At 66.7% G+C, this 57,671-nt stretch carries 49 protein-coding genes (2 of these 49 cut by a window edge); 16 read left to right on the plus strand and 33 right to left on the minus strand.

The genetic code is table 11. The features are described from left to right. Window positions 1–675, plus strand: the 3' portion of a protein-coding gene (locus LZC94_24220) for an enoyl-CoA hydratase-related protein (GenBank protein ID WXB10978.1). Its footprint begins 108 nt before the window's first position; only the last 675 of its 783 coding nucleotides appear in the window; its start codon lies off the left edge, out of view; the stop codon is at window positions 673–675. On the opposite strand, the gene LZC94_24225 is transcribed toward LZC94_24220, so the two are convergent. The 5 genes from LZC94_24225 to LZC94_24245 form a co-directional block, all read right to left on the minus strand. Next, window positions 638–1,657 (minus strand): asparaginase, encoded by a 1,020-nt coding sequence (locus LZC94_24225; GenBank protein WXB10979.1) that lies wholly within the window; start codon window positions 1,655–1,657, stop codon window positions 638–640. The two genes, LZC94_24220 and LZC94_24225, sit on opposite strands and share 38 nt — an antisense overlap. Before the next feature lie 87 nt (window positions 1,658–1,744). Beyond that, window positions 1,745–2,305: a polysaccharide export protein gene (locus tag LZC94_24230; protein WXB10980.1), complete on the minus strand. Its 561-nt coding sequence runs from the start codon at window positions 2,303–2,305 to the stop codon at window positions 1,745–1,747. Window positions 2,306–2,412: 107 nt separating this feature from the next. Continuing rightward, complete coding sequence (locus tag LZC94_24235) at window positions 2,413–3,831, minus strand: hypothetical protein (GenBank protein WXB10981.1); 1,419 nt, start codon at window positions 3,829–3,831, stop codon at window positions 2,413–2,415. 285 nt (window positions 3,832–4,116) lie between these two features. Next, window positions 4,117–4,764 carry a hypothetical protein gene (locus LZC94_24240; protein WXB10982.1) on the minus strand — a complete coding sequence of 216 codons (648 nt, stop codon included), beginning with the start codon at window positions 4,762–4,764 and terminating at the stop codon, window positions 4,117–4,119. Window positions 4,765–5,086: 322 nt separating this feature from the next. Continuing rightward, entirely contained in the window at window positions 5,087–6,529 is a 1,443-nt protein-coding gene (locus tag LZC94_24245) for an AgmX/PglI C-terminal domain-containing protein (protein ID WXB10983.1), read from the minus strand. Window positions 6,530–6,696: 167 nt separating this feature from the next. Between LZC94_24245 and LZC94_24250 the strand changes: the two genes are divergently transcribed. Then, a complete protein-coding gene (locus tag LZC94_24250; protein WXB10984.1) occupies window positions 6,697–7,125 on the plus strand; it encodes a thioesterase family protein in 429 nt (142 codons plus the stop codon). On the opposite strand, the gene LZC94_24255 is transcribed toward LZC94_24250, so the two are convergent. The 6 genes from LZC94_24255 to LZC94_24280 all read right to left on the minus strand — a co-directional run bounded on the left by LZC94_24255 (window position 7,090) and on the right by LZC94_24280 (window position 17,225). After that, window positions 7,090–7,689, minus strand: coding sequence for a hypothetical protein (locus LZC94_24255; protein ID WXB10985.1), 600 nt, complete (start codon window positions 7,687–7,689; stop codon window positions 7,090–7,092). The genes LZC94_24250 and LZC94_24255 overlap by 36 nt on opposite strands. Before the next feature lie 15 nt (window positions 7,690–7,704). Further along, window positions 7,705–7,983 carry a hypothetical protein gene (locus tag LZC94_24260; GenBank protein ID WXB10986.1) on the minus strand — a complete coding sequence of 93 codons (279 nt, stop codon included), beginning with the start codon at window positions 7,981–7,983 and terminating at the stop codon, window positions 7,705–7,707. Between the two features lie 21 nt (window positions 7,984–8,004). Then, window positions 8,005–9,384 (minus strand): tetratricopeptide repeat protein, encoded by a 1,380-nt coding sequence (locus tag LZC94_24265; GenBank protein ID WXB10987.1) that lies wholly within the window; start codon window positions 9,382–9,384, stop codon window positions 8,005–8,007. After that, window positions 9,381–13,571, minus strand: a complete 4,191-nt coding sequence (locus LZC94_24270; protein WXB10988.1) for a tetratricopeptide repeat protein — start codon at window positions 13,569–13,571, stop codon at window positions 9,381–9,383. Before LZC94_24270 ends, LZC94_24265 begins: the two co-directional genes overlap by 4 nt. A gap of 223 nt (window positions 13,572–13,794) precedes the next feature. After that, window positions 13,795–16,182 carry a tetratricopeptide repeat protein gene (locus LZC94_24275; protein WXB10989.1) on the minus strand — a complete coding sequence of 796 codons (2,388 nt, stop codon included), beginning with the start codon at window positions 16,180–16,182 and terminating at the stop codon, window positions 13,795–13,797. A gap of 131 nt (window positions 16,183–16,313) precedes the next feature. Then, a complete protein-coding gene (locus tag LZC94_24280; GenBank protein ID WXB10990.1) occupies window positions 16,314–17,225 on the minus strand; it encodes a hypothetical protein in 912 nt (303 codons plus the stop codon). A gap of 385 nt (window positions 17,226–17,610) precedes the next feature. Between LZC94_24280 and LZC94_24285 the strand changes: the two genes are divergently transcribed. From LZC94_24285 to LZC94_24310, 6 genes are all read left to right on the plus strand, one after another. Continuing rightward, window positions 17,611–18,231, plus strand: a complete 621-nt coding sequence (locus tag LZC94_24285; protein WXB10991.1) for an RNA polymerase sigma factor — start codon at window positions 17,611–17,613, stop codon at window positions 18,229–18,231. A 59-nt stretch (window positions 18,232–18,290) separates the two neighbouring features. Beyond that, window positions 18,291–19,637 carry a hypothetical protein gene (locus tag LZC94_24290; protein ID WXB10992.1) on the plus strand — a complete coding sequence of 449 codons (1,347 nt, stop codon included), beginning with the start codon at window positions 18,291–18,293 and terminating at the stop codon, window positions 19,635–19,637. Continuing rightward, a complete protein-coding gene (locus LZC94_24295) occupies window positions 19,621–20,343 on the plus strand; it encodes a hypothetical protein (GenBank protein WXB10993.1) in 723 nt (240 codons plus the stop codon). The genes LZC94_24290 and LZC94_24295 overlap by 17 nt, the downstream gene beginning before the upstream one ends. Before the next feature lie 2 nt (window positions 20,344–20,345). Continuing rightward, the gene (locus LZC94_24300) at window positions 20,346–22,166 is read left to right on the plus strand and encodes a DUF4215 domain-containing protein (GenBank protein WXB10994.1); all 1,821 of its coding nucleotides are present in this window, start codon (window positions 20,346–20,348) and stop codon (window positions 22,164–22,166) included. A 38-nt stretch (window positions 22,167–22,204) separates the two neighbouring features. Next, a complete protein-coding gene (locus LZC94_24305) occupies window positions 22,205–23,071 on the plus strand; it encodes an AraC family transcriptional regulator (GenBank protein WXB10995.1) in 867 nt (288 codons plus the stop codon). A gap of 113 nt (window positions 23,072–23,184) precedes the next feature. Further along, window positions 23,185–24,279 (plus strand): beta-eliminating lyase-related protein, encoded by a 1,095-nt coding sequence (locus tag LZC94_24310; protein WXB10996.1) that lies wholly within the window; start codon window positions 23,185–23,187, stop codon window positions 24,277–24,279. Window positions 24,280–24,391: 112 nt separating this feature from the next. On the opposite strand, the gene LZC94_24315 is transcribed toward LZC94_24310, so the two are convergent. Both LZC94_24315 and LZC94_24320 read right to left on the minus strand, forming a co-directional pair. Beyond that, on the minus strand, window positions 24,392–24,685 hold the full coding sequence (locus LZC94_24315; protein ID WXB10997.1) for a PilZ domain-containing protein: 294 nt from the start codon (window positions 24,683–24,685) through the stop codon (window positions 24,392–24,394). 225 nt (window positions 24,686–24,910) lie between these two features. Next, the gene (locus tag LZC94_24320; GenBank protein ID WXB10998.1) at window positions 24,911–27,847 is read right to left on the minus strand and encodes a glycosyltransferase family 39 protein; all 2,937 of its coding nucleotides are present in this window, start codon (window positions 27,845–27,847) and stop codon (window positions 24,911–24,913) included. Window positions 27,848–27,928: 81 nt separating this feature from the next. On the opposite strand from LZC94_24320, the gene era reads away from it, so the two are divergent. The 3 genes from era (at window position 27,929) to LZC94_24335 (ending at window position 30,746) form a co-directional block, all read left to right on the plus strand. Next, window positions 27,929–28,888: a GTPase Era gene (era, locus tag LZC94_24325; protein WXB10999.1), complete on the plus strand. Its 960-nt coding sequence runs from the start codon at window positions 27,929–27,931 to the stop codon at window positions 28,886–28,888. Next, window positions 28,885–30,309, plus strand: coding sequence for a ribosome biogenesis GTPase Der (der, locus tag LZC94_24330; protein WXB11000.1), 1,425 nt, complete (start codon window positions 28,885–28,887; stop codon window positions 30,307–30,309). The genes era and der overlap by 4 nt, the downstream gene beginning before the upstream one ends. 200 nt (window positions 30,310–30,509) lie before the next feature. Next, window positions 30,510–30,746 carry a YdeI/OmpD-associated family protein gene (locus tag LZC94_24335; protein WXB11001.1) on the plus strand — a complete coding sequence of 79 codons (237 nt, stop codon included), beginning with the start codon at window positions 30,510–30,512 and terminating at the stop codon, window positions 30,744–30,746. A gap of 60 nt (window positions 30,747–30,806) precedes the next feature. On the opposite strand, the gene LZC94_24340 is transcribed toward LZC94_24335, so the two are convergent. After that, window positions 30,807–31,925: a cyclase family protein gene (locus LZC94_24340; protein ID WXB11002.1), complete on the minus strand. Its 1,119-nt coding sequence runs from the start codon at window positions 31,923–31,925 to the stop codon at window positions 30,807–30,809. Between the two features lie 108 nt (window positions 31,926–32,033). Between LZC94_24340 and LZC94_24345 the strand changes: the two genes are divergently transcribed. Continuing rightward, on the plus strand, window positions 32,034–32,966 hold the full coding sequence (locus tag LZC94_24345; protein ID WXB11003.1) for a LysR substrate-binding domain-containing protein: 933 nt from the start codon (window positions 32,034–32,036) through the stop codon (window positions 32,964–32,966). 20 nt (window positions 32,967–32,986) lie between these two features. Here LZC94_24345 and LZC94_24350 read toward each other — a convergent pair whose 3' ends face one another. The 19 genes from LZC94_24350 to LZC94_24440 all read right to left on the minus strand — a co-directional run bounded on the left by LZC94_24350 (window position 32,987) and on the right by LZC94_24440 (window position 51,115). Further along, complete coding sequence (locus LZC94_24350; GenBank protein ID WXB11004.1) at window positions 32,987–34,141, minus strand: ArsA family ATPase; 1,155 nt, start codon at window positions 34,139–34,141, stop codon at window positions 32,987–32,989. Window positions 34,142–34,326: 185 nt separating this feature from the next. Beyond that, complete coding sequence (dnaB, locus tag LZC94_24355) at window positions 34,327–35,793, minus strand: replicative DNA helicase (GenBank protein ID WXB11005.1); 1,467 nt, start codon at window positions 35,791–35,793, stop codon at window positions 34,327–34,329. A 153-nt stretch (window positions 35,794–35,946) separates the two neighbouring features. Then, entirely contained in the window at window positions 35,947–36,402 is a 456-nt protein-coding gene (gene rplI / locus LZC94_24360; GenBank protein ID WXB11006.1) for a 50S ribosomal protein L9, read from the minus strand. A gap of 26 nt (window positions 36,403–36,428) precedes the next feature. Next, complete coding sequence (gene rpsR, locus LZC94_24365; GenBank protein WXB11007.1) at window positions 36,429–36,716, minus strand: 30S ribosomal protein S18; 288 nt, start codon at window positions 36,714–36,716, stop codon at window positions 36,429–36,431. 3 nt (window positions 36,717–36,719) lie between these two features. After that, window positions 36,720–37,295 (minus strand): 30S ribosomal protein S6, encoded by a 576-nt coding sequence (rpsF, locus tag LZC94_24370; GenBank protein ID WXB11008.1) that lies wholly within the window; start codon window positions 37,293–37,295, stop codon window positions 36,720–36,722. A gap of 114 nt (window positions 37,296–37,409) precedes the next feature. Further along, window positions 37,410–37,973: an aminoacyl-tRNA hydrolase gene (gene pth / locus LZC94_24375; GenBank protein ID WXB11009.1), complete on the minus strand. Its 564-nt coding sequence runs from the start codon at window positions 37,971–37,973 to the stop codon at window positions 37,410–37,412. 29 nt (window positions 37,974–38,002) lie between these two features. Further along, window positions 38,003–38,740: a 50S ribosomal protein L25 gene (locus LZC94_24380; GenBank protein ID WXB11010.1), complete on the minus strand. Its 738-nt coding sequence runs from the start codon at window positions 38,738–38,740 to the stop codon at window positions 38,003–38,005. A gap of 171 nt (window positions 38,741–38,911) precedes the next feature. Beyond that, entirely contained in the window at window positions 38,912–39,856 is a 945-nt protein-coding gene (locus LZC94_24385; GenBank protein ID WXB11011.1) for a ribose-phosphate pyrophosphokinase, read from the minus strand. 38 nt (window positions 39,857–39,894) lie between these two features. Beyond that, the gene (locus tag LZC94_24390; protein WXB11012.1) at window positions 39,895–40,617 is read right to left on the minus strand and encodes an ATP-binding cassette domain-containing protein; all 723 of its coding nucleotides are present in this window, start codon (window positions 40,615–40,617) and stop codon (window positions 39,895–39,897) included. After that, window positions 40,614–41,267: a molybdate ABC transporter permease subunit gene (gene modB, locus LZC94_24395; GenBank protein WXB11013.1), complete on the minus strand. Its 654-nt coding sequence runs from the start codon at window positions 41,265–41,267 to the stop codon at window positions 40,614–40,616. The genes LZC94_24390 and modB overlap by 4 nt, the downstream gene beginning before the upstream one ends. Window positions 41,268–41,273: 6 nt before the next feature. Further along, window positions 41,274–42,137 carry a molybdate ABC transporter substrate-binding protein gene (gene modA, locus LZC94_24400; protein WXB11014.1) on the minus strand — a complete coding sequence of 288 codons (864 nt, stop codon included), beginning with the start codon at window positions 42,135–42,137 and terminating at the stop codon, window positions 41,274–41,276. Between the two features lie 61 nt (window positions 42,138–42,198). Beyond that, window positions 42,199–43,005 (minus strand): hypothetical protein, encoded by an 807-nt coding sequence (locus LZC94_24405; protein ID WXB11015.1) that lies wholly within the window; start codon window positions 43,003–43,005, stop codon window positions 42,199–42,201. Then, window positions 43,002–43,916: a hypothetical protein gene (locus tag LZC94_24410; protein ID WXB11016.1), complete on the minus strand. Its 915-nt coding sequence runs from the start codon at window positions 43,914–43,916 to the stop codon at window positions 43,002–43,004. The genes LZC94_24405 and LZC94_24410 overlap by 4 nt, the downstream gene beginning before the upstream one ends. Further along, entirely contained in the window at window positions 43,913–45,184 is a 1,272-nt protein-coding gene (locus LZC94_24415) for an energy-coupling factor transporter transmembrane protein EcfT (GenBank protein WXB11017.1), read from the minus strand. Before LZC94_24415 ends, LZC94_24410 begins: the two co-directional genes overlap by 4 nt. Before the next feature lie 82 nt (window positions 45,185–45,266). Beyond that, window positions 45,267–45,818, minus strand: a complete 552-nt coding sequence (locus LZC94_24420) for a c-type cytochrome (protein ID WXB11018.1) — start codon at window positions 45,816–45,818, stop codon at window positions 45,267–45,269. 280 nt (window positions 45,819–46,098) lie between these two features. Then, window positions 46,099–47,079 carry a hypothetical protein gene (locus LZC94_24425; protein ID WXB11019.1) on the minus strand — a complete coding sequence of 327 codons (981 nt, stop codon included), beginning with the start codon at window positions 47,077–47,079 and terminating at the stop codon, window positions 46,099–46,101. Between the two features lies 1 nt (window position 47,080). Next, window positions 47,081–48,880 (minus strand): MYXO-CTERM sorting domain-containing protein, encoded by a 1,800-nt coding sequence (locus tag LZC94_24430; GenBank protein ID WXB11020.1) that lies wholly within the window; start codon window positions 48,878–48,880, stop codon window positions 47,081–47,083. Between the two features lie 167 nt (window positions 48,881–49,047). Further along, a complete protein-coding gene (locus LZC94_24435; GenBank protein ID WXB11021.1) occupies window positions 49,048–50,241 on the minus strand; it encodes a hypothetical protein in 1,194 nt (397 codons plus the stop codon). A 400-nt stretch (window positions 50,242–50,641) separates the two neighbouring features. Beyond that, entirely contained in the window at window positions 50,642–51,115 is a 474-nt protein-coding gene (locus tag LZC94_24440; GenBank protein WXB11022.1) for a hypothetical protein, read from the minus strand. A 92-nt stretch (window positions 51,116–51,207) separates the two neighbouring features. Between LZC94_24440 and LZC94_24445 the strand changes: the two genes are divergently transcribed. The 4 genes from LZC94_24445 to LZC94_24460 form a co-directional block, all read left to right on the plus strand. Next, a complete protein-coding gene (locus LZC94_24445; protein ID WXB11023.1) occupies window positions 51,208–51,636 on the plus strand; it encodes a hypothetical protein in 429 nt (142 codons plus the stop codon). Next, window positions 51,633–53,852 (plus strand): TonB-dependent receptor, encoded by a 2,220-nt coding sequence (locus LZC94_24450; protein ID WXB11024.1) that lies wholly within the window; start codon window positions 51,633–51,635, stop codon window positions 53,850–53,852. The genes LZC94_24445 and LZC94_24450 overlap by 4 nt, the downstream gene beginning before the upstream one ends. A 385-nt stretch (window positions 53,853–54,237) precedes the next feature. Continuing rightward, a complete protein-coding gene (locus LZC94_24455) occupies window positions 54,238–57,225 on the plus strand; it encodes a hypothetical protein (GenBank protein WXB11025.1) in 2,988 nt (995 codons plus the stop codon). Beyond that, window positions 57,197–57,671, plus strand: the 5' portion of a protein-coding gene (locus LZC94_24460; protein ID WXB11026.1) for a hypothetical protein. Its footprint extends 407 nt past the window's final position; 475 of the gene's 882 nt are visible here — the first part of the coding sequence; the start codon lies at window positions 57,197–57,199; its stop codon lies off the right edge, out of view. Before LZC94_24455 ends, LZC94_24460 begins: the two co-directional genes overlap by 29 nt.

Raw genomic sequence — 57,671 nt, forward strand, 5'->3', positions numbered from 1 at the left:
GACGCGTTCTTCGCCGCGAACCGCGACAGCGAGACGCGCTGCCTGGTGCTGCGGGGCCAGGGCCAGCACTTCTGCGCGGGCGCGGATCTCCGCAAGAACCTGATGGATGATCCGAACCTGATGGATCACCTCGAGATGTACATGGACGAGTACCACTCGCTCATCAAGGCCATCGTGGAGTGCGAGAAGCCCTCCATCGCCGCGCTGGACGGCTGCGCGGTGGGCTTCGGCGCCGATTTGGCCCTCGTCTGCGATCTGCGGGTGGCCACCCCGGAGGCCTACGTCCAAGAGAAGTTTGTGAAGATCGGCCTCATGCCCGACGGCGGCGGCACCTTCTTCCTGCCGCGCCTCGTGGGCACCGCCCGGGCGATGCAGATGATCCTCCTGGCCGACAAGGTGATGGGCCCCGAGCTCTTGTCCTTGGGCGTGGTCGCGCGCCTGGTGCCGAGCCCGGAGCTGCTGGCGTCGGCGCTCCTGGTCGCGCAGCAAATCGAGCAGGGACCGCCGCTGGCGTACCGCGAGATCCGGCGCGCGCTCTACGCGAGCCTGGGCTCGATCGAAGACGCCCTGCGGCGCGAGCGCGAAGGTCAGCTCAAGCTGCTTCGCAGCGCCGATTGCATGGAGGGCATCATGTCGTTCATGCAGAAGCGCGAGCCCGTCTTCCAAGGGAAGTGATCTCGCCCACGACGTCGGTGGCCAAGTAGCGCGCGAGGCGCTCGCCTGCCCCGTAGCGCCCGAGGCCGATCATGAGCTTGGCCAGCGCGCACTCCACCGTCATGTCGCCGCCCGAAATGGCGCCCGCGGCCAGCGCGTCGGCGCCCCCCGCATAGCGGCCGATGTCCACCGTGCCGCGCGGGCACTGGCTCACCACCAGCACCGGCACCTTGCGCTCGCGCGCCTCCTCCAGCACCGGGATGAGCGACGCCCCGCGGTGCGGCAGGTTCCCCGTGCCGTACGCCTCCAGCACCAGGCCGCGCACCCCCACCCGCAGCGCCCCTTTCAGGAGCTCCGGATCGAGGCCGGGAAACACGCGCACGGCCAGCACGCGCGACTCGATGCGCGGATCGAACCTCGAGAGCTTTCGCGCGCCCGCGTGCGCCCGCACATGGCCGCCCACGTCGACCCCTACGCCCATGGTGACCAGCGGCGGGCAGTTGGGCGAGTCGAAGGCCTCGAGCGCCCACGCGTCGCGCTTGATGCTCCGCGCCCCGCGCAAGATCCGCGAGGCGAAGGCGATGCCCACCTCGGGCACCGGCATGGTGGCGGCCAAGGTCGCCGTGATCAAATTCTCCCGCGCGTCGGTGCGCAGCTCCGCGAGCGGGCGCTGCGAGCCCGTGAGGATCACCGGGTGCGCCACGGGCCCGAGGAGCAGCGCCAGGGCGCTCGCCGTGTAGGCCATCGTATCGGTGCCGTGCACCACCACGATGCCCGCGTACTTGCCCGAGCTCAGGGCCGCGTGCACCTCGCGCGCGATGGCGACCCAGTTCTCGGGCTGGAAGTCGCCCGAGTCCATGAGAAACAAGATGCGCGTATCGATGCGCGCCATGCGCCCCAGCGCAGGCACCTCCGCCACCAGATCGCGCGCGGCCGCCTTGTTTGGCTCGAGCACCTTCTTGCCGCGCATCAACAACGTGCCGCCCGTGATGAGCAGGAGCACGCGCGGAAGGCTCGCGCGGGCCGGGGCTCGGCGGGTTTCAGGCGTGCGGGGTGCTCGGGGCGCGCCGGATTTCACGGCGCGCACGGGTCAGAAGACGCGCGCATCGACCTTGATGGTGTCGCCGGCTTGGAGGGGGATGTCCTGCTGGGCGCCCTCGCTGATGGCGTCCGCGTTGATGATGTAGGTCACGCTCTTGTCGCGCACCTGGCGCGTGAGCAGAACACGGTTGCTCTGCGCGAGCGAGGTAAAGCCGCCCACCTGCGAGATGGCGTCGTGCACCAGCTGCATGCGCGGGATCCACACGATGCTCCCGGGCTTCTGCACCTGCCCGATGACGCTCACCTTCTTCGACGCGTACTCCTTGACGGTGAGGTTCACCTGCGGATCGGTGAGGATCTTCTTGGCGATGAGCTGCTCGCGCACCAGCGCGGCGATCTCCTGCGGCTCGAGGCCCGCCACCTTGATGGAGCCCGCGTACGGGAAGTCGAGCGTGCCGTCGGGGTTGACCACGTACTCCTTGGGGAGATCCTTCTCGCCCACGACGTTGATCTCCAGCCGATCGCCGCCGCCAATCTGCGTGCTCTGCATGGGCGCCGGGATGTTCGGCCGGGGCGGTCCGCCGCCCGAGCAGCCGCTCGAGGAGACCATCGAGGTACACGCGGCAACGGTGGCCCCCCACGCAACGAGCCGGCCCAATCGAACGACGAACGAATTTGAAGCTGCCAATCGAACTTTCACGGATGCAACAGATGTTCTTACAGGAACCAACGCACGCCGAGGAACGCTTCGAACCGGCGGAAGTTCATATCGTAGAGCTGGCCGCTGTTGGTGCCGCCCGGCGTGGGGACCGCCGAGGCCGGAAGCTGCGTGTCGCTGAAGTTGGCCGTGTAGCGGAGCGTGGTGTTCAGGCCGAAGCTGTTGCTAAAGCGGTATTCGCCGAAGAGCGTGCCATCGGCGCGGATATCGGTAAACGCTTCGTGCGCCCGGTTCGGAGCGGTCGTTCCCTCGCGCGGAAAGTAGATATCCGGATAGGAGAGCGCGCCCACGCCGCCCTCGAGCGAGAGCAAGAGGCGACCGGCGAACATGTATTGAACCTTGGCGTAGCCGCGATCGCTCCCGTAGTGGGCGCCGAGGTAGCTGGGCTGGAAATCGCGGTTGTAGCCGACGGCGATCGACGAGAGCGTCAGCGATGCGTTCGCCACGTCTTCACCCGGCTGCGGGGTCAGGAAGAACTTGAGCTCGGCCTGACCGATCACGCTGTTGTACTGCTTCACCTCGGGGTACGAGCCGGGGCGGTTGAAGCTCGACCCCCAGCCGACCAGGCCGAGGAACGCAAAGCGCGTGGTGACCAGGCCGTTGATGCCGATGCGCGCGCGCACCGGGGTCGAGTCGTAGAGGGCCAAGCTGGCGCGGTCGGCGTCGCTCGTGTACGTGCGAAAACGCAGGCTTCCATCGTACTGGAGCGCGGTGCGCGGGCGGAAACGCCAGTTGCCCTTGGTGTACGCGTCGTGCGTGATGTTGTTGTACGGCACCGCCGCGCTGTCCTCGAACAAGGTCGCGCGCAGCTGGTAACCCCAGCGCCAATCCAAGGTGCCGCCGCCCGGGGTGGTGATGATCTCCGCACCGCCGGTGACGTCGTTCCGGTTGAACGACTGGTCCGGGTTTCCAACGACGTTTGGCTGAATGGTTCGCTCGTAGCCGCCGAAAACCGCGAAGCCGAGCGGACGGCCCTCGAGAACGTCCAGCCGGAGGTTGGCCTGCGCGCTCACATTGCGCTGATCGCGGAGCAGCTGCGGACCGAAGAACTCACGGTAGGTGGCCGAGAGCCCGCCGCGCAACGTGAGCGTTGGCTTCACGAATTCGGGGTTGTCCCCTGCCCTGCGCTGCGGCCCCAAGGTCGAAAAGGTGATCGACGGGGTAATCCGCAGAACCGCTCCATCTTGCGTTTTGACCTGCGGCTCACCGTTGACGAGGGAGCCCGGCGCAGGCGCGACGGGGCCGCTCTTGTTCGAGCGGAGGAACCAGTTGGAGTCGTATCCGATTTCGGCCGCGATGCCCGGGTGCAGCTCGAAGTCCCCCGCGCGGACGCCGATTCCTTCTTGATACCGGCGATCCTTCAGCCACTCTTGCGCGTTGGCCGTTTGCGGCACGCACAACGGTGCAGCAAGCCCCACCAGAGCAGCGATACACGAGAGGGTGCGTCGTCGTGACGGGTATGCTGTGGTCATATGAAATCGCGCGAAAGAAAGAGGAGAGAGAGGGTGAAGTCCGGCTCGTAGAACGAGCGCGAACCGACGGAGGACGTGAGCGGGGAACGTGAACGGAGTTCGAAGTTTTCAGACTTGAGCGAGCAGCTCGGGTTACTACGGCTACTGCGGGTTCGTGCCTAGCGCCAAAAACGCGAAAACTTCAAAAAACGAACCGAAAAAACGAGAGCTCGAACGAGAGCGAAGATCGCGTCAGCGACTGCATGACGTGCACGGGGGCGGATTGATGACCCCAATGTTGTCGATCGGAGGGAATGCCGTGGTGTCTTCCACCGGCAAGTTCGGATCGACGTTCATCGTCGTCTGGGTCTCGCCGATGAACGCGGACTCTTCACCGATGCACTGATTCGCTTCCGCGGTCAGCTGCTCCGAACGCTGGCGAAGAACGGTTAGAATCGTGAACTCGTGGTTCGCAAGCTCGGTGTCGTTGCGCTGGGCGGCCGACTTGAGCGCCGCCGAACGGTCGCGGGCCGAGCGGATGGCCACATCGGTCTGCGAGAGCTTGTCGTTGAGGCACAGGGTCTTCACCACGTCCCGCTGCTGACGCGCTTGCTCGAGCTGCTTGCGGATGCCCGTGGCCGAGCCTTCCATCCGAGCGATCGAACGGTCTGCTTCGATAACTTCTTCCTGAGGCGTCAGCTGGGTGCGACGCTGGAATCCAACCTGGGCGTCCGAAGACGGAGAACCAGGTGCCGCGGCGGGCGGGGCAGCCGGGGCGGTGGGAGGCGGATTCGTGCCAGTCTGCGCCACCGCGGGGCCTGCCACTGCTGCAACCAGCGCAAAGCCGACGATCGTTTTGAGTGCGGTGATTCTTCTGCGAGACAGCGAGCGAACTAGCATTCCAGCCCTCATGCTCCAAGTGATGCCAGGGGACCGCGAAGCTCTCACACGCACCACCTGAGTAATTGCCGCAGCGTGCTGGAGCGAGTTATTCGCGGACTCTATCGATGGCCCGTAGGGGTGTCAACCACCCCACGCGACTCATCCGGGCAAAAACCAAACCGTTACTTCTCCGAGTTTTTCCGTGACGGGAGGTTGGATGCGGGGCGATTCGCGACCATTCATGTCCCCGTGCGTGGAAAAACGTGCCCCCACGTGAGGGTGCGCGCGATCCGGCTGCGGCGCGCCGCGATTTCTGCGGCGCGGCGCGACGTTTCCGGCGTTACTTCCCCTGCTGCACGAACTTCACGGGGATGTTGATGGTCGACCCGCTGCCGCCCGGCGCGTCGAACTGCGCGTTGCGCACGACGCGTTGAATGCAGGACACAACGTCGGGCGAGAGCCCGCTCACGTTGGAGCCGTCGGCCGCCGTGACCTCGCCGTTCGGGGCCACCTTGGTGACGATGGTGACGCCGCCCGCCATGCCGGGATCGCTGGCCAGGCCCTTGTTGTAGCAAGCGCGGAACTTTGGCCTCAAGCCAGCCACCACGCGCTCGGCGTTGGACACCGGAACCGACGCGGTGGTGGCGCCGATTTGGGCGTCGCCGGTCGGGCCTTTGACGGCCGTCTCCTTCCCTGCCCCCGCGCCCACGCCGCCGCCGCCGGAGTTACCGATGCCGGCCAGACCGCCGCCGGCCTTGCCCGGTTGAACCACGCCGCCGCCGCCCGATCCCAGGCGAAGATCGCCGCCGGTGTTGGACACGCCGGCCCCGGAGGAGGCCACGCCGCTCAAGTCGGCCGGCGGAATGTCGCTTCGATTGAGCGCGCCCTGCACCGCGGAGTTTCCGCCGAACGCGGCGAGCATCTGCATTTGCATGGCGTCGGCCTGCTGCGACAGGGCGGCTGCCGCCTTGTCGCTCACCGCGCCCTTGGGTCCCCCGCCCGACGTCTTGGTCGCCCCGCTCTCCTTGGTGGGCGCCGTCGCCTTGGCCTCAGGAGAGGTGGCCGTTTCGGGCGGTGTCTCCGTGGGGGTGGCAGGCAAGCTCTTCAGCGGGTCGATCAGGCTCTGGATGTTGATGTCCTCGTTGACCGGGGGATCCATCCAGTCCGAGTACATGGCGCCGATGAGGCCGAAGTGGAGCAGAAAGCTGAAGGCCGCGATGATGGTCAGATCCCAGTCGATCTGGCTGGCCAGCCCCCCTTTGACGGAGAGCGGCAGCTGCGGGCGCGGCTGAGGTGGCGGCGGGGCGACGAACTGAAAGAGGAACGTGGTCTCGCCCACGACGATCTTGCCGCGCGCCTCCTCGGTGAGCCGCACCTGGTACGCGTTGCCCACTTTTCGCGCTTGGCCGCGGAGGCCTTCGATGTCGCTGATGCCGGTTTGAAGCGCGACCCGCCCCTTCATTCCGTCGAGAAAATTCAGGTAGTAGTCGCTCCCAATCAGCTCGAAGAGCTTGAACGAGGCCGGCACCGACTGCGAGGGGATGACGAACATCGACTTTTCGCTGGTGCCGACGGTCACGCTGGTGCGCTGCTTGATGATGCGCTCCTCGATGACCCGTCCACCTTGCACGAGGCCGATGCGAAGAACCTTGGGTCCCGCCTGCTGGGCGACCGCGCGCATGACGGCGGTCATCTGCCCCGGGCGATTTTGCCCAGCTTGTCCCGGCTGCTGCCCGGGTTGCTGTCCAGGTCCCATCCCCGACCCCGAGTGCGTTTGCGACATTCGCTCGCCCTTCCGATTCTCGGCTTTTAACCTGCGGTTAAGAATCTGCAGCCCGAAGCAACACGACGGCGCCAACCGTACCTGAAATTGTGTTCTCCGAAAAGGATCCTGGCGGGCGGCCTCGCCTACATCTGGTCCAACGCGTAGCCCATCGCTAGGTACGGACCATGTCCTTCCAAGTTCGGATCTCCGTTCGCGTTTACGAGCTCGACTTGAACGGGCACCTCGGTGGAGCCGCTTACATTCACTATGCCGATCATGTGCGCTGGCAGCTTTGCCGCGCGGCCGGTGTGTCGTTCGACGAGCTGCGCGCCTCGGGGGTGGGGCCGATCAACTTGGAGACCACGGTGCGCTACCACCGTGAGCTGCGCGCCGACGACGAGGTCGACATCTCGTGCACCTTCGTGTTCGGCGAGGGAAAGACGTTCCGCGTTCAGCAGCAATTCCGCCGCTCCGATGGCACCTTGGCGGCGGAGGTCATCAGCGTGGGCGGGCTGCTCGACTTGAAGGACCGCAAGCTCGTCCCCGATCCCGCCTCGCATTGGCGCGCGGTGGCTCGGTCACCGGAGCTGCTCGGGCTGCGAACCGAGAGCTAGCGACTCGAGGCGCTCGATCCACTTGTCGGTCGCCTGAAGGCGCGCTTTGGACGCGCGGCGCGCTTGCATCTGGATGGAGATGCACGTGACCGTTCCCCACATGCCCAGCGCGGCGATGCCCAGCGCGTCGAAGGCGGCGCGGTTGAGGATTTCGGTGATGTCTGCGTCGACCGCGGTGTCGATGTCGCCGAGGCCGATGCGCAAGGCGCTGGCCGCCAGCAGAAACCCCGCGCTGCTGGCGATGCTGGCGCAGACGCGCGGGACGCGGATCCATCGCTGAAGGCGGAAATCGAGCTCGCTCAGCTGCTCGTTGATGAGGGCCGCGCGCAGCTCGGGGGGGCTCGCGAGCGCCGCCACCACCTCGCGCTCCCAGTCCGCCTCCGGCGTCTGCGCGATGGCGGCGCACACGTCGAGGTAGCGCGCGCGGCCTTTTTCCCCGGTGAGCTCCTTCAGCAGGATCGCCGGATCGAGCGCGGTCGGCGTGGTTGCAAAGTACAACCTACGAAAGCTCGCCCCGATGCACGTCGCGACGACGAGCAGCGCGGCCAGGGTGACGGCGATCACTCTGTGAAAAACGGGCTAAAACGGCTCTTTGAGCGTCGCTTGCTCGATGCGATCGAGAAACGGCTGGCGCAGCTCGGCCAGGGTGAGCTTCGCTTGGATCTTGCTCACGTCCACCGAGGCGATGGGCTTCTGAACACGGCCGACGATGGTCACCTCGCCGATGGTGATCACCTTGCCCTGCGGCGCCGCGCTCTTTCCGCCCTTTTCCTGGGCGAACGCGAGGCTGGTGCTGAAGACGACCGCCGCGCCCGCCAGAAGCGCAGCCCCGAGAACGCGTACGATGCGCTGGTTCATTTCGTACCTCACAGTCTTTCTCTACTTCTTTTTCGGCGGAGGCGCAGGTGCCGGCTGCGGCTGCGGAGAAACCGGCTGCGGACCGGCGGGGGGTGCGCCTTTGGCGGGGGCCGCGCTCGCGGAAGCGGCGGTGGCGGCGGCGTTCTTCATCTCCGCCTGTTTGGCCTTGGCGCGGCTCAGGAGCTCGTCGACGTCGTCGTCCTTTCCGGGCGGTGCTTTGGCGCCGCGCATGGAGCGGTACGTCTCGAACTCTTTGATGGCGGTGGCCACCTGGGTATCGGCGCTGGTGCCGGGCACGTTGGGCGAGAACAGGTACAGAAGGCCTAGATCGTAGTGGGCCACCGCCAAGCTCGAGTCCTGCGAGAGCGCCGTGTCGAACTCCTTCTTGGCGTCTTGCGGGCGGCCCGACAGGCGGTAGGCATCGCCCAGGTTCAAGTGCGCGAGCGCGTTGTTCGGGCCGAAGCGCACGGCCCCTTCGAGCAGCGGCAAGGCCTCGCCCACGTTTCCGGCCTCGAGCTTCATGGCGCCCAGCTGAATCAGCGCCTCCACCATGTCCGGGCGCTTGTTCACCGCCGCTTGGAAGTCGGCCATGGCCGGCTGGCGCTGCCCCTGCTCGCGCAGGATCAGCCCGCGCAGCAAATGCGCCTCGGCGTTGTCGCGATCGCGCGGCGGGCTGGAGTCGCCGAAGCCGTCGAGGATCGCTTGCAGCGCGTACTTCGCGAGCTCGGTTCGGTGCGCGCGGTAGTGATCGCGGGCGATGGCGACCATGGCGTCCTTGTAGTCGGGATCGATGCGGAGCGCGTCTTGCGCCGCTTGCTGCGCGGCGGCGCTGTCGTTGGCCAGCGACTTCACGTCGGCCGCGCACGTGAGGATGCGCGGCGACTTCGCCATTTTTTGCTGCTTGTCGGTGATGAACGTGTTCGCCTCGCCCGTGCTCCCGTTCCGCGCGAGGGAGAGCGCATAGGCGCAGATGGCCGGCTCGTAGTCGGACTTGGCGCTGAAGGCGGCGCGGAACTCCTGCTGCGCGCCCGCGTTGTCGCCCAGGCGGTCCATCACGGTGCCCAGGGAGAAGTGCGCCGCGTGCGAGCTCGGCGCCTTCTCGAGCGCCTCCTTGAAGGCTGCCTTGGCGCCCGGAAGATCGCCGGAGAGCCACGCCTTCCAGCCGCGATCGTACGCGTCGCGCGCGGCGCCCGTGAGGCCGCTGGATTCGCCCGGCGGCCCGGGCTCCGCGACGCCCACTTGCGCGCCGCCGCCCGTTTGCACCGGACCGCCCGCGTCACCCTGCGGGTACTCGACCTTTTGCTCCGCGGCGCCGCAGCCTTGCGCGGCGAGGCCCATCACCGCGGCGCTGCCCGCGAAGGCAAACGCCGCGATCGACGCCGACAACGAACGCCGCATCATGGCGCCACCGGCAGGGGCGAGGCGGCGCCCGAGGGCGGCGGCACCGTGGTGAGGCCCGGCCGCGACTGCACGTACTGACCGTCGCGGTAGTCGAGGTTGCGCGTCTTCGAGGGGTCGTTCGGATCTTTGGTCTTGGTCACGTATTCACGCATCTTCGCATCGCCGAGAATGTCGGTGAAGTACGCGAGCCGCGCGATGGCGTGCGTCACCGCGGGGTTGCGTACGTTGTACTGGCGCGCCAGCGCCACGGCGGAGGCATAGCGGCGCACCATCACCTCGTCGGCCGCCGCGAGCTCCTTGTCACGCTTGCTGCGCCAGCCTTCTTTGACGGTGGAGCGAATCTCGTCCGCCTTTTCGATGAGATCGTCGCGGTTGCTCGCCTCGAGCTTCTTCAGCATCGTCTCTTGCTGCGGGGTGAAGAGCTTGATCGGCGGGGTGGTCGCGTTGTAAAGGCCGCTGCGGAGCGTGTCGTAGAGGGCTCCTTGGCGCGCCTGCGCGGCGGGCACCCACTCGAGCGACGGATAGGTGCTGACGATGTGCTGCAGCTGCTCGTCGTACTTCTCGGCCGCCTTGGCGTTCCCCTGGTACTTACCGGTCTTGATGACCCGGCCCGTCTTGGGATCCACGGAGCCGATCACGTCCTCCGTCGCGCCCGTGTACTTGTGGCGATCGGTGTCGTACTGCTGCTTGATCTCGTCCTCGGCCAAGGTGAACTCGGCCTCCGCCGCGTAGTCCGCGAAGGGCGGCGAGGTGGCCTCGGGCTTGCCGTCCTTGGTCGCGAACCCGGCCGCGCGGAACGTCTCCCACGCCGCGATCGTGTTCTTGAACCAGGTGCGGTAGCTCTTGTCGTCCGCCGTCTTCTGCATCTTGGCGTTGAAGTACGCCGCCTGCAGCGCGTAGCGCGAGGAGTCCCGCTTGCCCTTGTTGGCGTTGTAGAACGCGGCCAGCGCGGACTGCGCGGCGATGCGGGTCTGGCGGTTCTGGCCCGTGTCGGGGCCCGTGGGGTTCCACTGCTTGTGGTCGTAGTCGGCCACCAGGAAGTCCGCGTTGGCCTTCTCCTCCGCGGTCGGATTCAGCTTGACGAAGATATTGTACTCTGCACGCATCTTGTCGCGCTGGCCCATGTTCGCGTAGAGGATCATCGCGTTCTTCGCGGCCTCTTTGCGCTTCTTCTCCTCGAAGCGGGGGTTCGCCGCGACCTTGTCGTAGGTCTCCGCCGCCTTCTGGTAGTTGAAGAAGCCGTAGTACGTGGTCCCGAGCTCGTCGTAGGCGGTGCCCAGGTACTGCAGGCGCTCCTGGTACTGCTTGGGGTTCGGGGCGACCTTGGCCTTGGGATCGCCCTTCTGCAGGGCATCCAGGCGCGCCTCGCTCCCGTACTCGGCGATGAACTTGTTGTACAGGTCGATGGCCTTGTTGAACTCACCCACCTGCTTGTACGCGTAGGCGGCGTTCATCGCGGCCTCGGGGGCCTCGTCGCGACCGGGCGCCGCGGCCAGCGCCGCCTCGTACATGCCGGCCGCCTCGCGCCAGAGCTTTTGCTTCTCCGGGCCGGGCGGCGCGTCCTTCGCTTGCTTGAACTTGCGCCGCGCGTCGACGAAGGCGGCCTCTTGCAAGGTCGGGTTGACGATGAAGTCGCGCGCGGCCTTGTTCTCCTCGGTCACCGCGCAGGAGTGGGCCTTTTCGGCCTCGGCCAGCTGGCGGGAGCGCTCGGCGTCGCGCTCCATGTTGCTCATGGAGATGAGCTTCTCCCACGCCTTGTAGCCGAACTCCGTCTTGCCGCACTCCAGCCGGTACATCGACTCGAAGCGCGGGCGCGCCTGGTCGAACTGGCCGTACACGAAGAACATGTCGGCGGCGTAGAACTGGTACTCGAGCGAGCGCTTCTCCACGTCGAGCGAGGGCGGCACGCGCTGCACGTACTCGTCGCGCGCCTGGATGCTCGCGAGCACGCTCGGCGGCACCGGATCGCGCATCACCTTCTTGTCCGGACCGTCGTTGTCGAAGCGCACGGCCTCGCGCTTCTGCACGCCGATGGAGCCCTTGGACTCCTCGAAGCGCTGGTAGTCGAGGTCGCGGTTGACGTCGCTCTCCTCCACCACGAAGAACGCGGCGTTGGCGAGGTACTTGTCGTCTTCGTTCGAGTCGCGCACGTCGATGGCCGCGATCTTCGCGCCCTCGATTTGCTCCTGCGAGGGCTCCGGAGATTTCTGCGGCTGCAGCCGGTGCAAGAGCACCGCGATGCGCAGCTCCTTGTGGCGCGCGTCGGCCAGCCAGTAGCGGCTCTCGTAGGCGTCGGGCGCGTTCTCGTCCTGCTTGATGAAGCCGTACCAGCCGAGGGCGGCCAGCTTGTACTCCGCCTGCGCGCGCGCCAGGAGCTCGAGCTGCTCCTTGGGATCGCCGGTGGCGCTGGCGTTGACGAGCAGCTGCTTGCCGTTGTTGGTGTGCTGCGCCGCCGCCTGCCGCAGGCCGCCCTTCACCAGGCGCTCGGCGTTTTGAATCGCCGCCGGGTTCTCCTTGTTGGCGTCGACCCAGGGGGTGTTGCCGATGTAGTTGGCGAGCTTGGTGCGCGCCTCCAGCGCCTTCGCCGAGATCGCGTCGTGCTCGGGCGTGTTGGGGCGCTTGGTCATGTTCATCTGGTCGTACGTCTCGGCGATGGCGTTCTGCACGTCCGGCGCCGTGGGGTCCATCGGCCACTTCTTCAGGATGGACTCGTACACCTCGATGGCGTTGTTGAACTGATTGAGGCTGCGGTACTCCTGCGCCAGCGCCTTGTAGATCTCGATGGTCCACGGCTTGTCCTGGGGGATCAGCTGCGGATCGCGCACGCGGTCGATGGCGATGTGGAGCTTGGCCTCCGCCACCTCGGGCTTCGGCTCGCTATCGACGATGTCGGGGCGCTGGATGAACGGCTCCTCCGGCTCCGGACCCTTGAAATCGAGGTTGGTGAGCGAGCCTGCGATGTACGTGTAGGCCTCGCTGCGGAAGTCCGCGCCGGGATCGCCGGTGAGCTTTTGCTGCTCGTCGGTGTAGAGCAGAAGGTGCACGAACTCGCGGGTGGCCGCCTCGTAGCGCTGCTGCTTGAAGAGGGTCCACGCGTACTTGTAGAGCGCGACGCCATACAGGGGCGGCTTCTTGAACTGGAGCGAGTGCTGGTAGGCGCTGGCCGCGCGGTTGTAGTCCCACACCGCCGCGATCTCTTCGCGCACCACGCCGCCGCGCACGTCGAGGTTGTCGAACTCCCAGTTTCCAATTTGCCACCACACCTCGCCCACGTACTTGGGCTCCTCGCCCGGGCGGAGCGAGGGCTGCACGATGGGCTCGCAGGCGGCCGGGTACGGATCGATGTAGCGGTTTTCGCCCCCGCCGCGCTTGGCGCTCTGGGGGTTCGGGTGGCGCGCGCGCCAGCCTCGCCAGTACTCCTCGGTGTTGTCCTGGGGGAGCTGCACGATGGTGTCCGCGTCCGGGTTCTTCGGATCCGGCGGGGTCGGGTAGGCGTATTTGTTGTGGCAGACCAAGGAGCGCCACACTTGCTGCGCCTCCTCGGTGCGCCCCGAGTCGTTGTAGGCGTGGCCGAGGAAGTAGTAGATGCCGGCCAGCTCCCGGTACTTCGGGAACTCCACGATGACCCGCTTGTACAAGCCGATGGCCGGCTTCAGCCCCACGGACAGATCGTCCTTGGCCTCGTCCGAGCGGGCGCGCTCTTCGTAGAGGGCGGCCAGGCGGTACATCGCGTCGGGGGTGGCGTCGGGCACGGCGCGCGGGCCCGAGTACTTGGCGATGAACTCCTCGAGGCGGAGGATGGCGGTGTCGCGCGCCTTGCGGAGCTCTTCTTTCTCGGTGGCGATCTCGCGATCGAGGCCGGCCAGGATGGTGCGCTTCTTCGTCTCGTAGTGGAGCTTGATGATGGTGGTGACGGTGTCGCGGTACTCGCGCGCGCCCTGCTCGTAGGCGTCAGCCTCCACCTTGAGCTGGTCGAGCGCCTGCACCTGCGCCGGAGTGGGCGGCGGAGGCGGCGGCGTGGTCTTGCGCGTCACCGGGGGTGCGAACGTGGGAACGTTGGAGCCGCCATCGCCCGTCGGGAGCAGTCCGCGAAGCGCGCCCGCGTCCGCGGTGCCGCTGGCCGCGTTGGCGTTGAACCCGACGCCTGCGTCGCCCGCGGAGGCCGAGCCGCTCGCGGAGAGGCCCACCGATCCAGCGCCGCCGTCGCGTGCTGCGGGGTTGGGCGAGCCTGCTCCGGGCTGGGCGCCTCGGGGTGCGGCGGGCGTCTGCGCGAAGGCGGCGCACGAGAGAATCGCGATGACGACCGCCGATGCGCCGGAGGCCCAGATTCGTCCGCGTCCGGGCGCACGGCGCCTTTTTGTTACGCTCTGGTCACTCATAAGCTCTGGCTCTCTCACTCAGTGATTCAATTCATTTGGGGGACGTGGCGGGAGCGGGGGCCGCTTCGCCGGCGTCGTCGAGCACTTCGCGCAGCTCTTCGTCGAGGAGTTGCTCCTCGCGGGCGCGCTCGTGCTGCAGGTTGCGTACGCGCTCGAGCTCTTCCTCGCGTACCTCCCACGCTTGTTCGGTGATGCCGACGTCCGCGCGAAGAACGATGTTCCGGATCTTGTCCCGTACCAACGTAAAATTTCGCTGGGCCACATGGCCGACCAGATCGTGCGCATCGCCGTCGAGGGCTTGGAGCTGCACTTTGTAGCCGGCGATCTTCTGCCCTTCCGCGTCGATCTTGCCGCGAAGCTCCGCGACCCGCTGCGCCACCTGGGCCTCGAGCTGGTTGAACGCGGCGGTGACGCGTTCTTCGGTCGAACGCGCTTGCGACAAGATGGGGGAGATGCGCTGGGCATACGCTTGCGCATTCGAACCCGCTTGGCCACTCGATGCCAGTTGCACCTCGCGCTCCACGAGTTCACGGAACTGCTGCCGGGCCTGCGCGTCGTTTTGGTAGCGCGCGTCGCCCAAGCCGACCTGCGCGCGGCCGATCTCGATCTGGCGCCGGAGCTCGGTCGCCTGGTCCTGGTAGAGCTTCAAGGTGCGCTCGTTGTCGTCGAGCTCCGCTTGAATGCGCTGGACGCTCGCGGGATCGCGGGCGACGCCGCGCTGGGCGTCCTCTTTGATCATGCGGCGAAGGCCGTTGACCACCGCGTGCAGGTAGTCGACCTCTTTGACCCGGCGCGAGAGCTCCTGCGACACGGTGTTCCACTGCCGGGAGCCGTCGTAGTCGCGATCGTCGAAGTCTTGCTGGGTGACCGGCGTTTGCTCGACGACGCCCATCAGCTGCCGCCGCTGCGAGCGGATCGAGCCGATTTCGCCCGAGAGATCCCCCGGCTCTTCGTCATCGAGGCCGCGGGCCAGGCGAACGCGCGCGCGCGCCACCTTGTTGATCAAGCCCAGGGCGCGCTGCTCGCCCGCGAGGAGCTCCGGAAAGGCGCGCACCCGGTTGGCCGAGCCGCTGACCGTGATGAGCTTGTCGATGAGCCGCTCGGACTCGGCGATCAGCTTCTTGCACTGGTTGATGTCGTCGATGACGCGGAAGGCCGCGGGGCCGTCCTCCGCCTCGCGCGCCCAGCGGATGGCGATGGGCGGCAGCTGCTCGTTCACGTCGAGGACGTCGAGCTGCTGCTGCGAGAGCTTCTCGTAGTAGACCGCGGGATCCTTGGTCGACTCGAGGAAGTTCTCCACCTTCACCCGCATCGGATCGTACTGCTCGCGCACGCCGAGATAGAGCTGCAGCGCCTTGTCGAAGGCGCCCGCGCGGAGCAGAAGATCGGCGCGCAACAGGGTGCCGTCGCCCGCGTAGCTGGAGTCGGGATCGGCGATGGAGAGCACCTCGAGGGCGCGCTCGGCGCGCTGCACGTCGCCCAGGCGCACGTAGACCCACGCGAGCTCGTAGAGCATCGTGTCGAACTCGGGGGACTCACGTCCCACGCGCGAGTAGGCCTCGCTCGCCTGGTTGAACTGGTCCATCTCGTAAAAGAGGCGGCCGATGGCCATCCACGCCAGATCGATGACGTGCTGGTGCTCGGGCGTGTCGGCCGGGAGCACGGTGACTTGGCGGAAGGCCTCGATGGCCGGCTTGTAGTTCAGCGGGGTGGGACGCGGCTCCGGGCCGCCTGTGGTGCTGGTGCCCTCGACGGGAATGGGCTTGCCGATGGCCTGTCCCGAGCTACCGGATGCCGCGGACGCGGGGTTCGGGCGCGCCTGTTTGATGGCGACCAGGCCCGCGAAGTACCGGGCTTGGTGCGTGTAGGGTGTGCCCGCGGCAACGGCGCCGAAGTGCTGGGCGGAGGTCGTGTAGTCCTTGCGAAAGTACGAGGCCTTGCCGCGCGCGTACTGGATGCCCGCGTCGACTTGGGCGGGCGGCACCTGCTGGAGGCGCTGGTAGACCGAGTCGAGCGAGGCCACGTCGCCCAGACGCACCGACACATCGACCAGGCGCGCCAGGGCCTTGCCGAAGTAAGGCTGAAAGCGCGGCTCGCCGCCGCGATCGACCAGCTGGCGGTAGTCGCGCCGGGCGGAGAGGTACTGCTGCGAGGCGTAGTACGTTTCACCCCGGAGCCACATGGCGTCCGGGTAGCTCGGTGTGTTCGGGTAGCCCTCGATGATCTCGCCCAGGACCACCGACGCGCGGTCGTAGTCCTTCATGCGGTAGAGGATTTCACCGTTGGCGAGGCGCTGCTCCGCCGACAGGAGCTGTGTGCGTGCGTTGAGCACCGACGCGTTGACCGATGGGACCTCGCGGTCGGCCTGCTGGATCTCGGCTTGGGCGGTGCGCGCGTTCTCCTCGGAGCCTGCCGCCATGGCCGATGACGCCGACGCGACGAGGCTCGCGACGAGCGCCCCCCTCGCGAGAAGCAGCGCCGGGCCGCGCGGGCAAACGGGGACGCGAACGCGAACGCTAGCCGGAGAGGCGCGCCATCTCCGCGCTCGCATTACTTTTTGCCCCCGACGGAGACCCCGACGCCGCCCTGCACCGCGCCGCCGCCCACACTTCCCGATGCGCCCGCGCTCCCGGCAGGTGCTGCGCCCTGCGAGGGCATGGGTGCGGCCGCGGGAACGGGCTGCCCGCCGCCGCCGAGCGACTGCACCTTCTCGTGCCACTCGATGGTGGGGCGCTGCTCGAGGGGCGTGGTGACCCCGCCCTTCTCCAGCGCGGTGGCATCGACCGTCATGGTCTTACCTTCCACGGCGGTGAAGGAGTGGCTCGACTTCACCTCGAACTTGTAGCCGCGCAAGTAGGTGAAGACGCCGTAGCCGTTGCCCTGGAAGTTGAGGACCACGGCGACCGTGTGATCGCCCGCGGGCACCGAGCCGCTGAAGATGGGGATGTCCTTCTGATCGGCCAGCGCGCCGGTGTCGTCTTGCCGGTTGTACTGCACGGCGCCATCGAGGGTGACGAGCGCGCGCGTCAATTTGAAGGCGCTCGACATTTCGTTGTGGAATGTAATCTCGGAGCGCGATCCACCTGCGCCCTGCGTCATGATCGTGTCCGAGAGCAGGGCAAGACGGCGGTGGCTGCGGCCGATCTGATCTTTCAGCTCGTCGACCCGCGCCTCGAGATCGCGAAGGCGCACGGCGTACGTTTGGCCATCCATCTGCGCGGGGCCCACGCCCGTTGCGACACCGGCACCCGCATCACCGGGCTTCGATGCGGCAGCCGCACCTGCACCCCCTGCCGCACCGGCGCTGGACGTGGTGGGTGTGCCAGATGTGACACCGCCATCTTTCGCTGCGCCAGCCGCCTTTCCATCCCCCTTGGTGGTTGCCGGTTGCTGCGCGATGACAGAAACCGAAACCGCGACCGATAGAAGAAAAGTGAGACCCATCGCCGCATGACGTCGCATCGGAAACCCTTCCTCTCACAAATCCAAGGCTACCAAGACAAATACCAGTGCGTGGGGGAGTCTAGTTGTGCCCGGCGCCCCCTTGCAACGAGAAGTCCGCATGAGGCCCAGCCGTATGGAAGCTGGGAATCGTTTCGGAGACCAGGGTAGAGTACCCAGCCGAAAGGTTCCCTCTTCCTTTTTCCTCGCATCTGAGGGAGGGACCGCTGACCTCGAACGCCGAACTCATGCAGCGCCCCGAGCTTTTCCGAAACAAAAGATCTTTTGGAGGTCCGACCCGTTGGATCCTCCAAGGAAATGCTCGCGCGCGTGTTTGCCCAAGTCACCCATCCGTCGTCCGCCTCCCGCGGCGGTCGACTTTCCATGCACTCCGCGCAGAGGTGTCGTGACGGGCGCACGCGTCGAGGTGACCGACGAAGCTCTGATGATCCGCTACCAGCGGGGCGATGGGTCGGCTTTTGCGCAGCTGGTGCGACGGCACCAGACCTCGCTCTACAATTTCGCATTTCGACAGCTGGGTGTGGGGCAGCTCGCCGAAGACGTCGTGCAGGACGCGTTCGTGCGCGTCGTGCAAAACGCGGCCGACTTCAAACACGAGGCGCGTTTTACGACCTGGCTCTACACCATCGCGCGCAACCTCTGCATCGATCAGATGCGAAAACGCGCTCTTAGGCGCCATCCGTCCTTGGACGAGGCGCGCGCGGGCAGCGATGGAGATGGCGACGGCCCCACCCTCGGCGAACAAACCGCCGATGCGCGCGCCAATGTGGAGCGCGATGCGGGCGGGACGGAGATCAAGCAACGAATCGCCAAGGCGGTCGAGGCCCTTCCGGACGACCAGCGCGAAGTTTTTCTGATGCGCGAGCTGGCCAATCTCCCGTTCAAAGAGATTGCGGAGATCACCGGAGTGCCTGAAAATACAGTTAAAAGCCGGATGCGCTACGCGCTGGAGAGGCTGCAAGACGCACTCTGCGAGTACGAAGAATATGCACGGGCCCTTCGATGAATTTCGTGGGTAACTACAGATGACGGACTAGGGGAAGCTGGGGCGACAAGAGGAAAGGTATGGACTGCGAGAAGTTCGAGAGCACGCTCATGGACGAGCTTTACGACGAGCTCGATGAGCTGACGAGTGCCGCCAGCAAGCGGCATGTCGCCGGTTGCGCGCGATGCGCGAGCCTGCTCCATGGACTCTCCGCCACCCGCCGCATCGCCGTCCTTGAGCGCGTGGAGCCACCGCCCGGTCTGGAGGAGCGGATCCTGGCCGCCACCAAGGAGGCCCAGAAGGTCGTCCCGCTGCGCGGTCGCATCTCGCGGGTGGTGTCGTGGGCCGGGAGCTGGGCGATGCGCCCGCAAACGGCCATGGCCGCCGTGTTCTTGCTGATGATCGGGTCGACCAGCATCCTCTTGTTGCGGGCGCGCGCCAACATGGGCGTCGGCGGCGCGGCCATGGTGGTGACCGAAAAAGGCGAGCCGGCAGCCTCGGCCCCCGCCGACGAGGAGAACGCGATGGACCCCGCGCACGCCGCCGGCGCCCATGGCGCGATTGAAACGCGCAACCGGCCGCCTCCCCCAGCAGCCGCCGCACCGCCCATGCCCATGCCCATGGTCGCCGAGGCGATGGGCGAAAAGAAGGACGAGGAGTATCGAAAAGGTGGGGAGGGGCGCGCGGGGCTCGAGGCGGCCGATTCGAAGGAGCGCGCGCGCGGACCGGTGGCGCTGGCGCCCTCGGAGCCGAGCAGCGAGGTTGGGTTCGGGCTGAACGCGGCGGCGCCCGCGGGTGCGCCCGCCCCTCCGGCCACCAGCACGAGCCAGCGGGCACCGCAGCAGCCGGCCTTTGGGTCGGGGGGCGGCTCGAAAGATTCCCCGCCGGCGGCGATCGCGCGGGCGGACAAGCCCGCGGCGGCCGCGGCGCCGATGGCGAAGCGCTCGCTCGAGAGCGCGCCGGCCGAGACCAAGCAGCAGACCGTGCAGCAGGCAGCGACGGGCACCGAGACGTATGCGACGGCCATGGCCGCGTACCAAGCGAGGAACTACGACGAGGCGACGCGCGTGTTCGATGCGCTGGCCGCGTCGGGCGATACGAGCGCGGCGCTGATGGCCGCGCGCAGCGTGCGGGACTCCGGCGGGTGCGCCAAGGCCGTTTCGCGCTTCGATCAGGTGAGCACGCGCGCCTACGGGTCGCGGGTCGGCTACGACGCGACCTTCGAGGCGGGGGTCTGCTACCGGAACATGGGGTCGACCGAGGCCGCGCGGAATCACTTTGCGCAGCTGCTGACGGTGCCGAGCCATGCGGCGCGGGCGCAAGCGCAGCTCGACGCGATGAACCCGCAAAGGGCCAATCGTGTCCAGGCGCCGACTCAAGCGGCTCCGCCGGCCAAGAAGAGCCCCATCGATGCCGACAGCAAATAGAGAATCGGCGACGACGGCGCATCACGAGCCTTCTTCGCACCTGGCCGGCGTCGATGCGCTGGTCGATGCATGGTGCAAGCAAGACCACGCGCGCGCGCTGCTCCCATCGGATCACGACGTGGTGGAGGCGACGCGCAGCCTGCGGGCGCTCATCGTCGAGGGGCTCGTCGGCGCCATCGCCGAGCGCGATATCCTGCACGCATGCTGGCGGCTGGGCCACGTGATGGCAACGCGCGGTGGCTCCCCCACCCTGCTCGGCGCCACCCTGGACGGCGCCCACGCCGCCACCCGCACCTGCGACATGGTCGATGCGCGCACGCGCGTGCGAACGTACGACGGCGCCGATCCCTGGGTCTCGATGCGGGCGGCCACCGCGGAAGGCTACGCGGCGGCGCGGGCCGATCTCGCGCGCATGGAGGCGGCGGCCGCCTGGGATTATCCATTTTGCGCCATTCGGATCGACGAGGAATCGGTCGCCCTCGCGGGTGGTTATCCCGACGATGACCCAGCGGCCATCGAAGTATGGGCGGGGCGCGTCGCGCAAGCGGTGGCGCGCGCCGGGTTTCGTCGCGCCTATGTGAGCGGGCGCGAGGAGGTTTGTCGTGCGCTCGAGGAGGCTCTTTCGCTCATGGGGGTGGAGCGCGTGGAGGAATCCCGCAAACGACCCTTGTTCGGATTCTGGAAACGATCGCTCAAGGAACGATGATCATGAATGAGTCGCGGGTGCGCGACGTGGGAGGCCGGCGGCTGCGCGCCGCGGGCCTGCGGGGCGTGTATTTGGCCGGTGCGGCCTTGGTCGTGGCCGCAGGCGGCGCGGGGACGGGGTGCTCCTCCGGCGAGGATCCAGGCCCGCGCGCCAAAGTCGGTCCATCCATCGTATTTCCGCGCGGTGCCTTCGAGAACGTGCGCAAGCTGACCCTCACCGTCTACGAGACGAGCGACGGCGTCGATTGCGGCGCCGATGGCAACGCGAGCGGCCCCGCCACGCGCCCCATCGCCACCCAGGACCTCGGGACCCGGGGCTGCGCGCAAGGGGCGAAGTTTTGCGGGGAGCTGACCTTGGGCCAGTCGAGCAGCGCGCGCGTCTTCCTGGCGGCCGGCTTGGACGCGGGCGGCGATCGCATCGCCAACGGGTGCGCCAAAGCGCTGGTGAACCAAGGGGCGGTGCCGGTCGAAATCCGCATGCGGCGCTTCATCAAACCGCCGTTCTGCGGCGATGGGGTCATCCAGCCCAGCGAGCAATGCGAGAAGTCGGACCCCATCTGCGACGGCGCATGCCACACCGGCGAGGTGTACCTCTCCGGCGGGCATCTCCCCGGCGGCACCGCCAACGGCAAGGCGGGCGACAAGAAGAACCCCGTGCTCCTCTGGCCCCAAGGAAGCGGCGATGCGGGGCGCCTGGTCGCCTTCTTCGGCGATCGAACCCCGGGCCCCACCGAGATCACCCTGCGCGTGCTCTCCGACGGGTTTGGCCGTCACGCCGCGGGCGGCGCCGAAATGGCCGACTATTCGTTCTTCCTCCCCAACGATCCCGCGGCGAGCTTCCCGCCGGCCGCCGAGCCGCAAAACCAGTTCGCGCCGTCGGCCGCGTTCGCAGCGGGAAAGTACTTCGTCGTGTACCAGGACGAAGGCGGGGGCAACCCCGAGATCCGCCTTCGCTCGATGACGTCGTCGTTCGTGGCCGAGCAAGGCCCGCAGTCGCCCATCGGCATCAACGGCGAGGGCGGCATCGGCGAAGAGGGCGCGCAGACGCACCCCGTGATGGCCCTGGGGGCGAACGGGCACTTTCTCGTGGCCTGGGAGGACTCGCGCAGCGGTACCGTCCGCGGGCGCACCTACCATCCGACCAGCGGCGCGCGCGGCAAGCAATACGACGATTGGACCGCGGGGTCCGCGCGCGGCGTCTCGGTGGCCGCGGTGGGCGGGAGCTCCGGCGCGGCCTGGGTGATCGCGTGGGAGAGCGCCGGCACCGTCAAAATACGGCTCATCGGCCATGACGGCGCCCCCTTGGGGCCGGAGCGCACGGTGCCCGATGGCTCGCACGGCGGCGCGCAGACGCACCCGGCGGTGGCGGGGCTCGCCGATGGGCGATTTGCGGTCGTGTGGAACGATCGCGGGCGCACGAACGGCGACGTCTTCGTGCAGCGCTACACCCTGGGCGCGCAAGGGGCCGAGCCCGTGGCGGGCGATCAAGCGGAGCCCCTCAACGACCGGGTGAGCGAGGGCGAGCAGCTCGAGCCGACCTTGGGGGCCTCGTCGGCCGCGGGCGGCTCGTACGTGGCGGCTTGGATCGATACGAGCAGCGGGCAGGTGCGTGCGCGCTTTCTCGGGGGATCGGGCGGGTTTCTCTTCAACCACGTCGATGGGCAAGAGACGGAGTTTCAAGCGAGCATCGTGTCGGGCCGTGCGCGCGCCAACCCGACGGTCGCCTCGGGCGGCTCCGGGCCGTATGTGGCCATTGGCTGGGAGGATACGACCAACGATGGCAAGGCCGGGGTTTATGGCCGGCGATTTCCGGTTGGGGAGTGAGCGCGGCGGGCGGCGGGGCGTCCGCGGTGGATCGCCGGATGGGTGTATGCCACGACTCCCCCGCCATTTGGGTCGATGATGCGCTCGCGCGAACCGAGTACCTCAGCGCCCACTACCGCGATTTCCGGTTTCCGCCGCATATGCACGAGACGTTCGCCATCGGCGTGATTGAATGCGGCGGGCAACGCTTTCGCCCCGAGCGGCGAAGCGCGCTGGTGATGCCCGCGGGCACGCTCTGCGTCATCAACCCTGGCGTGGTTCACGAGGGTCGGGCGGCCACGGAGGGCGGTTGGGGCTACCGCATGTTTTATCCGAGCGAAGCGCTGGTCGCGCGCGCGCTGGCCGGCGAAGACGCGCGCCCGCGCCACCTTCGCTTCCCGGCGCACGTCATCGACGATCGCGCGCTGTTCGCCGAGTTCTCGGAGCTGCATGCGGCGTCGCGCCACGGCGCGATCGCCCTCGAGCGCGAGGTGCGGCTCATCGCGTTTCTCCATCGGCTCTTCGCACGCCATGCCGATTCGGATCGCACCGAGCCGGAGGTGGCGGGAGCGCGCGTAGCGTCGGTGATCCGCGATTGCATCCTCGACGAGAGCGCCAACGATATTCGCGTCGCCCACCTGGCCGCCGAGGCGGGTGTGTCCGAGGCCCACGCCATCCGCAGCTTCTCCAAGGTCATGGGTATGCCGCCCCATGCTTTTCTCATCGCCGTGCGGGTCGAGCGAGCAAAATCCATGATCCGGGCCGGGCTCCGGCTCGCCGAGGTGGCTTCGTCCACCGGATTTTTCGATCAGAGCCAGATGACGCACCACTTCCGACGTCTGACGGGGATCACCCCCGGCCGCTACGCGCGCGAGACACATGGTGCGCGCGAGCCGCACGGCGCGAACGTCGCGCGCGGCAGGTGAGCGCGTTGAGCGGCGCACGGCGCGAACGTCGCGTCAGGTTTCGCCAAGAGCGGCGGAGGATGCATCGCTAGCTTCCGCGTCCGGAGTGCAACCCATCGGACGAGGACGCGAACATGGCATACAACGGAATCATCTCGCTGATCAGCGACACGGAGACGAGGCCCACCCAAGCGATGCGGCGGGCGATGGCCGGCGCGGAGGTCGGCGACGAGCAAAAAGGCGAAGATCCCACCGTCAACCAGCTGCAAGAGCGGGTGGCGGACCTGCTCGGCAAAGAGGCGGCCCTCTGGTTCCCGGGCGGGACCATGTGCAACTTCGTCGCAATTCGGGTCCACACCCGACCCGCCGACGCCATCCTCGCCGATGGGATGGCCCATATCGTTCGCGCCGAGTCGGCCGGCGCGGCGTTCAGCTCGGGGGTGCTCATCGAGCCCATCGCCAGCGAGCGTGGCATCTTCGGGCCGGCGCAGCTCGACGAGGCTTTGGCGCGCATCGCCACGGCGCCGCCGCCTTACGGACCGCCCCCTCGCCTCCTTTGCGTCGAGCAGACGCACAATTTCGGCGGCGGCGCCGTATGGCGTTCGAACGAGCTCGCGGAGCTCTCCGCGCACGCCCGAGCACGCGGTCTGGCCCTGCACATGGATGGTGCGCGCTTGATGAACGCGGTGGTGGCCACGGGCACCTCGGCGCGCTCCTTCGCGGCAACCGTCGACAGCGTCTGGATGGATTTCACCAAGGGCCTGGGGGCGCCCATCGGCGCGGTCCTCGCGGGCTCGAGATCGTTCATCACCGAGGCTCGGCGCCAGAAGCACATTTTCGCAGGCGCCATGCGGCAGGCCGGCATCGCCGCCGCGGGGTGCTTGCACGCGCTCGATCATCACATCGAGCGCCTGGCCGAGGACCATGAGCACGCGCGGCGGCTCGCCGCCGGTCTGCAGGAGATCCCCGGCGTTCGCGTGCGGACCGCGGTGCCCGAGACGAACATGGTCTTCTTCGATCCGAGCGCTCTCGGTCTCTCATCCGCGACCTTCCTCGCAGGCCTCGCCGCGCACGGCGTGCGGATGGGCGAGGTGCGCGGCGAAATCCGAGCGGTCACCCACCTCGACATCACGCGCGCCGACATCGACACAACCCTCGCCGCCATACGCACAGTGGCATCCACCCCCGGTGCGCCGGAGCATGCCCCGGCGGACCATCGACCTTATTGAATGATTGTGCCGGCGGACGTCCCCGCTCTTGGTTATCGAATTTCCAAATACCCATTTTTGGGTCGCGCGCGCCGGCACGGTGCAGAGAGCACGAGAGGCACGAGACGCGCGCTCAATTCGAGCCGCGGAGGTATGCGATCGTGCGTATGACCTCCACCAAACGCTCCCGATCTTGGATGCCCAGGTCCATGAAGCGGACGCCCATTCCGGGATTGGGGTTGTCGGCTTGAAGCTTGAGTTGGTTTTGCCAGGCGACCACACCGGCCAGCTTGAAGGGCTCGTAGCCCGGGGGCGCGAACGACAGGAGCAGGCGCGTGCCAATGGGAAGCGGCTCGAGCGTTTTGACGAAGATGCCCATCTCGCTGATGTTCGTGATCGACGCGTAGAGAAAGGTCTCGTCGGTCATACAGTCGACGGACCATATGACCTCGTAGCGATCGGTTCTCCGGCGATCGTCCGAAGGCGGAGCGGAGCTTTGGGTCCGGGACGCGTCATCGCTCATTCCCATCTGACCGCCTTGGCACTCAATCGGGCCGAACGCAACCCCAAACCGGTCTTTTCCCTCCAGGGGGCGGAGGAAAAGATCGAGTGAGTCGCGATCCACCCCGTTTTGCGCTGGTCACCCCAGCGATCATTGGACGACGAGGGGGCCACCGTTGATGCGATTGTCGCCGTCGCTCGGACCGCTCTTGATCTTGAGTCTGGTATCGCCCACGAAAAGGCCGAAGTAGATCGTGTACGTACCGGGCGAGAAATTCGGCTCGAGCGAGAACTCGTAGTCGTCGACCAGCAGATCGTCCCGAAGCCACAACGAGAAGGGATACTTGCCCTCCATGGGTTTGTGATCGCCGTTGTGGCGGCGGCGGTAGCCGTCGATGTGGATGAAGGCTTCCCACTCCGTGGTCACCGGCCCCAGGACTTTGTAATACGTCCGCATCCGATATTTGCGGCCCGGAGCGACGACTTTGACCGGATCGCCGTTCTTGTCGATCAGATCGAAGCCGAGCACCGCGAGCTTGTCGTCCATGTTCACGTCGAGCGGGTGCTGCGGCGCGGGCGGGGCCGCGAGCAGCATCTTGTCGAGCGGGTTCTGGTTCTTCTCCGAGCCCAAAAGGCGCGAGGACACCAGGAGGATCTGACTGGAGCGCGCGTCGAGCACGGGAAGGTTCTGCCGCGGGCTCACCCGCTCGCGGTAAATCTGATTGAGCCGCGAGAGCTCGTCGGCGCGCATGGCCAGAAAACGCCGGCCCTCCGAGCCAGAGACCAGCCATTGGTAGGCGCTTTGGGCATCGGCAAACGACGGGGGCTCGCCGCCGGCATAGTACGCGGCCGTGCGTCCCCCTACCCCAAAGAGCGCAAGCGGCTCGCCGCGCTCGTGCGTACGCTCGTAGCTCTCGAAGACCTCCTTGGGCGAGAGCTGGTTGGCGAGGGCCGGGTAGTACGCGCCCGAGAGCACCACACCCAGGATCGTGCCGAGGAACACGAAGCCCGCCGCGCGACGGCCGCGCAAAAGCTCGCCGAGCAGCCCCAGAACCAAGAAGAGCGCCACCCCCGCCGGCAGCGCCAGCGCGACCACCACCGGCAGCCGCAGATGCTGCGACAGAAGGACGCCGAAGACCGCGACCGGCGCCGCCAGGATCATCAAGGGGAGGAGGACGAACAGGAGCCCGAAGCGCTTGGTGCGGTCCTTCTCCTCCTTGATGCGGACGAACAGCTCCTCCAGCGGCTCGAAGCCGCGGGTGAACGAGCCCCAGGACAGGCTCCCCGCGCGCCCGAAGGCCCAGAGCCAGAGGTCGGACGCGAAAAAGAGGCCGAAGATGGCGACCAGCGGAACGAGGGCCGTCACCCACCAGGCGTTCAGCGCCCCCTCACGCACTTGCATGGAGATGGTCGGGAGCCACTTGGCGTGGAGGCGGGAGCCCACCCAAATGGCGAGGCCCGCGAGCGAAGCCCCCGCCACCAGCGCAAAGTAGACGAGCGCCAGAAGGCCATCCCACGCGTCGCGCAGTGCGTCGAGGATGCGGAGGTAGTTGTCGACGTCGAACGGCCGCCGCTTGGAGTCGTGCTCGGCCCACGAGAGGAGCGCCAAGCCCGCAAACCCGACCAACGCCACCGTCCAGAGGGCGAGCGCGTGCTCCTTGAAGCTCTCCGGAAAGCTCGCACCCGTTACGGCAAAGGCCTGGTACGCCTTCTCGGGCAGCTCGTGGAAGTCGTGGTGAAAGACACCGAGCAGCACGGCCGTTCCCACGCCCAGCGCGATGGACGCGTGCGCGCCGCGCTCGAAGTCGCGGATGGCGATGCCGCACGCCGCCGCCAAAATGGCCGGCCCCGAGAACGCGATGAGCTCCGTCTTGACCGCCAAGAAGCCGTGCACGGTGAAGGCCACCGCCGCGCCCACCAGCACCACGGCGCGGAAGTAGCTTTCGCGATCGCGCGCGTAGGCGTCGGCTTCCTTTCCGTTCGATGCAGGCGCAATGAAGAGGCGGCCGATGGCGAATGGAATGAAGGCGCTCCACGGCGCGAGGCCGTGCCCGAGGTGTCCGATGAGGACGTCGAAGGTCGGATAGCGCGCGGGCGTGCGGATCATCGCGCCCAGCGCCATGCTCAGGTTCTTGGTATCGCCGGCCTCGAGCGCCTTCACCGCGGAGAGGGCCGCGTAGAGGAGGCCCGCGAGCGCGAGGACGCCCGCGAGGTCGCCCAGTCGATCGATGCCTTGGTGACGGCCCGCCGCCAAGGTGAGGATCCATGCGCCGCCGATGGTGCCGAGCGGCACGCCCAAGCCCAAAAGCGCGCCGCGGCTGTAATAGCCCACGATCAGGCCGGCCGCGCCCAGCGCGAGGAACGCCATGCGCGCACGCGTGGCGTGGGGCGAGGGCTCGCGGCGGTCGAAGACGAACACGGAGAGGCCGGACAGCGCCATGGAGACGCCGCTCATGGTCACGATGTCGCCGAGCATCGAGCGCGCTTGAACGAAGAAGAGCGGCATCGTGCAAAGGGCCAAGGTCGAATAGAGCGCGGCGCGCTTGTCGACCAAGCGCGCGACGGCCGCGTAGAGCGCGAGGGCGCCGCCCATGCCCCAAAGTGCCAGCGGCAGCCGGCCGGACCACTCGTGCAGGCCGAAAAGCTTGAAGCCCAGCGCGATCGAGGTGAACGGCAGCTCGGGCCGTCCCAGATCGTTCAGGTGGGGCATCGAGTTGTCGGCGCCCGATAGGGCCAGCGCCCCTGCCTGAAACAAATTGAGCGAGAGCCGGCGGCCCAAGTCCGCGATGTTGAGCTCGTACGGATCCCAGAGCCCGCTCCGCGAAAGAGGCGGAAGGAGCAGCAAGATGATGGCCGGCAACACAACCGCCAAGGCCGTCGTCAGCCAGGGGGGGCCCCCAAATCCCGATGCGGGCGCTGATACGGATGCGGACGCGGGCGCAGGCTCCGAGGCAGCGGGGCGCGCGAGCTCGGACGGAGGCGCCGCGCCGGCGCCGGCCACGGGATCGGACGCAGGCGCGGCATCGGCCACGGGATCGGGCGCGGGTGCGGCATCGGCCACGGGATCGGGCGGTAACGAGGGCGGCATTCGCAAATGGCTGTAGCCTGGGTGGGTAGCGGGGCGCAACCGTGATAGGGTGCGCCGCCTCTTTCCTCCAAAAGCAGACCAATGCCCCATCTTCGTGTCGGGACCGTAGCCCTCGTCGGACGGCCCAATGTCGGCAAGAGCACCTTGCTCAACGCCATGCTCGGCGAGCGCATCGCCATCGTCAGCCACCACCCGCAAACCACGCGCGACCGGATCCTGGGCGTGCTCACCCAGCCGGATGCGCAGTTCGTCTTTCTCGATACACCGGGGCTGCACGCGGCAAAATCGAAGCTGGGCGCGCGCATGAACCACGAGGCGCGGGAGGCGGCCCGCGACGCGGACGTCGTCGTGTTCGTCACCTCGGTCGGGGTGGAGCCGGCGCCCGGGGTCGGGCGCTTCGACGCGGCCCTGCTGGGGCAGATTCGGGACGCGTCCCCCAAGACGCCGGTGGTGCTGGTCATCAACAAGGTCGACCGGGTCGCCGACAAGTCGGCCCTGATCGCCGTGCTTCAGGCCTACGCGGAGGCATTTCCCTTCGCCGCGCTCGTCCCCATCAGCGCCAAGAAGCACGATGGGCTCGAGCGGGTGCTGTCCGAGGTCAAGAAGCTCTTGCCGGAGGACCAGCCGCTCTACGAGGCCGATACGCTCACCGATCGGCCGCTGCGGTTCCTGGTCGCCGAGTTCGTGCGCGAGCAGATCCTGCGCGCCACGCGCGAAGAGGTGCCGCACGGGGTGGCGGTGGTGGTGGACCGCTTCGACGAGTCGGGGAAGGTCCCCAAGATCGAGCTCTCGGTGCACGTCGACCGCGAGGGGCACAAAAAGATCCTGGTGGGCAAGCAAGGCGCGGTGCTCAAGGAGGTGGGCTCGCGGGCGCGCGCCCGGGTCGAGGCGCTGATGGGGCGGCAGGTGCACCTCGCCATTTGGGTGCGGGTCACCCCCGGCTGGTACGAGTCCGATCGCGGGCTTCGGGAAATGGGCTACATCGGCGGGGCCGATACGACAGCGCCGGAGCGCGGACGAGATTCAGAGGATCCTCGATGACGAAACACCGTAAAGCGACAGAAGGCCCCCAGACCAAGAGCAAGAACCCGCTGCCCGCTGGGCTCTCGGGGCTGCCCATCGTGGCCATCGTCGGGAGGCCGAACGTCGGCAAATCGACTTTGTTCAACCGCCTGGCGCGCCGCCGCATCGCCATCGTCCACGACGAGCCGGGTGTCACGCGCGATCGCCACTACGCCGACACATCGGCCTTCGGGCGCCGTTACAGCTTGGTCGACACCGGCGGCTTCGACCCCGAGGACACCGATCCGATGCGCGCCGGCATCGCGCACCACGTGAAGCTCGCCATCGAGGAGGCCGACGTCATCGTCTTCCTCACGGACGCGACCACCTCGCTCACCAACGCGGACAAGGCGGCCATCAAGCTGCTCCGCGCGTCGAAGAAGCCGGTCTTCTTCGCGGCCAACAAGGCCGACTCGGCCAAGGTCGACGCCGACGCCTTCGAGCTTTACCGCGAGGGCGTGGAGACCGTGTACCCCGTGAGCTCCCTGCACGGGCGCGGCATCGGCGATCTGGAGAACGCGGTGGTGAACGCGTTCCCCATCGAGGAGGACACGGAGCCCTTCGAGGACGAGGGCCTTACGCGCGTGGCCATCGTGGGGAGGCCGAACGCGGGCAAATCGAGCTTGCTCAACCGGATCGTGGGCGAGGAGCGCATGCTGGTGAGCCCGGAGCCGGGCACCACGCGCGACGCCATCGATGCGTTGGTCGAGCGCAGCGATCGGCGCTACGTGTTCATCGACACGGCGGGCATCCGCCGCAAGGGCAAGGTCGCCAAGGCGGAGAGCACGGTGGAGGCGGTGAGCGTGCTCCATGCCATCCGCAGCATCGAGCGCTCGCAGGTGGCGGTGCTCTTGTGCGACTCGAGCGAGGGCGTGGCCGAGCAAGACGCCAAGATCCTGGGCCTGGCCGAGGAGCGCGCCCGCGCCATGGTGATCGCGCTGAACAAGAGCGATCTGGTGGGCAAGAAGGACATGGACGGCGTCGAGGAGCGCGCGCGCGAGAAGCTGGCGTTCGCGCCCTACGCGCCCGTCGTGCGCATCAGCGCCAAGAACGGCCGCGGGGTGAACGAGCTCTTTGCGACCATCGACCGGGTGAAAGAGGCGTTCACCAAGCGCGTCTCCACCGGCGAGTTGAACCGCTTCTTCGCCTCGGTGCTGGAGACGCGCCCGCCGCCCACCAGCGGGGGCAAAGCGCCGCGCCTCTATTACATCACCCAAGCGGAGACGGCGCCGCCCACCTTCGTCATCATCACCAACGCGCCGGACGCCGTGCACTTCTCGTATCGGCGCTTCGTCATCAACCAGCTGCGAAAGAGCTTCGGGTTCGAAGGCGTTCCGGTACGTGTATTCTACAAGGCCAAGCGCAAACGCGCCAAAGGCGAGGAAGAGGCGCGCGAATAGCCGCGCATTGCCATTTGGCGCGGATCTCCGCACAGTGGAGGGTTCGTATGCCCAACGCGAAAACGTCTGCTCGCTCGAAAGCTCCGTCCAAAGCGGCTCCGTCCAAAGCGGCTCCGTCCAAAGCGGCTCCGTCGAAGGCGGCTCCGTCGAAGGCGGCTCCGTCGAAGGCGGCTCCCGCTTCGAAAGCCCGTAAACCGGACATGTCCCGCCTTCAGCGGGACGTGCACCCCATGCCCCTCTTCATCAAGAAGGAGCTGGCCGGGCGCGGGCTGATGCCGGCCTACCGAAGCCGCCCGGCGTACCAGCAGAACGACTACATCGGTTGGATCACCCGCGCCAAGCTGGAAGCTACGCGGCAAAAGCGGCTCGCGCAAATGCTGGACGAGCTCGACCTAGGCAATGTCTATATGAACATGGCGTGGAGGCCGCGCGGCTGAGAGGCGGCGGCGCAGCGGCTACGGCCGGCGCAACGGCTACGGCTACGGCCGCCGCAGCGGCTACGGCCGCCGCAGCGGAAATGCAATCGGGCGAAAGGGAGCCGCCGAGGCGCCGCGAAAGCGCAAGGACGCGGCCACGAAGGCAAACTCGTAGACGCGGTCGCGCGACAGCTCGTCGAGGTTGACCACTTCGACGATGGGGATCCCGCGCTGCGCGAGCAGGTAGGTGTGCACCGGGATCCAGTTGTCCTTGCGCTCCACCGGAAAGTGCTCGAGGCTCAAGTTGTCGCCGCCGATGACCATGACCCGCTGATCCTCGGCGAGCCAGTGCGCGGCGTCGAGCGCGAGGCCCGGCTGGTTCAGGACGTACTTGTCGCCGTCGGGCCAGTTGGTCATGCGGCCACCGCGGATCATCACCACGTCGCCCGGGTTCAACGCGACGTTTTCACGCGCCAGGGCCGCCTTCAGATCGGCGGTGGTGATGCCGTACGAGTCGGGGAGCACCGAGACGCCTTTGAGCTTGGCCACGTCGATGAGCACCCCGCGCGCGACGATGGGCGGAAACTTTTCCACGCCGGTGCGGCGCCAGCCTTGGTCGCCCAGCTCTTTGTCGGCCTTGAAGCCGTTCCAGACTTCGCCGTTCAACCCAAAGTGGTTGAGCGCATCGATATGCGTACCGGTGTGCGTGTACATCGAGACCGCATCGCCGGTGTACGAGACTTTGTCGTTTTGCGCGGGGCCGACCTTGACGGGATCGTCCACCCCGGTTCCGCGCGGGGTGTGCGTCAGCCAAAATTGGTAGCGCGGATCGCCGAGGAGGTACCAGCTCGGCATGCCGACGAAATACTCGGTCGACAGATCGTACATCTTGCGCGCGTCGGCGCGGGCGAGGATGGCCGCGCGGCTCTCCGAGGTCATCATGTTGAGGGTACCGATTTCGTCGTTGGGTCCCCACGGGCTCTTTCCCACCACTTCGGATCCGCCGGGGCGCGCGCCCGATGCGTTGGCGGCGGTGGTCGGCACGTTCGAGACCGTGCCTTCCGCAGGCGACGTACCATGCGCCGTGTCCGGGCTCGCGGGCGGCGCAGCGGGGGCGCACGCGGCGGCGGTGGCGCCGGCGATGCCGAGGGTCGTGGCGATGGCGAGGCGAGCGGTGATGCGCAAAATTCGAGGATTCAAGCGTCTTCCTTCTTTCGTTGTTCGGAGGTGCAAAACTTTGCTCCGATGGGGGACGCTTGATAAGCGCGCAGATGGGTAACTCTTCGTTTCCGAATCGTCGAGGAATGCATGGATTTGTTTCGGTCGATGCGGGTCTTCCGCGCGGTGGTGGAAGCGGAGAGCTTCGCGCGCGCCTCGAAGAAGCTGAACATCTCCACGGCCTGGGTGAGCAAACACGTCTCTGAGCTCGAGAAGCACCTTGGCGCGCAGCTCCTGCGGCGAACCACGCGCAGCTTGAGTCTGACGGAGAGCGGGCAAATCTATTACCGGCAGTGCGCCGAGATCCTCGACGACGTCGGCCGCGCCGAGGAATCGGTGAGCGCGCTGCGCGACGCCCCGCGCGGCACCTTACGGGTGACCGCCCCCATGTCCTTCGGCATTTTGCATTTGGCGCCCCGCTTGCCCGAGTTTTCGAGCCGGTATCCCGATGTAACGCTCGACTTGGTGCTCACCGATCGCGTGGTCGATCTGATCGACGAGGCGTTCGACGTGGCCGTGCGCATCGCGGCCCAGCTCCCCGATAGCCGCCTGGCCGCGCGCAAGCTCTTCACCGGGCGCCGCGTTCTCTGCGCCGCGCCCGCGTACATCGCCAAGCGCGGGGCTCCGAGTTCGCTGCGCGCGCTCGATGAGCACGATTGCCTCATTTACAGCCTGCACGCGACACCGCACGAATGGGCGTTCGAAGCGCCCGACGGCGCCTTGCAGAAGGTGCACGTGAACGGGTGCTTCATCGCCAACAACAGCATCGTCATCCGCGCCATGCTGCTCGCCGGGAGCGGCATCGCCATCATCCCCGAGTTCGTGGTGGGGGACGAGCTGCGCGCGGGAGCGTTGGTCGAGCTGCTGCCAACCCATCGCCCGATCGGCGCCACGGCGCACGCCGTCTATGCGCACAGCCGCCAAGGCTCCCCGAAGATTCGCGCGTTCGTCGACTTTCTGGTCGAGCGGCTCGCCGACCGCCCCGCGGAGCGCACGGAGAAAAAACGGCGCGCGCGCGGCTGATGGCGGTTCACGCTGCGGGGCTAGATGCCACCTTGCAGCAAGGTTCGCGCGAGATCCGACAGGAGCTTCACATCGTGCACGTCGGACGCCAGCTCGGGCACTTTGACGACGGGGACGTCGGCCGGGAGCCTCGTCTCGAGCGCGCGGATGTGGTGCGCATCGAGGGCTGCCAGCTTGACGGCATCGTAGTGGGCGCGCGACAGGCGCTCGGGCGCGTCTTCGTCGAGGGTGAGCTTGTGCATGGCCACGGCGGCGGCCGAGACCGAAATAGGGATCGGCGCCTCGGCCGCGAACGGCGGCGGGACCCGGTAGCGGTTCACCACCAGCGCGCCGCGCGGCATATGGTGCTGCTCCAGCCGGTCCGAAAAGTAGAGGACCTCTTTGATGCTCATGGGCGCGGGCGACGTGACCAGCACGAAGGCCACGTCGGTGCCCCGAAGCGTCTCCTGCACGCGGGCCGCGCGCTCTTTGAAGCCGCCGAAGAGATCATTGAGCTCGGTGATGAACTGCGCCACGTCTTGGAGAAAGCTGCCGCCGGTGATCTTTCCGATGGCGCGGAGCACCACGGAGGCCGAGCGGGCGAGGATGTTGAGCGACAGCTTGCCGGTGGACTGAAAGGCGTCGATGAACCACTTCATCGCGGCCGAGTCGAGCGCGTCGACGAGCCGGCCGGGGGCATCGAGGAAGTCCAGCGCGTTGGCCGTGGGGGGCGTGTCGAGGAAGACCACGTCGTAGCGCGGGTCGTTCTTCACGGCGATGAGCTTCTCCATCGCCATGTACTCCTGCGTGCCGGCCAGGGACGTGGAGACGTACTGGTAAAGCTTGTTCTCCAGGAGCCGCTTGGCGCTCTCGGGGCTCGACGAGTACTTGATCACGAGCTCGTCGAAGGTGCGCTTGGTGTCGACCATCATCACCGTGAGCGATCCGGTGAGCGGCGCGCCCGCCCGCTGGAATAGCTTCGGGTCGATCTCCATCGCCTCGGTGTTCATCCGCTCGATGCCCAAGCTCTCGGCCAAGCGCTTGGCCGGATCGATGGTCATGCAGAGGACGCGCTTGCCACGCTGGGCGGCGGCCACACCGAGCGCCGCGGAAGTCGTCGTTTTACCGACTCCACCGGCCCCCACCGTGATGATCACGCGGCGCGTGTCGACGATGGTCTCGAGGGACGAAGGCATGGGCGAAAGGAGCTTCACTCCTTACCACAGGATGCAAAATTGTGCTCGAAACGTCGCACCGGAGCTCTTTCCCGCACACGTTCCCTTTTCTCGTCCCGTACACGTTCCCGTCCCCGTACGCGCGCCCGAAATCGGCAGGGAAGCGCGGGAACGGAGACCGGCGCGGGCACGGGGCAGAGCCTTTTCTACCCCGGCTCGTCTTCGTATTCGCCCTCGGCGAGGTTGTCGAAGCGGGTGTACTCGTGGTCGAAGCGGACCTTCACGGTTCCCGTGGGGCCGTTTCGTTGCTTGGCGATGATGAGCTCGGCCACCTTGGGCTCGGTGGAGCCCTCTTTGTTGTAGTAGTCGTCGCGGTAGATGAAGCAGATGTTGTCGGCGTCCTGCTCGATGGCGCCCGACTCGCGCAGGTCGCTGATCTGGGGGCGCTTGGACTTCTCACTGCGCGTCTCCACCGCGCGATTGAGCTGGGACAGGGCGATGACCGGCACCTTGAGCTCCTTGGCGAGCCCCTTGAGCCCTCGGGAAATTTCGCTGATTTCCTGCTCGCGCGAGCTCACGCCATCGCGGCCCTTCATGAGCTGCAAGTAGTCGATGACCACCAGGCCGATCTTGCGCGCGCCGCGTCCGTTGTCGTCGGGATCGCGATCGTACTCGGCTTGGAGGCGGCGCACCTTGGCGCGCAGCTCGAGGATGCTCAACGACGGCGAGTCGTCGATCCAGATGGGCAGGCTGCCGAGGAAGGCGGCCGCCTGGGTCAGGCGGTTCCAGTCTTGCTGCCCGAGGAAGCCCGAGCGCACCTTGCTGACGTCGACCTTGCCCTCGGAGCACACCATACGATTGGCCAGCTGCTCGCGCGGCATTTCCAAGGAGAAGACGGCCACCCCTGCCCCTTCTTGCTCCCAGCGCTGGTTTGGATCGTTCTCGAGCTCGCGGCCTTTGGGGCTCGCGGCGTTGACGGCGACATTGAGGACGAAGCTGGTCTTGCCCATGCCGGGGCGGGCGGCGACGATGGTCAAGTCGCCCGGGTGCAGGCCGGCGGTGAGGCGATCGTAGCGGGTGAAGCCCGTCGAAATGCCGGTGATCCGATCGCCGCGTTGCATGGCGTCGGTCAGCTGCTTGAACGACTTCTTCATGACGCTGATCAGCTTTTCGACGCTGCTCGACTCGGAGGTTCGACTCAGCTCGTAGACCGATTGCTCGGCGCCATCGATGTACTGCTGCGCGTCGCCGTAGTCGATGTAGCCCTGGGCGGCGACCCGCTGGCAGGTGGCGATCAGCTGGCGAACGCGCCACTTCTCGTGGATGGTCTTGCCGTAGGCCGCGATGTTGGCCACCGCGGGGGCGCAGTTCAAAATCTCCGTGAGGTACGCCATGCCGCCGATCTGCTGGATGCGATCGCGGTTTTTGAGCCAGCTGCCGACCTGCACGATGTCGACCGGCTGCCCATTCTGGCGAAGCTCGATGCACGCCTCGTAAATGCGCCGGTGCGCCTCGGAGTAGTAGTGCTCCGGCTTGAGGAACTCCAGGACGCGGTCGAGCGCCATGCTGTCGATGAGCACCGCCGAGAGAACGGCCGCCTCGGCGTCGAGGTCGTGCGGCGGAACCCGGCCATCGATGGTGGGGGGCTCGTGAACCTCCTTCTTCCCCCGCATTGCCCACGCCTTTTCCACAGCTTATCCTCCAGAAAGCACGAAACCTCGGCCGCGCAGGCGCGCAACCGAGGTTCGATGATGAAGCAACTGTAGCACCTCTGCCAGCGCGGGCACCCGAGGATCCGGGTGCCCGGCGGAGCCGATCGCGCGTTGCTACTTCTTGACGACTTCGACCTTGAGGGTCGCGACGACGTCCGACAGGAGCTTCACGGGGATTTCGACGGCCCCGAGCTGCTTGAGCGGCTCGGCGAGCTGCATCTTCTTGCGGTCGAAGGTGATGCCCTGGGCCTCCACCGCCGCGTGGATTTCCTTGGCGGTGACGGATCCAAAGAGCTTGTCGTCCTCGCCCACCGCGCGGGCGATGGTGATCTGGAGCGCCGAGAGCTTCTGGGCGAGCTCGCGGCTCTCCTTCTTCAGCTTCTCGGCCTTGGCGAGGGCCACGGCCTTCTCGTGCTCCACGCGGTGCACCTGCGCGATGGTGGCCGGGACGGCCAGCTGGCGCGGGAGGAGGTAGTTGCGCGCGAACCCGGGGCGAACCTTGACCAGCTCACCCGAGGATCCGACGTTCGGAACATCTTGCTGCAGAATGACTTGAATCGTGGCGGGCATGATTGCTCTCCCTAGCCTTGCTGCCGTCAGGCCGTGACGGTGAAGGGCAAGAGCGCGATGTTGCGCGCGCGTTTGATCGCCTGGGTGACCTTGCGCTGGTGCAGCGCGCAGTTACCGCTGATGCGGCGGGGAACGACCTTGCCGCGGTCGGAGATGAAGTAACGGAGCGCCTGCGGGTCCTTGTAGTCGATGACCGTGACCTTCTCCGCGCAGAACTTGCAAACGCGCTTCTTGCCAGTGCGGCGGCGGCCGGGGGCATCCTGGTTCAGATCCGGGGTACGTCCAAAATCCTTGTCGTCATCCAGCATGGCCATGGATCAAGCCTCCTCTCCGTTGCTTTCACCACCGCCAGCTGCGCCCTTGGCCGCACCGCTCTCGGGGGCTTCCTCGTCACCGAAATCCTCGTCGCGCTCGGTGTCGCGATCTTCGCGGCCGCGGTGGGAGGCTTCGGGTCCGAGATCGACCAGACCGAGGGCGCGCTCGCGCGACTCTTTCTCTTCTTCCTCGGCCGGGAGCTCGAGGCGAGCCAGCTTCACTTCCTCGGGATCGATGGTGATCGCCGCTTCGTCGACGTCTTCCTTGACGAGGACCGTCTGGAACTTGAGGACGGCGTCCTGCAGCTTCAGGTTGCGCTCGAGCTCGTTCACCAGCCCGCCACGCCCCACGTACTTCACATAGACGTAGACGCCTTTTTTGTTCTTGGCGACGGGGTACGCGAGGCGGCGGCGGCCCCAGGCCTCGACCTTGGTGAGCTTGCCGGCTTCGCGCGAGACGACTTCGGCGACGCGGTTCTGAACCTTCTCCGCGGTGTCGGGATCGACATCGCCACGAAGGATGTAGATGGTCTCGTACTCCTTCGACTTCAGTGCTTGGGTGGTGGTGGCAGCTGCCATCGACCTCTCCTTTTGGGCGTTAGGCCCCCGGCGTTGCGACCGGGAGCAAGGGGAACCCGCGGAGTCCGCGGGGATGAGGGCGGGCTGTGTAGCACAGTCCGCACCCTGCGTGCTCTATTTTTTTCGGACGTTCACGGCATTCATGGCCGCGCTCACGCCGTTCATCACCACGGAGTGCGCCGCCGTCACCGCCCCATTCACCACATCGGGCAGCTCGGCACGCTCCACCGGGTCGAAGCCGGTCAGCACATAATCGGCGACATCGCCCCGGAAGCCGGGCGGCGGCCGCCCGATGCCCACGCGCACCCGCACGAAATCCGGCGTTCCAAGGCGCTGGATGATGCTCCGCAGCCCGTTGTGGCCCGCGTGGCCACCACCGAATTTTACGCGCGTATCGCCGTAGGGCAGATCCAGCTCGTCGTGGACGACGATGATATCGGCGGGCTCGACCTTGAGAAAGGCGGCGCACGGCTGAACGCTGTCGCCCGACAGGTTCATGAAGGTCTGCGGCTTGAGGAGCGCGTTGTGCGCTCCCTTGGTGAAGACGCCGGAGAACTTCTCCCGCCACTCGGGGAACGTGCCGGCGCGATGAATCGCATCGGCGACCATGAACCCGATGTTGTGGCGGGTGTCTTCGTATTTTTTCCCCGGGTTGCCGAGGCCGACGACGAGCTTCACATCCGACGCTGCTTCTCGAAGGTCTCGACTTACTTCTTCTTCGCGTCTTTGGCCGGTGCGGCGGCCTTCGCATCCTTGGCGGGTGCGGCGGCGGCCTTGCCACCCGCGGCAGCGGCGGCCGGGGCAGCGGCGGCGCCCGGGGCGGCGGCGGCTTCGTCGGCCGAGCGATCCTTCTCGGGGGCGACGACGGCGATGAGCGTTTGCTCCGCGGGGAGACGGACGCTGACGCCCTCGTCGAGCTTCAGGTGCTGCGTGAAGATATGGCCATTGAGCTCGAGCGGGGTGACGTCGACCTCGATCTTCAGCGGGATGCGGTCCGGACGGCAGCGCACGGGCAAGGTGCGGTAAACCTGGCGAAGGAGGCCGCCTTTGACGACGCCTTCGGCCTTGCCGGTGGCGATGAGCGGGATCTCGACGTCGATCTCCTCGTCGAGCTTCACCTCGACGAAGTCGACGTGCTCGAGCTCACGGCGAACCGGGTGGTACGAGTAGTCGCGGATCATGACGAGGCGCTCGGCGCCGCTCAGCTGAACACGGATGACGGAGTTTTTTCCGTGCTCGCTCTTCAAGATGGTGATCACTTCTTTCGGCGCGACCGCGATCGGCGTGGACGCGAGCGTCTTGCCGTATGCGATCGCCGGGATCTGACCGCTCTTGCGCAAGCGCTTCGCTTCTCCCTTGCCCGCAGCAAGGCGTGCCGAAACGGAGAGCTGGGCAATCGCCGAACCGGTGGAAGCGGAGGAACTGGAGGTGGTGGCCGCGCTCATGATCGTACGTGTCTCCTGGAATGTCTCGGCTGGCTCGCTTTGGATGCCGCTAAGAGGCGGTGCCTTTAGCAGAAAGCGGGGCTTGCAGGTAGCAAAAAGGTCAAATGACTGAATTTGGGGTCAGTAGGCAGGCGCGGGGCCGTCGCACGGGTCACGCGGTACGACACGACACTACGCGAACAACGAGCTGACCGAGTCGGAGCTGTGGATGCGCTTGATGGCCTCGCCCAGAAGGCGCGCGATGCTGACCTGGCGGATCTTCGCGCACTGCTTGGCCTCGGCCGACAGCGGGATGGAGTCGGTGACGATGACCTCCGTGATGGGCGATTCGCTGATGCGCTTGATGGCGGGGCCCGAGAAGACGCCGTGTGTTGCGCAGGCAACGACCTTGGTCGCGCCGTGGTTGACCAGCGCGCGGGCGGCGCCGCAGAGGGTGCCGGCGGTGTCGATCATGTCGTCGATGATGATGCACTCCTTGTCCTTCACGTCGCCGATGAGGTGCATCACCTCGCTGACATTGGCCCGCTCGCGGCGCTTGTCGACGATGGCCAGGCTGGCGTTGAGGCGCTTGGAGTAGGCGCGGGCGCGCTCCACGCCGCCCGAGTCGGGGGAGACGAAGACCGCGGAGGAGTCGAAGCTCTTCCTCAGGTAGTCCTCGAGCATCACCGGCATGGCGTAGAGGTGGTCGAACGGAATGTTGAAAAAGCCTTGGATTTGCCCGGCGTGCAGGTCGACCGAGACCACGCGGGTCACGCCCGACACCTGGATCAAGTCGGCCACGAGCTTCGACGTGATGGGGGTGCGCGGTGCGACCTTGCGGTCCTGACGCCCGTAGCCGTAGTACGGGATGACGGCCGTGATCGAGCCCGCGGAGGCGCGACGGAGGGCGTCGCACATGATGAGGAGCTCCATCACGTTGTCGTTGACGGGGCTCGAGGTGGGCTGAATCACGAACGCGTCGACCCCGCGCACGTTCTCGTTGATCTCGCAGAACGACTCGTTGTCGCTGAAACGCGTGATTTTTACCTTGGACAGCGGCGTTTCCAGGTAACTCGCAATCGAGCCAGCGAGCTCGGGGTTCGCGTTCCCCGCGAAGAGACAGACCTTCTTGAACATGTGAAAACCCCGCTAGGTCGGAATCAGAAGCGCGTGGTCTAGCTGCCAGATCCCCACATGTCAACGTAAGGCTCGTCCGACCCCGCAACCCGCCGTCCGTTATCGATGTAAATGACACGGTCCGCGAGCAGGCGCACCTCCTGCCGGTGGTGTGTCACATGGATGAATGGCACCCCCAGCTCGGATGCCGAGGCACGCACGTCGGCACAAAGCGACTCTCGCAGGTCTCGGTCCATCGCCGAGAACGGCTCGTCCAGGAGCACCACCCGGGGCGCCATCGCAAAGGCGCGCGCCAGGGCCACCCGCTGCGCCTCCCCGCCCGAATACGTGGACGGGCGGCGGTTCTCGAGGTGCGCCACGTGAAAGCGCGCGAGGAGCTCCCGGGCCTTCGTGCGCTGAACCTCGCGCGCGAGCGTCCGGTCCATGCCGTAGACCACGTTGCCCACCGCGCTCATGTGCGGAAACAAGGCCAGCGACTGAAAGACGAAGGCGACCCTCCGCAGGTGAACGGGGCGGTCGATCCGCTGGGTCGAATCGAGCCACACGTCGGTGCCAAGGGCGACGCGTCCGCGGTCCGGGCGAAGGAGCCCCGCGATGGCCGCCAGGACGGTGCTTTTGCCGGAGCCTGACGGGCCGAACAAGATGGTGATCCCCGGCGGCGCCTCGAAGGCCACGTCCAAGTGGAAGGCGCCGCGCTGGATGGCCAGGCTCACCGTGAGGCTCGCGCCCGCGCTCGCGGGCTCGGGGACCGAGTGGGTCACGTGCGGTGCCTCTCCGTGAGCTTGTTCACGGAGTAGAGCACGGCGGTGGCGACCAAGGTGAGCACCACCACCAGCGCAAAGGCATCGTCGTCGCGCTGCGCGAGGATGGCGTCGAAGATGGCCAGGGAGGCGGTCTGCGTCTCGCCCGGGATATTTCCGGCGACCATCAAGGTGACCCCGAAGTCGCCCAGCGCCCTCGCAAAGGCGAGCATCGACGCGGCGATGATCCCGCGCGCCGCCAGCGGCAGCCGCACCGTGAAAAACGCGCGCCAGGGGGAGGCCCCCAAGGTGCGGGCGGCGAAGATCAGGCGCGGGTCGATCTCCTCCAGGGCGGCGCGGCCGGATTTGACCACGATGGGGAGCGCGCCCACCGCGGCGGCGCAGACGGCCCCCGTGCGCGTAAAGACGATGCTGGAGCCGGTGAGCGTCTCGTACACGTGGCCGATGGCGCTCTTTCGTCCGAGGAGCACGAGCAGATAGTAGCCGAGCACCGTGGGCGGCATGACCATCGGCAAGGTGATGATCACGTCGAGCAGCGCGCGCCCGGGAAAGCGGCGGGTCGCCAAGAGGGCCGCGATCGCCAAGCCGGCCACCGCCGCCACGAGGGTGGAGACGGTGGCGACGAAGAGCGAAAGGGCGAGCGGGCTCACTCCGGCTCAGTGACCGGGGGGCGGGGTGAGCGATTCGCCCGGGAGCAGGAACCCGAAGCGTCGCATGATGGCCCGGCCTTCCTCCGAGTTCACATAGGCGGCGAAGGCGCGCGCATGCTTTCGCGGCGCACCGTCCTCCTGCGAGCCCCCTTTGCAGACGACGATCTTCTGATCGAGGGGCGCGTGCAGCTTGGGGTCGACCAGCACGTAGTCCCCTTCGTCGGTGGCGATGGCGAGCGAGAGCGCCACCACCGCCGCCTCGGCGTTGCCGCTCTGGACGAACTGGAACGTCTGCTGGATGTTCTCGCCGTAGACGACCTTCTTGGACACCGCGTCCCAAGCCCCCACCGCCGTGAGGGCCTCCTTGGCCGCGCGCCCGTACGGCGCATGCTCGGGGTTGGCGATGGCCACCTTCGCGAAGCGGGGATCCTTCAAGTCGGCGAGCGACTGCGGGGCCCCGGCGCCGTCGTTCTTCTCGCCCTTGTCGTTTTTGCCCTTCTTGGTCCAGACCACGAGGCGGCCGCGCGCATAGAGGGCCTGGCCCTCCTCGAAGCACGCGCCGCTCTTGATGGCCTCGTCCGCGAACGACTGGTTCGCGGACGCGAAGACGTCGAACGGTGCGCCCTGGGCGATCTGCTTGGCCAGGAGCCCCGAGGAGCCAAAGGAGAAGACGACCTTCTTGCCCGTCTTGCCCTCGTACCCCTTCCCCACCTCTTCGAACGCGCGCGCAAGGTCGGCGGCCGCGGCCACCTTCAGCGGGCGCTCGGTGCCCATGGCGGAGGACGAAGCCTGCTCGGACGCATCCTGCTTGGCGCCGGCCGGCTTCCCTTGGCAACCTAGGCCGAGGGCGGCCAGGCTCGCGATGGCCACCAGGCTCGCGACAGACGCGACAGACGCGACAGACGCGAACGCTGGGATGCCTCCGAAGACGTTAGTCCTTGTAGATGATTGTGCCGACATCCTCTCCCTCCAGAGCACGCGTCACCATACCGCGGGTGAGGCCATTGACGATCTGCAGCTCGTGGCAAAATCGCGCGCGGGTCAGATATTCGATCACCACGCGCTCGAGCACCAGGTCCACCAGATCGCGTTTGAGCAGCTCGCGGGCGCCGATCTTGGGGATGTGCGTGGCCGACGGGTTCTTCTTCGGATCGTCGGTGTAGAGGCCGTCCTCGTCCTTGATGAAGATGGCGCGCTTGACCCCGAGGACCTCGGCCGAGAGAAAGACGCCGGCGTCGGTGCGGTGTTGGGGGATGCGACCGTTTTCGGTGGGCTTCTCCCAGTACCCGAAGGGCGGCATGCCGGTCATGATGGGGATGCACCCGAGCCGGAAATAGAGCGGGAGCTTCTCGAAGTCGTCGTGGAGCATGAAGATGCCGCCGTGACGGGCGAGCAGCATCTGCAGCATGCGCGCGTTCTGCCGGGGAACATAGCCGCCGAGCGCCGCCAGGAGCCCGGTGGGGAGCTCCAGATCCGAGGCGACCGCATAGACGTGGCGCGCGCGGGTGCCGCCGCCGCAGCAGAGGAGGAGCTTGTATTTGTCCTTGGCGGCCGCGAGCTCGTCCAAAATGGGAAAGAGCGCGGCGCGGCCCCGGTCCATCACCGATTGTCCGCCGACCTTGAGCACCTTCACGTCGGGCATGAGGGCGACGGGATCGTACGAGAACGTGGACGCCTGCGAGTGGGTCAAGGTCGAGTTGGCGAGCGGGGATTCGATGGTGCGGCGTTCGAGGCTCATCGTGGGTTCACCTTTTCGGCATTCTCGGTCTCGTGGGTGTCGTGGGTGTCGCTGCTTTTGCTCTTCGCCGGGGCGTCCGTCTTCACGATCACCGTCCCCACGTCTTCGCCGGCGAGGGCGCGCGCGAGCTCGCCGCGCCGCAGGCCGTTGATGATTTGCACCCGCCGGATGTGACGCGCCGTGCGCCATGCTTCGAAGAGCTGGCGGTCGAGGATGAGGTCCTCGGGCATCTTCTTCAGGAGCTCCGGCAGGGTGATGCGGGGAATGAGCTTCGCGCCCTTGTCCTTCTTGGGATCGCGATCGTAGAGTCCATCTTCGTCCTTTACGAAGATGAGGTTCTGCATGCCGAGCACCTCGGCGTGGATGAAGAGACCAAAGTCGGAGCCGTGCGCGGGGAGCGGGCCGTCCTCGGGGGGCGGCTCCCAGAAGTGGTACGGCGGGGTGGAGATGACGATGGGGAGCATGCCGCTCTCGAGGTACAGCGGCAGCTCCCAGAAGTGCTCGCGCTGCATCACGATGGAGCCATGCTTGGCCAGGAGCGCATTCAGGAACACGGCGTTCGCCTCCTCCATGGCGCCCACCAGCTGCGCGATACCTCCCGTGGGGAGGCCAAGATCGAGCGCGATGGCCACCGTGTGCCGTACCCGCGTTCCGCCGCCCACGCCCAGCACGATCTTGTGGTGATAACGAATCTCCGCGAGCTCCGCCGCGAGGGGGACGAGCGCCTCCTTGCCGCGATCGAAGATGGAGTGACCGCCGAGGCTCACCAACGTGACATCGGGGAGGATTTGAAACTCGTGCTCGGAGGCGGTGGTGGCCACCGTGCGGCGATCCACCAACGATTGGCGCATCAACTTGGACACGATATGCGTGCGGCCGTCACCAATCTCGATTCTGCTCTTGCTGGTCATAGGAGTCGCTCCTCTGCGCTTGCCACGATGTCATCCTCTCCATTTCGCGCCGATCGCAAACGTTCGAGCGCCGCCACGAGATGAAAGCTCACATATCCGGATAAAACCCCAAAGCTGGTGTGCACCAGAAAGCCCGGCACCAGCATCGCATACGCCACCGCAGGCGCCTGCACCGTCAAGGTCACGATAAAAATCGTCGCAAACCGCCCCGCCCCAATCGCGCCCCCCAGGATCGACCACACGAGCCTTCCCGGCTCGCGGGCGCGCATCACCAACGGCACCAACGCGTCGCATAGGATGCCCGGTGTGACATGCTTGATGATCTCGAAGACCCCATAGCGCCCATCACCTAGCAAGAACGCGACCGTCCCCATGGTGAGCCCCGTCATGGTCGCACCGAACCGGGACCGCGAGAGCACCGTCGCCGCAATGTAGAGCGGCGTCAAAATTACCAACTTGTGCCCCGGCGCAAAGGGAATGCTCGGCAAAATCTTGAGCGCCTTGATCCCCAACATGGTCAAGGCAATCCCCGCGATCACCGCCACGTCGCCGTCGCCCTTCTTCGTTCTGGGCGCATGCTCCTCCACCCTCCGAATCTGCCGCTCGATCCTCTCCGCAATGGGCCCGACATCGCCCCGCCCAATGCTCTTCACCGTCGCCAAAAAACCCCGAATCCCCCCACCCTCTCCCCCAGCCCCTGCGCCCGCAAGCCCGGCACCGGCGCCCGACCGTCGACCTCCGCCTCCCCCTCCGCCACCACCGCCCCGACCTCTTCCCCCTCCGCCACCGCCGCCGCCCCCGCCCCCAACACGATCCCCCAACAACGCCAGCACCGCATCGATGGACGCCGCAATCGTCTTCTTCAACCCCAGCTTCCCGAGCCCCGCCGCGATCGCACGCTCATCCCCCGCGCGCGCCACCTGCGACGCCAGAATGACGGCGACGACCCGGAGCAACATGGCCGCGCCCACGGCGACGCCGGTCGCGTTGAGCGCGAGCTGGTAGCCCAAAATGGGAACATGGACCCACGCGTCGGTCGCGGGGTCCTCGGAGGTCAGCGCATAGGATAGGAGGATGAACAGCGCAAAGCCCCAAAGCTTGGTCACCTGGCGCAGCAAACGCCGCGGCGGCAGGCCGACCACGAGCCACAGCACGGCCTGCGAGCCCGCGAGGAGCGCGAGCCAGACCAGGCCCTTGACGGCAAACGCCCCGAGGGCGAGCACCGCGAGGTAAAGCACGCGAAGGCGTGGATCGAGGGGGCGCTTCATGGCATGTTGGTGAGGATCGGCCGGGTGCATGTGGGGAGCTGCGCCGGCTTCATCTTGAAGCAGTTTCGGTCGCGCGGCTCGCTCAATCGCCTTTGTACTTTAGCGGCGGGCAGACGCATCGGGGGATGTTCTTCTTGACGGCCGGTAGCTTTCGCAAATACGCGATGATGGCGTCGACCTCCTCGTCGGGCATGCTTCGGTAGTGCTTCATCTGGGGGCAGAGGTTGGAGCTATCGAAGTCGATGCCGTCGCGGATGGCGAGCCTAAGCTGCCCGTCGGTCCAGTTCCCCAAACCCGTTTCGGGATCGCTCGAGAGGTTCGGCGCGTAAAGCTCGACATTGGCCGCGTAGTCCCCCAGCTTGCTCGTCCTCCCCGCCAGCGGGCTATCCCCTTCGTTGTGGCAGTTGCCGCACCCGCGCGCGTTGATCGCCTTGGCGCCGGCCGAGCCATCGTCGGGCACCATGGCCTTGGCATCCTTGGCCGGTGTGCTCGTACCGCCGCCACCGCCGCCACCTTTCTTACCACCGCCGCCGCCTTCGGACGAACCAGCCTTGCTCGCACACCCCAAAACGGTGGCCGCGACGATCGCGAGCACCACGGCCCGCCCTCCCATCCATGTATTCGGCATTCTCATGGGGTCCATCCCTTGTTTCGCCGTCCTGCAACTTCGAAAATCCCGTGCTCGGGAGCGGCCCCAACGAGCCATCGCGCGAGGGATAAAACCGCCAGGACGCCAGGGACGCCAACACGTCGAAGCTCGAAATTAGGACCCCTGGGGATTTCAAACTTCGAAGCTGGCGATCCTAGCGTCCTGGCGGTTTTATCTCTCGCTGCTGCCCGTGCCCGTCCCCGTACACGTGCCCGATCTCCCACCCGAAGGCTTCGGGCACGGGCACGGGTACGGGGCAATCGACTCAGGGCGTCGCGGGCGGCGGTGTTGCCTGGCCGCACTGCTTGTTGTTGTACTTGGTAATCGCGTCTTGCACGAAGGCGTCCAAGCTCGCCTTCATGGTGTCGTTCATCCGGTACGCCGGGTGATCCTTGTACGGCTTGCCGGCGAGGACGGCCTCTTGCTTGGCCATGATGGCGTTGGATGCCACGGGCTGCGTGCCATTCAAGCCGAGGTACTTGACGATGAACTTCGGGGTCTTGGTCTGCGGGAAGGTCTCTTTGTCGAGATTGCTCCCCACGGCCATGTAGAAGCCGCCGTCACCGTTGGTGTGGCACGTGCGGCAAGCGGCGTCGCGGCAGCCGGTGCACGTGTTCGGGTTCTCGCCTTGGCGCGGGATCGTTCGGAGATTCTGGAAGCCAATGGCGTTGAACTTCGTTTCGTCGAGGCAGTCGCCCATCTTTGCGAGGATGTTGACGGGTGCCCCTTGCCCGGCGCGCTCCTTGGCTTCGATGGCGAGCCAGTCTTGCACGAGCTTCGACTGGTTCGCGTCGAGCGCAGGAGCGGAGCCGCCCGAGTGCGTGCCCTTCGTGAGGAAAAGGCTGTTGGTCTGGATCAGACCGCGCACGCTGATCCCCTGGTAAGACGTATCCGCATCGGTGGCCAGGAATTTCGGTGCGCCCGCGGTTCCATTGGCGTGGCACTCCACGCACCTGGGGATCGCCGGAAACACCTTCTCGACGAAGAACTTGCGTCCCTCCGAGTTCTTGCTGCCCGGCCCCGTCGCTGGGGGCGGAGGGGGGTTGTTGGTGCCTCCCCCTCCGTTCCCATTGCCGTTGCCGTTCCCATTGCCGTTTCCGGTGCCGTCTCCGGTTCCATCGCCTCCTTGGGTGCCATCGCCTCCCGAGGAGTCACCGTTATCGCCCCCGAGCCCCGACGTCGGCCCTTGCGAGCAAGCGGCGGCGAGGACTGCGGCGGCCAAGGCCGAGAACAGGTGTCGATTCATATCAAGACTCCCTCTTGCGACGGACGACGGTCAGTGCAGCGAGCATGCCAGCGAGCAATGCTCCGACACCGGCCGGCGTCGTGTTCGTAGCGCCCACCGAGCAACCACCCGCGCCGGCGTTCATGTCACCGCCCTCGCCATCGTCACCCAGGCCGCCGCTGTTGTTGCCGGGATCGTTGCCGGGGCCGTTGCCGAAGGGATCCGTACCATCGGGCGACTGGCCGACCGGCGGGGGCGGCACGACGACCGTCGGCGACGGGCCGTTCTTGATGTCGGAGATCGAGGTCGCGCGACCCGGGGTGGTCTTGATGCCCTCTTGCCAGGTCGAGGGGACCAAGGTGAGGAACATGCTGTGGCGGCTGTCCTTGGTCGCCGTGGCCAGGTCCTTCAGACCGGGGATGGCCGACATGGTGAAGCTCGCGACCTCGGGCATGAAGCCATTGGGCTTGCCGAAGCCGGGGTTCTTCAGACCGCCGATGCCGTTGATGAAGCCCGCGCCCTGATCCTGCGGGTTGCGCTTGCCGCGCGCCGGGAGGTTGGCGACGTCCGAGGTCGTGGAGACTTCGTACATCTTGTACGGATCGAGGGTGCTGATCTTGCCGGTGACCGGGTCGACCGGGATCATCTGCACGCGGCCGGGGCCCGTGCCGCTGGACGAGCCGCCCATGACGGCCACCGCGGGCGTACCCGCGCCGCCGCCGTAGAGCGAGCCGATGGCGTGCGCGTGGCGCTGGTAGGGGGCGACGCGCGAGGCCTCGTCGAGCTTCGTGAAGGCGTCGCCGCCCGAGCTCACCTTCAGGGTCGTGAGCATCGAGAGGTTCTCACCGCCCGTGTGCCCGTTGCCCTTGACGCGCGTGCGGCGCGCGTTGGCGCTCTTCTGCCACTGGATGGCGACGACGTCCTCGCTCACGAAGGCGACCGAGGGCTGCACCGCGTACATGTTCTGGCGCGGCGCCGACGCGGCGATCAGCTTGCTCTTGACGGCCTTGCCGGTGTCCACGTCGAAGAGGACGGCCCGAACGCCGATGTCGGCGGGCTGGTTGTTCGCCTCCACGGTGGTGATCACGCGCGTGCGGCGCTTGACCGCGACCCCCGGCGGCTCGCACTCCACCTGCGGGCGGCTGTGCTGCGCCTCGTTCACGACCTTGGTGAGGTACGGAACGGTCACCTTGGCGGCGTTGTTTTGCATCTCGACCTTGACCTTCATGACGTAGGCGTTCTGGTTGTTGCGCTGAACGCCGACGAGGAAGGACTCGCCGTTGCCGTCTTTGCCGAGGGGGCAGATGCTGTGCGGACCGTACTGCTGGTCGTCGCCGCCGCCGAGCTTGATGAGGTTCGTGGGTTTCTCTTTGTTGTTCCCGCGGGTGGTGTTGCTGATGTTCAGCATGTTCCCCTGCTTGTCGAACACCCAAGCCACGGCCTGCGGGTTGTTGTTGTTGTTGCCGTTGTCCTCGGACGCGAAGATGTCGATGAGGAAGTTGTCACCGATGGCCGCCAGCGGGCGCATGTGCGTGCGCTCGCCGTTGAGGGCGGGCAGCGCCTTCGGCGGCACCGTCACCTGGAGGCCGCTCTCCGTGAGCTGCGCGATCGAGATCGCCCCCTGGACGCCGGTCTGGCCGTTGGGTTTGACCGAGTCGGTCCACGTCATGAAGATATTGCCGTTGGCGTCGGCCGCGACGCTCGTATCCATGACGCCTGCACCGGTTTGCTTTCCGATTTTTCCGGCAGCAGACTCCTTCACCGTCATCTGCGCCGTGCGCAGAAGGACCGCCGGTCCCCCGGTCTCATCGGCCACTGCCACACCCGAAGCAACCATTGCGAGGGTAAAGACGGCGCCTGCACCAACACGAGAGCTTTTTATCGACATAACATCCTCCACATGGCTCGACCACGCCCCGTAAAAAACGCGGGGCCGAACTTCGTTCCCTTGGGTTTCTGCGCTCCTCCGGCCCGGCCGGAGTCGCGCGTTCAGTTTTCGCGCTCGCCGCTTCCGGGCGCTTCGTTTTGATGATTATCTCGTGCGGCCACCGCGCCGTCTTCCGGCGGATCATCGACTACGGGCACGACTTGGTGCGTGCTGGCAGGCGTGCGTTTGTGAACGAGAACTGCGGTCACCGTCGAATCGCAGCTCGTTACGGGCTCCTCCCCCTGGACTTGGAGTGCGGCAGGGATATGAACGCGCACGCGGCCGTGTTGATGCTTGGGCAAAGTAAAGAAGAGGTCCTTGTCGTTTTTCATCCAGTCCGCGCGCGATGCGCGAACAATTAAGTCGTCTCCCGATACCAGCTCGACGGAACGTGCAGAGGCCACGTCCACTCCGATTGAAGCCATGAATTTCGTAAGCGAATAAAGATAATCCCCGCCGTCATTTTTGCCGATGACCACCGAATTGGCGATCGCCCGCCGCTTCACGTAGCCGGCCAGCTTGCCGTCCACGTAAATGCGCGTGCCCTTGGCCCGCTCCCCGTTCGCGTACGGATCCTCGGCGGCGCACAAATCCTCGAGGGTCTTGGGCTCGTCACCGGTGGGGGGCGCGGCGGCGGCGGTGGCCGCGCCGGGGAGCAGATGGCAAACGAATTTGGGGTCGATGGCCGGGCTCGGCTTGTCGACATAAACGGAGAGCCCGCGGATCTCGTGGATGATGTAGCCATTCTTGAGGCCCGTGGTCGACCAGCGGATTTTGGCGATGCCGGAGGTCTCGGTCATGAAATCGAAGACGAAGCGCTCCTTTTGCGCGCGAAGCTCGTCGCCCTCGATGCTGCCGATCTTGTTGCGATTGCCCAGCATATGAACCGAGCGAACGCGCTCCAGCGGGACCCCCACGGCCTTCAAATATTCGTCGATGCGGTAGAAGCGGGCCCCCGCGCTGGGGTATTCGGACGACGTGCGGGGGATCACCGTGGAGGGCAGCTCCCCATAGCGCATCACCGAAATCTGTTTTCCGTCGAGCCACACGGGGACATCGACGTTCTTCATCTTGCGCGAGCCATGCTGCTGCGCCGGCGCTCGAGCTTCTTGCGCGTCTTGCTCGCTCGCGGCAGGGGCGGAGACGGGCTGGGTGTTCGCGCGCGCCTTGGCGTGCGAGCGCTTGGAGCAGCCGCCGAGTGCCATCGCGCTCGCAACGAGCGCCAACGAGAGCCATGTGATGTGCGGCCGGATCATCGGGGTGTCGCCTCTGCAACCCCGCTTTGCACGTGATGTGCCGACGTTGTTACATGGCCCGCGGCCGGGAAATTGTCGGGGTTTTCTGCATTAACATCCGTTTAACCCCGCGCGTTCTTCGGACAGCCCAAGGCTCGATACCCTGGAACATCGGTGTAACAAGATCCAGGTCCTGGTCCGAGCTCTCCCCAGGTCGGATGGTGCGGGCGCGCGGAGTGGAAGATTCCAATGATTGTATTGAGTGCATTATGCATACAATTTACCGAACACAGGAAAGCCCGTGGATCGCCTGATTGGGAGAGGAGATGCACGGGCTGAGGTGAAGAGACCGGATTACCGGTCGATAGCAATTGGCCTGATGGAGCGTGGGTGATCCGGCACTGAGCCGGTCGGGGCTCACTTACGGAACGGCGCAATATCCATTGCCACCGCACCGCTTCGTCTCCGGGCAATCGGTGGCGGCGGTGGCCGGTTTGCAGGCGCGCGTGCAGCGCAGGCCCTTTTGATTGAAGCGGACGCACGCGAGCTTCGCGGCGCAATCGCCGGGTTCTTGGGGGGTCGTGGCCTTCGTGCAGGCCTGTCCGAAACCTCCAGCGCCGCCCGCATCCCCGCGGGGTCCGCTGTCGGCCCCTGCGTCGGTTGATCCACCCCCGCCGTCTCCGGGATCCGGGTCGCCGCCATTGTCGCCGTTCCCATCGCCGTTTCCGTTTCCGTTCCCATTTCCGTTCGGCGGATCGGCCGTTCCCCCATCCTTCGTACCTACTCCTTTGTTATCGCTACCCGAGGGCTCGTCCGCGCCTGCGCAGGCCGCGACGCCCAAACCTGCGGCCGCGAGGGCCGCAAAAACCAGGGGAAATAGTACGCGCTTTTCCATGGTGGCCGTCCTAAGCAAGAATGTGCCCAACCGAATCACGCGACATCGGTCTAGTTCTTGAAGATAGGCGGCAAAGATATGGTGAACCACGTATGGTGAACGGCGTGAGGCTGGTGGCATGGCTGATCGGTTCGCTCGCGCTATTGGCATGTTCGAACCATGACGCGCCGTCGTGTTATCGCGGTGAGTTCCTCACGTGCGCCTGCAACGGTGCGCGATCGGGGTTGGCCATGTGCCTGGCCGACGAGAGCGGATACGGCACCTGCGACTGCAGCGGCGCCGTTCCCGGGCTCGACGCGTCCGTCCCGCCGCCCGGCGAGGGCGATGCGGGGGCGGGCGACGCGTCGGGCGGCAAGTTGCCATTCATGTCGGGGTGCGATCAAAACGAGCAATGCGAAACGGGGCTTTGCTTTCCTTTCAACGCCAAGGGCCCCCACTGCAGCAAGCGATGCGCGGGGGACGGTGATTGCCCCTCCCCCTCGCCGGGATGCAACAACCAGAAAGTCTGCAAAGCCCCGTGAATCCTGCTCTCCGTTTCGCGCTCCTCCTGCTCGTTCCATCGGTCTCGTGCCTCACGGCGACATCGGCCTTCGCGCAAGCGAAGAAGAAGGACAACGGCGACGTCAAGCCCGCCGCAAACGGCAACGGCAACACCGATAACGGCGCCATCCCCGAGGTGCGGGTCATTGGCGAGCGCGCCGATTCGCTGCAGAAAATTCCAGGCTCGGGCAATCTGGTTACGCAGACCGACATCGAGCGCGCCCAGCCCTACGATTTGGCGGAGATGGTCCGGAGGGTCCCCGGGCTGACGGCGCGGCAGGATTACGGTGGAGGGCTGCGGCTCGATATCGGGTTACGCGGGCTCGATCCCGGCCGCAGCCGGCGGGTGCTCATCCTCGAAGATGGGATTCCGCTCGCCATCAATCCGTACGCGGAGCCGGATATGTATTATTCACCCCCCATCGAACGGATGCGGGGGATCGAGGTGGTCAAGGGCAGCGGGAGCATTCTATTCGGCCCCCAGACCATCGGCGGGGTCATCAACTTTTTGACCGCCATGCCGCCCGACAAGCCGCACGCGGTGGTCGACGTGGAGGGCGGCAGCTTCGACTACAAGCGCGCGATGCTGAGCTGGGGCGACTCCATCGGGGCCACGCGCTACCTGGTGCAAGGCGTCTACAAAGAGGGCGACGGGCTGCGCGCGGAGGCGTTCAAGTCGGCCGACGTCTTCGGCAAGGTGATCTTCGAGACCGGCTCCAAGGGCCAAGCCACCTTGAAGATCGGCCTCCACGACGACCGCGCCGACTCCGACGACGTGGGCCTCACCCAGGCCATGTACCGCGCCGATCCCCGGCGCACGACCTTGGCGCCTTACGATCGCCTGGCGCTCCGCCGCTACGATATCTCGCTCACGCACGAGCAGCGCTTCAGCAAGAGCACCAAGCTCAAGACGCTCGTCTACGCCTACACGACCTCGCGCATCTGGCGGCGGCAGGACTACGCGCGCGCGCCGCAAGCGGGCATCACCTACGAGCGCATCATCGGCGATGTGAATGTGCCGGGCGGCGCCATCTACTTCAAGAACACCAACACGATCCTCGACCGCAGCTACGACGTGGCGGGGGTCGAGCCCCGCTTCGAGCACCGGCTCCACACGGGGCCCGTGGCGCACACCTTCGACGTGGGCGCGCGGCTCCTGTTCGAGCGCGCGCACTACCAGCAGCGCACGGGCGATTTCCCCACGTCGTACGCCGGGAGCTTGATGCTCGAAGAGTTCCACAGCACCGCCGCGGTCGCGGGCTATGTGCAAGACCGCATCGCCTTTCGCGACGATTTGATGGTCACCCCGGGGGTGCGCGTCGAGCACGCCGACTTCACGCGAAACGTCACGCGCCAGGGGAGCGGCAGCGCGGTGAGCGATCGCGATGTGGAGGGCAAGAGCTCCAGCACCGCGGTGGTGCCGGGCATCGGCATGATCTTCGGCTCGCGGCTGGCGCACGTGTTCGGGGGCTTGCACGTGGGGTTCTCGCCGCCGCGGGTCACCAGCTCCGTGAGCCCCAAGGGCGAGAACCTGCAGCTCGACTCGGAGCGCAGCATCAACTACGAGGTGGGCACCCGGCTCTCGGACAAGAAGCGCAATCGGTTCGAGGTCACCGGCTTTCTGTCGAACTTCCAGAACCAGCTGATCTCGTCGAGCGAAGGCGGCTCCACCGAGCTGGTGAACGGCGGCAGCACGCGGCACATGGGGGTGGAGGCGGTGGGCGCGCTCTCCATCGGCAAGCTGCTCCACTTCGACGCCGACACGGATCTCGATCTGGGCGCGCGCTACACGCTCGCGCGCGCCACGTTCACCGGAGGCCCCAACGACGGGATGCTCCTCCCGTACGCGCCGATGCACACGGTCTCGACGAACCTGGACTTCGGCTACCGCGGCTTCATGGCCGAAGTCGCCTACAACTACGCCGACTCCATGTACACCGATCCGAAGAACACGGTCCCCGAGGACGTGAGCGGCCGCACCGGGCGCATCCCCGGCTCGCACCGGGTGGACGTGGCGCTGAAGTACAAACACGCAGCGAGCGGGCTCTCCGTTCGCTTCCTCGTGAAGAACGCCCTCGACGATGTGTTCATCATCGCCCGGAGGCCCGAGGGCATCTTCGCCAGCGGGTTTCGGCAGTTCATCGTGGGCGTCCGGTGGGACTTCGAGGGCAAAGGGCGGGCGGGCGCCGCCGAGTGAAGCGCGCATGGCGCACGGCGATCGGCCGTTGCTTCCGCACCGGCCGACGCAATCCTCATGCTCGTGCAACGTCGGATCGACGCCGCCGAGGGGAATCGCGCGTTTGCCCGCATGAACGGTGAGCGCGTCGGTCCGCGGAGGAACGATGCGAACATCCATCCCGACAAAAGAATTGAATCGAGGGCGGATGGCTTGACGGGCTCGGGTCGAGTTCGCACTCGTTAGCATCGGTAATTGGGGAGGCCGATGTTGCCATTTCGCTCATCGCTGGCGCATGCGTTGAGTACGGCCTCGACGTCCCAAGATGCGTTCGAGAGGGAGTATGAAGAAGCATGGTCCGCGCTCGCGAGGGTCGCGATGCGATCGCTCGTTTTCCCGGAAATCGTTGCATGCATTCGCCATCGGCTTGCTCGTTCTCGCCGCGGGCTTCGGCGCGATGGCGTGTCTCAACGCACGCAGCCGCACGGAGGGTGATGGAGGATCCGCCGCACCCATTTTGCAAATCCAACGAGGCGGTCCGGACGATCTGCTCGACGATCCGCCGGCCGCGCCGACGCCACCGACCAAACCCGCCACACAGCTGAAAACGTGCGCGGCCCGAGACGGCGCGGCGGGCAAGGCCGAGTGGGAGCGCGCCCGTAAACAGCGGCCGTTCCATGTCCAGGCCATTGGTCTCTCCGCGCCGCTCGCGGACGGATGTCGCACACTCATCGTCTTCGAGCCGCCACCGGGAACGACCGTCGATCGACTGATCGCCCTCGCGCCGGCCGTCTTGCGTACGTACTGGGTTCTCCAACACCCCGTGGGTTTCGACGGCTGGGTGCGCGATATCGTCTTCACGATTCCTCCGCTCGGCGAGGATGCGGGCGCCGAGCTCATTGCCTCGCTTCACCTCGAGCTCTTTGGCACGACGTATGGGGCGGATATCCTCGATACGTCCAAGCGGGTGATCCGCCGTCCCATCGAGTACGATCTCAAAATTGGCCCGAGCGAGCTCGCACAATGGCTGCTCGACGAAAATCCGACGGTATCCGCCATCGCCGGCGGGTCTTTGGCCGACGTGGCGACATTGCTCGGTGGTCGTCAATCGGGTGTATTCGTCACCGGCGATTCCGCGCTCGTGATCTGGGCGCTCCCGCGCAATCATCAAAAGATAGCCAAAGCCGAGGCGCGCGAGTTCGCGGTCGCGTCCGATCTCATCGTCGGTGCGCTATCGTCGGGGAGCTCGCTCCTCATCGTGGCGCGCGGCCGGCAGATGTCGTTCGACGAGCTCGCACCGCTGCGCTTCGAGACCTTGGCCATGCTCGCATCGACGAGCTCGGCCGAGCTGGCGCAGAGCTATGAACGAATGAACATCTTCGCCGGTCGCTTCGATCTCCATCGCGACTGGGCGCCCATCCTGCTCAGCCCCGAGCTGGTGGATACGGAGTACGGAAGCCTTCTGAATGTCACCGATCAGATCCTCAAGTCGTGGTCGAATGCGGGGCAGACGCATTACATCCGTTTCGATTACCCCGTTCCGCACAAATGGCCTTTTCAGACGGCCGTCCCCAAACAGCTTCGCGCCTCGACCCTCACCTACAACTGGAACACGAAATCCGCCGGCGCGGCGGTCGCCCTCGCGGAGGATGGCCGCGAGGTCTTTTGGCTGCGGCGCACGGGCGCGCTCAATGTCACGTACCTTCCCGAGCAGGAGAACGCGACGAAGAGAACGGACGACGTCGATCCGGCAAACGCCAGCGCCGTGAGCCTCGCCGAGCTCGCGTACGACGGATTCGCCGCATCGCACGATCCATATCTGACGCGCGTCGTACAATACAATGCGCTTTACCAGATCTTTCGGCACTTTCGAGCGCCCGCCGGCGCGACCGAAACCCAAGCGACCCATCCGCTCGCCGCGATCGCCACACGGCTCCAGCCCGCCGCCGCGGCGCTGTTGACGAAGCTCACCGATGCGCCGCCGCCGGTGCTGGAAGCCGCCGTGACCAAGGCCATCCATGACTTGGCGAGCGATCTCCAACGGCATCATTTGGCAAACGCGTCGCCGAGGCTGCGCGCCTTCGTGGCGGCCTTTCCGTCGCTCGAGCAGAAGGTCCTGGGACGCCTGAAGGCACACCTGGGCGTGTCGCTGCGGGCGAAATACATGAACGAGCTGAAGTCCGTTCAGGACGCCGTCACCTCCCTGTCGGATCACGATCGCGAGAGCTTGACATTTGCGCTCGCCAGCGGCCGGCCGCCCCTTCGAGGGTCCGCGCGTGTCGCGGCCTTGCACGGCGACATCCTGGAGCAGCGTGAGGTGATCCAAGGCCTCATCGATGTCTCCGAGGTGATGAGGAGCTACCAAAGCGCGTTCACGCCGACTCCCGATGCATGGGTGCACACACCGTCCGTCGTCGTATCGTGGAACGAAGGAGGGATGACCGGGAGCTCCGGAGGACACAACCTCGACTCGGCCCTCGCCCGGATCGGCAAAAGTGCCAATCTCGCGCCCGCCGGCCGAGATGGTCTCATCAAGGTGAATCGTCTCGCCCTCGCGGGCGTTCGCCTGGATGCCTCGGGCATCGCGACAGGGCCGACCATCGCGCCGCGTCCCCTCACCACGGCGCTCGGGATCGTCCAGGCCAAGGGCGCCGTCTTGCCCGCATCGAAACAACACGCGCTCGGCTGGAGACCGCTCACGGCGGACGTCGGTCGGACGAAACCAGCAGGGCACATCGGGATCGCGCGACAAACGGGTGGATACCGCGTCGCCATCGGCGGAGCGGGGGACAACTACGAGACCTCGACGATGTCCGACGTGGTCGAGCTGATCGAGCGGCACCCGGTCTCGGAAGGTCGGGCGGTGCAGCTCGAGTTGGACGGCTTCACACCGGACGAGGCGCGTGGCTTCGTCAAATCCGTCGAGCTGCGCTCCCGCGCGAAGATTTCCGGTGTGCTCGAGGCAGACAAGGAGCTCGCGGGATTGCGGCTCGACTTCTCGAAGGCGACGGTGTTCGAGCCCAGGGTCAGCGAGCTGCGGGGCGGCGTCGCGCGGATCGGAATGGCGGTCGAGGTGCCCGTCAGGGGCCAACCTTCGGTGTGGATGCGCATCAAGCTGTTCGTCCGCGGGCTCACCCCCGAGGCGCTCGCACGGGTGGTCGAGGACGTGAAGGCTGCGGTTCTTCGGGTGGTCCAGCGAGCTGCCGGCGGACAGGCGGCCGCCTCGGACGTCGCGACCGATCTTCGAACGGAGCTCGGTGTGCTGCTCGGGGGCGATGGGAAGGTCGAGATCCGCATTCGCAAAGAGGCGACCGACATCATTATTTTGCAAGCGCCGAAGCGAGCACCGCGCACCCCCGGGTCCAATGGCCGAAGCGACCGTGTCCCCGCGTGAGTGCGCGCTCGCCATCGGCGTGCCGCTCACCGAGCGCTCGTTTCTCGACGATCTCGGTCGCGCGAACGCGGACTTCGCGCGGCACGTCCTCGCCGAAACGGGGCTTTCCGCCAGCACCTTTTGGGCGAGGCTTTACGAGCTGCGCGTGGTCCGCCCGGCGCGCGCGGTCATCGAACGCGTGTCGCGCTTGGGGGTGACCGTGGTGCCTTCGGCGACGCTCGCGGATCTCGCCTTGCTCTTCCAGCGTTTTCGCGTGGTAACCCTTTTTACCCATTGCCGTTCTCCGGGGATCGTTCCAGAGGACATCGAGGATCCGGCGGCGTGCATTCGAGCACTGGCCACCAACGAATCGCTGGTGGCACGTCACCTTCGGGCACGGCTCGCGGACACGCCACCGACGCGCGCCGCCTTGGCGCGGGCCCTCGAGGAGGCCATGCTCCCAGCGC

The organism is Sorangiineae bacterium MSr11954, assembly GCA_037157815.1.
GTDB lineage: Bacteria > Myxococcota_A > Polyangia > Polyangiales > Polyangiaceae > Pendulispora > Pendulispora albinea.

What these genes read in the sequence shown, in the direction of transcription:
- LZC94_24230 (WXB10980.1), bottom strand. Translation starts at nt 2,305, where the DNA reads ATGGTCTCCTCGAGCGGCTGCTCGGGCGGCGGACCGCCCCGGCCGAAC.
- LZC94_24240 (WXB10982.1), bottom strand. Translation starts at nt 4,764, where the DNA reads ATGCTAGTTCGCTCGCTGTCTCGCAGAAGAATCACCGCACTCAAAACG.
- LZC94_24245 (WXB10983.1), bottom strand. Translation starts at nt 6,529, where the DNA reads ATGTCGCAAACGCACTCGGGGTCGGGGATGGGACCTGGACAGCAACCC.
- LZC94_24250 (WXB10984.1), top strand. Translation starts at nt 6,697, where the DNA reads ATGTCCTTCCAAGTTCGGATCTCCGTTCGCGTTTACGAGCTCGACTTG.
- LZC94_24260 (WXB10986.1), bottom strand. Translation starts at nt 7,983, where the DNA reads ATGAACCAGCGCATCGTACGCGTTCTCGGGGCTGCGCTTCTGGCGGGC.
- LZC94_24265 (WXB10987.1), bottom strand. Translation starts at nt 9,384, where the DNA reads ATGATGCGGCGTTCGTTGTCGGCGTCGATCGCGGCGTTTGCCTTCGCG.
- LZC94_24275 (WXB10989.1), bottom strand. Translation starts at nt 16,182, where the DNA reads ATGGCGGCAGGCTCCGAGGAGAACGCGCGCACCGCCCAAGCCGAGATC.
- LZC94_24280 (WXB10990.1), bottom strand. Translation starts at nt 17,225, where the DNA reads ATGCGACGTCATGCGGCGATGGGTCTCACTTTTCTTCTATCGGTCGCG.
- LZC94_24290 (WXB10992.1), top strand. Translation starts at nt 18,291, where the DNA reads ATGGACTGCGAGAAGTTCGAGAGCACGCTCATGGACGAGCTTTACGAC.
- LZC94_24295 (WXB10993.1), top strand. Translation starts at nt 19,621, where the DNA reads ATGCCGACAGCAAATAGAGAATCGGCGACGACGGCGCATCACGAGCCT.
- LZC94_24300 (WXB10994.1), top strand. Translation starts at nt 20,346, where the DNA reads ATGAATGAGTCGCGGGTGCGCGACGTGGGAGGCCGGCGGCTGCGCGCC.
- LZC94_24305 (WXB10995.1), top strand. Translation starts at nt 22,205, where the DNA reads ATGGGTGTATGCCACGACTCCCCCGCCATTTGGGTCGATGATGCGCTC.
- LZC94_24310 (WXB10996.1), top strand. Translation starts at nt 23,185, where the DNA reads ATGGCATACAACGGAATCATCTCGCTGATCAGCGACACGGAGACGAGG.
- LZC94_24315 (WXB10997.1), bottom strand. Translation starts at nt 24,685, where the DNA reads ATGACCGACGAGACCTTTCTCTACGCGTCGATCACGAACATCAGCGAG.
- LZC94_24320 (WXB10998.1), bottom strand. Translation starts at nt 27,847, where the DNA reads ATGCCGCCCTCGTTACCGCCCGATCCCGTGGCCGATGCCGCACCCGCG.
- era (WXB10999.1), top strand. Translation starts at nt 27,929, where the DNA reads ATGCCCCATCTTCGTGTCGGGACCGTAGCCCTCGTCGGACGGCCCAAT.
- der (WXB11000.1), top strand. Translation starts at nt 28,885, where the DNA reads ATGACGAAACACCGTAAAGCGACAGAAGGCCCCCAGACCAAGAGCAAG.
- LZC94_24335 (WXB11001.1), top strand. Translation starts at nt 30,510, where the DNA reads ATGTCCCGCCTTCAGCGGGACGTGCACCCCATGCCCCTCTTCATCAAG.
- LZC94_24345 (WXB11003.1), top strand. Translation starts at nt 32,034, where the DNA reads ATGGATTTGTTTCGGTCGATGCGGGTCTTCCGCGCGGTGGTGGAAGCG.
- LZC94_24350 (WXB11004.1), bottom strand. Translation starts at nt 34,141, where the DNA reads ATGCCTTCGTCCCTCGAGACCATCGTCGACACGCGCCGCGTGATCATC.
- dnaB (WXB11005.1), bottom strand. Translation starts at nt 35,793, where the DNA reads ATGCGGGGGAAGAAGGAGGTTCACGAGCCCCCCACCATCGATGGCCGG.
- rplI (WXB11006.1), bottom strand. Translation starts at nt 36,402, where the DNA reads ATGCCCGCCACGATTCAAGTCATTCTGCAGCAAGATGTTCCGAACGTC.
- rpsR (WXB11007.1), bottom strand. Translation starts at nt 36,716, where the DNA reads ATGGCCATGCTGGATGACGACAAGGATTTTGGACGTACCCCGGATCTG.
- rpsF (WXB11008.1), bottom strand. Translation starts at nt 37,295, where the DNA reads ATGGCAGCTGCCACCACCACCCAAGCACTGAAGTCGAAGGAGTACGAG.
- LZC94_24380 (WXB11010.1), bottom strand. Translation starts at nt 38,740, where the DNA reads ATGAGCGCGGCCACCACCTCCAGTTCCTCCGCTTCCACCGGTTCGGCG.
- LZC94_24385 (WXB11011.1), bottom strand. Translation starts at nt 39,856, where the DNA reads ATGTTCAAGAAGGTCTGTCTCTTCGCGGGGAACGCGAACCCCGAGCTC.
- LZC94_24405 (WXB11015.1), bottom strand. Translation starts at nt 43,005, where the DNA reads ATGAGCCTCGAACGCCGCACCATCGAATCCCCGCTCGCCAACTCGACC.
- LZC94_24410 (WXB11016.1), bottom strand. Translation starts at nt 43,916, where the DNA reads ATGACCAGCAAGAGCAGAATCGAGATTGGTGACGGCCGCACGCATATC.
- LZC94_24415 (WXB11017.1), bottom strand. Translation starts at nt 45,184, where the DNA reads ATGAAGCGCCCCCTCGATCCACGCCTTCGCGTGCTTTACCTCGCGGTG.
- LZC94_24420 (WXB11018.1), bottom strand. Translation starts at nt 45,818, where the DNA reads ATGAGAATGCCGAATACATGGATGGGAGGGCGGGCCGTGGTGCTCGCG.
- LZC94_24425 (WXB11019.1), bottom strand. Translation starts at nt 47,079, where the DNA reads ATGAATCGACACCTGTTCTCGGCCTTGGCCGCCGCAGTCCTCGCCGCC.
- LZC94_24435 (WXB11021.1), bottom strand. Translation starts at nt 50,241, where the DNA reads ATGATCCGGCCGCACATCACATGGCTCTCGTTGGCGCTCGTTGCGAGC.
- LZC94_24440 (WXB11022.1), bottom strand. Translation starts at nt 51,115, where the DNA reads ATGGAAAAGCGCGTACTATTTCCCCTGGTTTTTGCGGCCCTCGCGGCC.
- LZC94_24445 (WXB11023.1), top strand. Translation starts at nt 51,208, where the DNA reads ATGGTGAACGGCGTGAGGCTGGTGGCATGGCTGATCGGTTCGCTCGCG.